Source organism: Actinomyces denticolens (assembly GCF_002072185.1).
Taxonomy (GTDB): domain Bacteria; phylum Actinomycetota; class Actinomycetes; order Actinomycetales; family Actinomycetaceae; genus Actinomyces; species Actinomyces denticolens.
The window spans coordinates 1-42,029 of the sequence record NZ_MVIW01000026.1; the positions used below are offsets into that span (position 1 = coordinate 1).

Consider the following 42,029-nt stretch of genomic DNA (forward strand, 5'->3'; position numbering starts at 1 on the left):
CCCGTCGCCGCGCCGCCGACCGCCCCCTCCTCCCCCGCGGGCGCGGCGAGCCCCTCGCAGGGGGCGGGCACGCGCCGCGGCCGCCGGGACGCGGCGCGCGGCGAGCTCGTGGAGGCGGTGACCGGCGCGTTCCCGGCGGCGCCGATCGGGCGTCACCAGCGCCGTCCGATCGCCGTGGTGACGGGGGCGACATCGGGGATCGGACTGGCGATCGCCCAGGACCTGTCCCGGGATCACGATCTCATCCTCATGGCCCGCACGCAGTCGGACCTCGACGACCTGGCCGTCGCCCTGCGCCAGCACGCGGGCGCCCGGGTGCGCGCCGTGGCGGTGGATCTGACCGATGACGACGCGCTGGCTCGCGAGGTGGCGAGTCTGGGGCTGCCCCGCCTCGACGTGCTCGTCCACTCGGCGGGGGTGGAGGCGCCGGGCCGCGTGGAGGACCTGGAGCCGGCCCAGTGGCGCTCGGCGCTCGACCTGGACCTGGTGGCGGTCGCGCATCTGACCAGGCTGCTGCTGCCGGCCCTGCGGGTGCGCAAGGGCCTGGTGGTCATGATCAACTCCGGCGCGGGGCACCGCTCCTTCGTGGGCCAGGCCCTGTACTGCGCGGCCAAGCACGGGCTGCGCGCCCTGGCGGACTGCCTGCGGGAGGAGGAACGCGGGAACCTGCGCGTGACCACGGTCTACCCGGGGCGGGTGGACACCCCGCTGCTGAGGCGCCTTCAGGACGGAGCCGGCGAGGAGTACCGGCCGGCTGAGTACATGACGCCGGACTCGGTGGCCTCCGCCGTGCGCGTGGCCGTGGACATGCCGCAGGGCGCGGCCGTGGAGGACCTCATGGTGCGCCCCTCGCAGCTCACCTGAGGCCCGCGGCCGCACGGCGCCCTCCCTCAGCGCCCGCCGGGGAAGCCGAGGACCCGCCAGGCCTCGTAGAGCCCGATGGCCGCGGAGTTGGCGAGGTTGAGGGAGCGGTTGCCCTCCACCATGGGGATGCGGACGCGGTCGGTCACGCGGGGGTGGGCCATGACCTCCTCGGGCAGGCCGGTGGGCTCGGGCCCGAAGAGGAGGGCGTCATCGGCCCGCCAGCCCACCTGGGTGTGCAGGCGCTCGGCCCGGGCGGTGAAGGCGTAGACCCTCCCGGGGATGTCGGCGAGGCAGGACTCCAGGTCCTCGTGGACGCGCGTCCGGGCCAGGTCATGGTAGTCCAGGCCGGCGCGGCGCAGCTTGGCGTCATCCATGTCGAACAGGGGGTCGATGAGGTGGAGCATGGCGCCGGTGTTGGCGCTGAGCCGGATGGCGGCCCCGGTGTTCCCGGGGATCCGCGGCTCGAAGAAGATGACGTGCAGCACGCGGACCATCCTGCCACCCGCGTCCCCGCTCCCGAGCGCCGGGGCGGGGACGCGTCGGCTCAGCCCAGGGAGTCCAGGACGATATTGAGGCCCTCGCTCATCGTCGGGTGGGCGATGACGGCGTCGCGCAGCTGCTGCCAGGTCAGGGAGCCGAGCATCGCCATCTGCACGCTGGTGATGACCTCGCTGGCCTCGGCCCCGATGACCGCGGCGCCCAGGATCCGATCCGTCGCGGCGTCCACGATCACCTTGTAGAAGCCCTCGGTGCGCCCCAGCGTCTTGGCGCGCGGCACCGCCGCCGTCGGCGTCTTGGCCACCCGCACGTCGTGGCCCGCCCGGCGGGCCTCGGCCTCGGTCAGGCCCACGTGAGCGAGCTCGGGGGTGGTGAAAACGGCCCATGGGATGAGGCGGCCCGCAGTGCTGGCCCCCTTGCCCGCCAGCAGGTCGCGCAGGACGCGGTAGTCATTCCATGAGGCGTGCGTGAACTGGGGCGTCCCGGCGACGTCGCCCGCCGCGTAGACGCCCTGGGCGCTGGTGCGCAGGTGATCATCGACCCGCACATAGCCTCGCTCGGTGGTCTCGATACCGGCGGCCTCCAGCCCCAGGTCCTCGGTGACGGGGCGGCGCCCGAGGGCGACGAGCAGGTGGGAGCCGCTCGCCTCGCGCCCATCGGCGGTGCGCACGAGCACGCCGCCGTCCTGGCCGGCGCTCACCCGCTCGGCCCGGGAACCGGTGAGGATGGTGACCCCCAGTGCCTCCAGGTCGGCACTCACCTGGGCGGCGACGTCGGCGTCCTCGCGGTCCAGGATGTGCTCGCCGGCGTGGACGAGGGTGACCGGGACGCCGAGGAGCCCCATGAGGGAGGACATCTCGACCCCGATGACGCCTCCCCCCAGGACGACCAGGTGATCGGGAAGCTCGGGGAGGGTGAGCAGGTCCTCGCTGGTCCACAGCGGGACGGAGCCGAGGCCCTCGATGGGCGGAACGGCCGGAGTGGTGCCGGTGTTGATGAGGACGGCGCGCCCGCGCACGGCGCGGATCGAGCCGTCGGCCAGGGCGATGCGCACGGTGCGGGGCGCGATGAACCGGGCCGTACCCAGGACGAAGTCCATGCCGGAGCCCGGGTAGAGGACATCCCGGTGAGCGGCGACCATGCCGCCGACGACGGCGTCCTTGCGCGCCCGCAGGGCCGCCAGGTCGATTCGGGCCCGCGCCAGCGCCGACGCCGCAGAGCCCTCCCCCTCAAGGGAGACGCCGTGGTCGGCCGCGCCCTGGACCTCGCGGAGCACTCGGGCCGAGGAGACGAGGGTCTTGGTGGGGATGCAGGCGACGTTGATGCAGGTTCCGCCGATCTTGTCCCGCTCGACCATGACCACGCTGTCCCCCGCCTTGGCACGGGTCATGGCCAGTGATTTCCCGGCCTTGCCCCCGCCGACGACGAGCAGGTCGACCTCCTCGATGCGCGGGGAATCGGCCTCGGGCCCGGGGGCCGAGGGGGCTTCAAGATGACTCACGGCGGTTCTCCTTCGGTGATCGGCTCATCCAGGGCGCCGGCGCGCCCGATCCAGTAGGCGCTAACGACAACGCGGCGCCGCTTCATTCCCGACCCGCGACCGATAGGGGCCAGCCCTCGGGCCCGGCGCCCTCATCCGATCCTCACCGGGCCGGGAACGAACTGCTCCCACTGCGCCGTCGTGGCGGGGTCGAGAGGGACGGGACAACATCTCTATTCAATCGTTTGACTTCTTGCTATGCTTGACATCGCACCCACCCCTACTCCGTCCCTGAGGCGCTGCTGGAGTCGATGCGCCGTCGCGCCATCGACGGTCGGGCGCCGCCTCGGACACCTCTGACACCAAGGAGAGGCTTCAATGAAGAAGCTGCTGAGTTCCTTCGGCTTCGTCCCCAGGACCTTCATCCAACTGCTGTTCATCACCGTCAACGCCCAGTTGCTCTACGCCTTCTGGGATATCCGCAACACGCTCCCCAAGGACTTCCCCATCGCCATGGGGGTCACGGATGCCCAGGCCGGGCGCCTCTACTCCATGCAGGGCCTGGTCATCATCCTGGGCACGATCCTGCTGGGCTGGATCGGCGACCGCTTCCAGGTCCGCACCATCATGGTGCTCACCACGCTCGGCGTCGGGGCGATCTCCCTGTTCATCTCCGTCTTCTCCCCGCACCTGTCCTTCGGCGTACTGCTCGCCTGCTTCTTCCTCATGCTGCTTCTGAGCGAGGTGCTCTTCAAGCCCGCCAACTTCAAGGCCGTTCGCACCTCCACGTCCGAGGAGCACCAGGGCGCGGCCTTCGGCTTCTTCGAATTCGGCCGCGGCCTGCTGGCCTTCCTCGTCTCGTTGCTGTGGACCGCGCTCATCGCCATGGGCGCCGGCCCGCGCGTCATCATGCTCACCGGCTCGGCGATCGTCCTCGTCACCGCCATCATGGTCTTCTGGGCCGCGCCGAAGGACACCCGCGTCGCCGACGAGGACGGGACCACGAACGCCTCCACCATCGACGCGATCAAGGGGATCGGCCAGGTCGCCAAGCTCCCCGTCGTGTGGGTCGTCGGGCTCAACGTCTTCTGCGTCTACGGCACCTTCGTGGCCGCGGGCACGTACTTCGCGCGCTTCCTGCAGGCCGGCTACGGCTCCTCGGCCCTGGTCGCCGCCGTCTTCTCCACCGTCGTCATCGGCCTGCGGATGCTCCCCCTGGCCTCCTCCGTGCTCGTGGAGAAGGTCTTCCGATCGACGTCCCACTTCATGAGGTTCATGTCGGCGATCCTCGTGATGATCCTGCTCGGGATCGCCGCGATCTTCCTGACCCACCCGGCGTCCGTCGCGAGCTTCCCCGCCGGCGAGGCGCCCGGGGGAATCATCCCCAAGGGCCTGCTCATCACCCTCATGGTGCTCATGCTCATCGCCTCCGGCTGCTGCTTCATGATCCGCGGCGTCTACTACGCGCCGATCGGGGAGTTCAACGTCCCGCCCAAGCAGTCCTCCGCGGCCATGTCCTTCGCCATCACCCTCGGCTACGTGCCCGCCCTGCTGGGCCCGATCGTCTTCGGGGGCCTCATCAGGCCCTCGATCAAGGACGACGCCGGCGAGGTCGTCACCGAGGTCCTCACCCCCACCTCCACCCTGGGGGCGGCCTTCCTCGGCCTGGCGGCCCTGACCGCCGTCGCCTTCTGCCTGTCCACCGCCCTCATCCGGCTCAAGGCCCGTCAGGACCGGGTGGGGAATGCCAAGGCGCGCGCATGAGCGGCCCCGCCCCCATGCCCTCCCAGGGCTTCGATTCCCAGGTCATCGGCCCGATCTGCGTCGATATCAACATCGACGCCGAGGGCCGTGCCTCACGGGTCGTCGGCGGAGCCGCGATCTGCGCCGCGGCGGCCGCCGCATCGCTCGGCCACGCGGTGGAGGCCGTCGCCGCGCTCGCGCGGGAGGACGACGAGCTGCTGTCGCACTTCCCCCCGGCGGTGCGCGGCGTCATCGCCGTCGCCTCTCAGCGGACCTCATCGATCCGCAACGTCTACGCCACGGCGGATCAGGAGCGCCGCGTCTCCACGGCCCTGTCGCAGGCGGATCCGATCGCTGCGCGGGACGTCCCGTCCCACGCGGCCCGCGTGCAGCACCTCGCCAGCCTCATGGTGGGCGACTACGCCCCGGATATCGTCGAGGAGCTCTCGCATCGGGGCCCTCTCGCCGTCGACATGCAGGGATTCCTCCGGCAGCCCGATCCCGCCACCGGCGAGCTCAGATTCCGCCGCTTCAACGAGGGCGCCGATTTCTACGGCCGCATCCGCTTCCTCAAGGTCGATACCGCCGAGGGCGAGCACCTCACGGGCAGGGGGGACCGCCGCGAGATCGCCCGCGCCCTGCACGACCTGGGGCCGCGCGAGGTCATGGTCTCCAACGCCGCGGAGATCCTCATCCTCGACGACGACGGCTTCCACGCCTGTCCGCTGCGCCCCCGCGGCCTGGCCGGCAGGACCGGGCGCGGGGACACGGTGTTCTCCGCCTATATCACCGAGCGATCCCGGCATCCGGTCGACGACGCCCTGCTCACCGCCTGCGCGACCGTGTCATTGAAGATGGGGACGCCCGGGCCCCTCAGGTGCGATCGCGCGGATGTGGAGGACTACCTCGACCGCTTCTACGCCGACCTGCGTGACGGCGCCGGGCACTGGGACGGCCGGGGAGGAGAATCCGATGGGAGGTGAATCCGTCAGCTCTCTGATCGCGTCATTGCCGGACAGCGCGCCCCTGTGCTCACTGGTCATCCCGGGAACTCATGACACGATGACCAGCGCCTGCGCGCACCCGTACTACCGGACCCAGAGCCTGTCCCTGACCGAGCAGCTGGAGCAGGGGGCGAGGTTCCTCGATATCCGCCTGCGCAGCTCGATGGTCGCAGCGCACCGCGAGTGGATCAGCGACATCACGGCGGAGTCCATCCTCGAGACTCTGCGCGGCCACCTGGGGCGGAATCCTCGGGACGTCATCCTGGTGAGATTCCAGAACGCCAATGAGGCCAAGGATGATTTCGTCGAGTACGGTCGCGCCCTCCTGCCCCTCATCGAGGCCGATCGCGACCTGTTCTGGACTCCCCCTCCCCCGGCCCGGGACGGGGCGACGCGCTGGCCCTTGCTCGGTGAGGCGAGAGGCCGGGTCGTCGCCTTCGAATGCGCGCCGACGGAGTTCGGCCTGACCCGGGTCCACGGGGAGCCGTGGGCCGTACCCTGGCACGGCAATCCGGGGATCGCGCTCCAGGACGACTGGGACGGCCCTGCCCTGCGGAGCAAGCTCTCGCAGGTCGTTGAGCTCCACCGGCGGGGCGGGAGGACGGGGCAGCTGGTGCTCAACCACGTCAGCGCCACCAACGGCGAGCCGGGCATCCCCAGGGCCTACGCGGAGCGGCTCAACCCGGAGGTGCTCACGATGCTGCGGGAGAGGGACATCCGCGGGCGAGGAGTGCTCATCTTCGATTTCATCGATTCCGAGCTCATCGACGCCGCCTGGCGGGCGACTCTGCGGGGCATCGACTGAACCCGCCGGCCTGAGCGCATGGTGGCCGGCACGGGTCAGGCTGTTCGCCTGCGCACCAGGCTCGTGTCCACCTGCGCGCGGATGGCGGGGGAGTCATCGCCCTCCGCGCGCAGGATCGCCCGCTCGACCGCGAGCGCCGCGACGCCCCGGGGATCGCGATCCACCGACGTGAGCTCGAAGGCCTCCGAGCTCGCGATGCGGGAGTTGTCGAAGCCGACGACGCGGATGTCGTCGGGGACGATGAGCCGCTCGCGTGTCAGCGCCGCCATGACGCCCAGGGCGCACTGGTCGTTGTAGCAGACCGCCGCGCCCGCCGTGAGCGGTCCGCGAGCGAGCACGGAACGCATCGCGGCCCATCCGGCATCCACGGTGGCTCCACCGGGGATGATGCTGACCTCCGCAGTGACGCCGCTCATCGCCGTGAGGAAGGACTGCCGCCGGAACTGGGAGGACAACCCGGGCCCGCCGTCGAAGCAGAGGACGTGGGACTCGCCGGCGATCAGATCCGTCACCTGGGCCATGCCGCTGTCGTTGTTGGAGATGACCAGGTCCGCGTTCGGGATGGTCGTGGCCTGCCCAATGACCACGACTGGGGCATCGAGGCCCCTCAGCGCCTCGGTCGGCACCGAGCCGGGGTCGACGACGATGACCGCCTGCGCCCTCAGCTGCATGATGCGCCCCAGTGCGGCGGCGCCGTTGCCCCCACCCGTGTCCTCCATCATGACCAGCCAGCCGCGGGCCTGGGCGACGGCGGATATCTCCCGGCTGTAGGCGACGTGGAGCTCCTGCCCGATATCGCAGGCGAGACCGATGATGCGGGGTTTGGAGGTGCGCAGCAGCGCTCCGGCGAGATCGGTGCGGTATCCCTGATCGGCGGCCTCCTGGACGACCCGCTCCCTGACGGCCGCGGAGATGCGGTCCGAGCCCCTCAGCGCGAGGGAGACCGTGGAGGTCGACACGCCCAGGGCCTCAGCGATGTCGCGCAGGGTGACCCTGGGCATGCGCCGCCTCCCCTCCTGCGCCCGAGCGGCCTGTCGTTCAGGCCTCGGCCCGATGATCCTAGGCCCACTGCGCTCTGGAGGCGCAATGCCCCCGGCACCCCCGACCCCGCCGGGCCCGCGCGACGGCCGCCCGGGCCCGGGAACACGGCCCCTCAGCCGCGGGCGAGCGAGCGCAGGACGTACTGGAGGATGCCGCCGTTGCGGAAGTAGTCCGCCTCGCCGGGGGTGTCGATGCGCACGACCGCCTCGAAGATCGTCGCGGTCCCGTCGGCCCGGTCGGCGCGCACCGCGACGGTCCGCGGCGTCACGCCGTCGTTGAGGGCGGTCAGGCCCGTGATCGAGAAGGACTCCGTGCCATCCAGTCCCAATGAGGCGGCCGACTGCCCCGCGGGGAACTGCAGGGGCACCACACCCATGCCGATGAGGTTGGAGCGGTGGATGCGCTCGAAGGACTCGGCGATGACCGCTCGCACGCCCAGCAGCGCGGTGCCCTTGGCCGCCCAGTCGCGCGAGGAGCCCGAGCCGTACTCCTTGCCCCCCAGCACCACGAGCGGCACGCCGGCGGCCTGGTAGGCCTGGGAGGCGTCGAAGATCGACTCGGTCTGGCCGGTGAGGAAGTTGCGGGTGTACCCGCCCTCGACGCCGTCGAGCAGCTGGTTGCGCAGGCGGATGTTGGCGAAGGTGCCGCGGATCATGACCTCGTGGTTGCCGCGGCGCGATCCGTAGGAGTTGAAGTCCGCGCGCGCCACCCCGCGGGCGGCCAGGTAGCGCCCGGCCGGGGAATCGGCCTTGATGGCGCCGGCGGGCGAGATGTGGTCGGTGGTCACCGAGTCCCCCAGGAGGGCGAGCACGCGGGCGCCCTCGATATCCGTCACCGGCGTCAGCTCCATGGTCAGCCCCTCAAAGAAGGGAGCCTTGCGCACATAGGTGGAGTCGGGGTCCCAGGCGAAGGTACGGCCCTCGGGGGTATCCAGGCCGCGCCAGCGCTCGTCCCCCGCGAAGACGTCGGCGTAGTCGCGCTCGTACATCTCGCGGTCGATGGTGGCATCGATCGTGGCCTGCACCTCGGCGGGACTGGGCCAGATGTCCGCCAGGAGCACGTCGCGGCCCTCGGGGTCCTGGCCGAGCGGCTCGGTGGCGAAGTCGAAGTCCATCGTCCCGGCCAGCGCGTAGGCGATGACCAGGGGCGGGGAGGCCAGGTAGTTCATCTTCACGTCGGGGTTGATGCGGCCCTCGAAGTTGCGGTTGCCCGACAGCACCGAGACGACCGCCAGGTCGGCCTCGTTCACCGCCGCGGAGATCTCGGCCGGCAGCGGCCCGGAGTTGCCGATGCAGGTGGCGCAGCCGTAGCCGACGACGTTGAAGCCCAGCGCGTCCAGCGCCGGCCACAGTCCGGCCTTGGCGTAGTAGTCCGTGACCACCTGGCTTCCGGGCGCGGTGGAGGTCTTCACCCAGGGCTTGGAGCGCAGACCGCGCGCCACCGCGTTGCGCGCCAGCAGGCCCGCGGCCACCATGACCGACGGGTTGGAGGTGTTGGTGCACGAAGTGATGGAGGCGATGACGACGCGCCCGTGGTCGAGCTCGGTGGCGGTGCCATCGGCCATGGTCACCGGGGTGGGCTTGTGGGGCTCGGGCGCGTAGGCGGGCAGGACCTGGTGGAAGGCCTCCTTGGCGCGGGACAGCTCGATGCGGTCCTGGGGGCGCTTGGGGCCGGCGATCGAGGGGACGACGGTAGCCAGGTCGAGCTCCAGGTACTCGGAGTACACGGGCTCGCGGGAGGGGTCGTGCCACATGCCCTGGGCCTTGGCGTAGGCCTCCGCCAGTGCGATGGACTCCTCGGAGCGGCCGGTCAGCCGCAGGTAGTCCAGGGTGACGGAGTCGATGGGGAACATGGCGGCGGTGGAGCCGAACTCCGGGCTCATGTTGCCGATGGTGGCGCGGTTGGCCAGCGGCACCGCGCCCACGCCCTCGCCGTAGAACTCCACGATCTTGCCGACCACGCCGTGCGCGCGCAGCATCTGCGTGATGGTCAGGACGACGTCGGTGGCGGTGGCCGCGGCCGGGATCTGGCCCGTGAGCTTGAAGCCGACGACGCGCGGGATGAGCATGGAGACGCTCTGGCCGAGCATGGCGGCCTCGGCCTCGATGCCGCCCACGCCCCAGCCGAGCACGCCCAGGCCGTTGACCATGGTGGTGTGGGAGTCCGTGCCCACGCAGGTGTCCGGGTAGGCCACGGTCACCCGGGCCCCGTCCCGCTCCTCGGCTCGGGTGAAGACCGTTCGGGCCAGGAACTCGATGTTGACCTGGTGGACGATGCCCGTGCCCGGGGGCACGACGCGGAAGTTGTCGAGCGCTCCCTGGCCCCAGCGCAGGAACTGGTAGCGCTCGGCGTTGCGCTCGTACTCGCGCTCCTTGTTGCGCTCCAGGGAGCTCGCCAGGCCGAAGGAGTCGATCTGCACCGAGTGGTCGATGACCATCTCCGCGGGGGCGAGCGGATTGATGACGGCCGGATCCCCCCCGAGCTCGGCGACGGCCTCGCGCATGGTGGCCAGGTCCACGATGCAGGGCACGCCGGTGAAGTCCTGCATGACGACGCGCGCCGGGGTGAACTGGATCTCCGTGGCGGGCTCGGCGGCCGGATCCCATGAGGCCAGGGCCCGTACGTGCTCGGCGGTGACATTCGCGCCGTCCTCGGTGCGCAGCAGGTTCTCCGCCAGCACCTTGAGGGAGTAGGGCAGGCGCTCCAGGCCCGGGACGGCGCTGAGGCTGTAGTACTCGTAGGCGGCGCCGTCGACGTCGAGGGTGGCGCGGGATCCGAAGGTGTCGATGCTGGTCAACGTCGCTCCTGTTGCTCGAGGTTCACCGGAGGCGGCGCGGCCCGGGTCGCCCGGCGCGGGCCCGTCCGGTGTGGCGCCCACGCTATCCGACGGCGCGTCATCGCCCGTCAACATGCCGATCCGGTGCGGTGCGCCCGTCCTCGGAGAAGGTGGGCGGGCGCCGAATATCGCGAGCCGCTCCGCACCTAACCGGCACCGGATCGGCCCGCGCTGGCGGGCACCGGTCTCAGGAGCGCTGGAGCACCGCGATCGTCTCGAAGTGATGGGTGTGGGGGAACATGTCGAGGGCTCGCAGGCCCTCCAGCCGGTAGCCGCCGCGCAGCAGCGAGCCCAGGTCCCTGGCCAGGGCCGCGGGGTCGCAGGCCACCAGCACGACACGCCCGGGGCCCACCTCCACGATCGCCTCGATGACGTCCCTGCCCGCGCCCTGGCGGGGAGGGTCGAGGACGACGACGTCGGCGCGCCCGTCCTCACCGGGCCCGAAGGATCGCCCGAGCTCGGCCACCGAGGCGCCCGTCACCCGGCCCGCCATCAGGCGAGTCGAGCGAGCCGGGCGCAGGTTGCGGTCGGCGTCGCGCACCGCGCGCTCGGAGCCCTCCAGGGAGATGACCTCGCCGGCCAGCAGGGCCAGCGGGAGGGTGAGCAGGCCCGAGCCGGAGTAGAGCTCCAGGACGCGGGGCCCTCCCGGACGGCCGGCGCCGGAGGCGTCCGCCCCGCCCGCCTCGTCGCCCAGGGCGCTGCGGGTCACGGCCTCCACGAGGACCCTGGGGGCGTCCCGGTGGATCTGCCAGAAGGCGTCGGCGCGCACCGTGTAGCGCAGCTCCCCCAGACCGAGGCCCGAAGCGTCGACGGACTCGTCCACCCGCTGCCTGCTCATGGGGCGCCCGGTGGCCGACAGGACAGTGCCGTCGACGATGACGACGGGGGCGCCGTCGCTGGGGGCGACGGCCTCGACATGCCGCGCCCCGGCCAGGCGCCGGCGCCAGGAGCCGCGCGCGGTCAGGCCCAGATCCCGGATGGCGGGGACCGCCAGTGGGAGGTGTCGCACGGGCAGGATCGTCGCCGAGCGGAAGGCATGCATGCCGGGGGCGCCGTTCTCGTCGATGGCGAGCTCGATGCGGGTGCGGGTGCCGGTGCCCGCCAGGGCGCGGGCGCGGGGGTCCTCGTCGGCCTCGGCGGCCGCCTCACCGGGCATGGGCTCGACGGGCACGCCGCCGGGAGGCGTCGAGGAGGGCAGGGCCAGGACGGCCTCGGCAACCTCCGGTCCGCCGATGCGGCGCAGGCAGTCGGCCAGGACCCATCGCTTCCAGGTGCGCTGAGCGGGCAGGGCCACATGGGACAGCTCCCCTCCGCCGACCCCACCGGGACCGGCCTCGGGCCACACCGGCTCGACCCGGTCCGGGGAGGCGGTGAGCACCTCGACGGCGTCGGCGCGCCACATCTTGGAGGTCCTGGCGGTGATGCGCGCCCGCACGGTCTCCCCGGGCAGCGCGTGGCGCACGAAGACCACGCGGCCTCCCGGTTCCCCCTGGGGCCGGGCGACGCAATGCCCGCCGTGGGCGGGGGCCCCGACGACGAGGGTCATCTCCTCCGGGGTCGCGCCGGCATCGGGGACCGCCGCCCGATGGGGCGCTCGACGGCCGCTCATGCCCTCTCCCCCGCGCCGGCGGGCGCCTCGGCGCCGCGGCGGCGGGCGCGCGATCCGCGGCGCACCGCCTCATCGGCGTCGACGATGCCGACCGCCGACGGGAGGCGCCGCTCCTGGCGGGCCTGGCGCATCCCGGGAGCGCCCAGCTGCCAGGGCACGGAGGCCACGACCACTCCGGGGGTGAACAGGAGCGCCGTCTTGATCCGCAGCGCCATCTGGTTGTGCAGCGCCTGCTCCCACCAGTGCTTGACGAGGTACTCGGGGATGAAGACGACGACCAGGTCGCGCGGGGACTCGCGGCGCACCGAGCGCACGTAGGCGATGACCGAGCGGGTGATATCGCGGTAGGGCGAGTCGAGGACGGTCAGGGGAACCTGGAGGTCGGCCTCGTCCCAGTCGTCCAGGAGCTGGGCGGCGCGGTCGTCGCCGATGTCCACGGTGAGGGCCTCGATCGACGTCGGGTTCGTGGACAGGGCGTAGGTGAGGGCCCGCAGGGCCGGCTTGTGGAGGCTGGAGGCGAGGACGATGGCGTGGACGTGGGCGGGGAGCACGCGGGAGTCGTGCAGGTCGGTGATGGCCAGTTCCTCGTGGACCCTGTCGTAGTGGCGGTGGATCCGGTTCATCACCAGGAAGATGATCGCCATGATCGTCAGCGTGATCCACGCGCCGCGGGTCAGCTTGGTGATGAGCACGACGATGAGCACGAGGCCCGTCGCCCCCAGGCCGATGCTGTTGACGATCCGGGAGCGGCTCATCCGGGAGCGCTCGCGGGCATCGGTGGCGGTGGCCAGTTCCCGGGTCCAGTGGCGCACCATGCCGATCTGGGACAGGGTGAAGGAGATGAACACGCCCACGATGTAGAGCTGGATGAGGCGGTTCGTATCCGCCTCGAAGCCGATGATGAACGCGATCGCCCCGAGCCACAGGGCGATGATCCCGTTGGAGTAGGCCAGCCGGTCACCACGCTGGGTGAGCTGGCGCGGCAGGAAGCCGTCGGTGGCCAGGACGCTCGCCAGGACGGGGAAGCCGTTGAAGGCCGTGTTGGCGGCGAGGACCAGGATGAGGCCGGTCACGGCTGTCACCAGGTAGAACATGGGGCTGAAGCCGGCGAACACGGTGGCGGCCAGCTGGCCGATGACCGGGTCCTGGTGGTAGTCCTCCCCCACGGGCAGGCCATGGGAGGTGAGTTGGGTGGCGGGGTCCTCCACCATGTGAACGCCGGTGGCCCCGGCCAGGTGGATGATGGACAGGAGCATGGCCGCCGCGATGGCCCCGAGCATGAGCAGCGTCGTCGCCGCGTTCTTGGACTTGGGCCGCTGGAAGCTGGGGACGCCGTTGGAGATGGCCTCCACGCCGGTCAGGGCGGCGCAGCCCGAGGAGAAGGCCCTCAGGATGAGGAAGGCGCCGGCCAGCCCCGTCAGCCCGGAGTCCCATCCGGGCCCGGCGACGACGTCGAAGGCCGAGGACTCCGCCCTGCCCAGCGTCCCCAGGGCCTCCTGGACGAAGCCGGTGACGGCCAGGGCCCCGATGGCGATCATGTAGACGTAGGTGGGGATGGCGAAGGCGCCGCCCGCCTCACGTGTGCCGCGCAGGTTGAGCAGCGCCAGGATGGTGGACACGCCGACGGCGATCTCCACCTTGTAGGGGGCGGCCGCGGGCAGGGCGGTCACCAGGTAGGAGGAGCCCGAGGAGATCGACACCGCGACGGTCAGGACGTAGTCGGCCAGCAGCGCCGAGGCCACGGCGAGGCCGGCGTGGGAGCCCAGGTTCGTGGAGACGACCTCGTAATCGCCGCCGCCGGAGGGGTAGGCGTGAACGGTCTGCCGATAGGAGGCCACCACGATGAGCAGCACGCCGACGACGGCCACCGCGACCCAGGGGGACAGTGCCGTGGCGGCCACGCCCGCCACGGCGAGGGTCACGATCACCTCGTCCGGGGCGTAGCCCACCGACGAGAGCGCGTCGGAGGCGAATACGGGAAGGGCGATCCGCTTGGGCAGGAGGGTCTCGCCGAGCGCCCCACTGGGCACGGGGCGTCCGACGAGGAGCCGCTTGACGCGGTCGGCGAAGTCACGCACGAACCCGAATGCTATGCCCGCGCTCGGCATCGGCCAAGAAGGAGGAGTACGGTTCGGTCGTGCACTTCGTCATCATGGGTTGCGGACGGGTCGGCGCCTCCATGGCCGCCCAGTTGGACCGCATGGGCCATTCCGTGGCCGTCATCGACCGGAACTCCGACGCCTTCCGGCGTCTTCCGAAGGATTTCAACGGCCGCAAGGTCAAGGGCGTGGGCTTCGACCGCGATGCCCTGGAGCAGGCCGGGATCGACGAGGCCTACGCCTTCGCCGCCGTGTCCAACGGCGACAACTCCAACATCGTCTCGGCCCGCGTGGCGCGCGAGACCTTCGGCGTGGAGCACGTGGTCGCCAGGATCTACGACGCCAACCGCGCCGACGTCTACGAGCGGCTCGGCATCCCGACGGTCGCGACGGTGCGCCGCACGGCCGACCAGATGATGCGCTGGATCCTGCCCGGGGGCTCGGCCAGGGAGGCGGAGGACCCCTCGGGCGCGGTCTGCCTCGTCCAGCCCGACGCGTCATCGGGGTGGGTGGGCGTCTCCGTGGCGACGATCGAGGATCGCCTCGGCGCCCGCGTCGCCTGGATCTCCCGCGGCTCGGGGGCCATCGTGCCCGAGCCCGGCACGCTCCTCCAGGAGCACGACCGCCTCCACCTGGCGGTGGCCACCGAGCGCATCGCCGCTGTGCAGCGCGTCCTGTCCCGCCCACCCGTCCAGGAGGCCTGAGCCATGAAGATCCTCATCGCCGGAGCGGGCAGCGCGGGGCGCTCCATCAGCCGCGAGCTCATCAGCCACGGCCACGAGGTCACGCTCGTGGACCGCTCGGCCGAGGCCATGCGCCTGTCCTCCGTCCCGGACGCCGACTGGCAGCTCGCCGACGCCTGCGATATCGAGGCCCTGGAGGACGCCGGGGCCGGGGAGTGCGACGTCGTTGTGGCCGCCACGGGGGATGACAAGGCCAACCTGGTCATCTCCCTGCTGTGCAAGACCGAGTACGGGGTCCCCCGCACGGTGGCGCGCGTCAACAACCCGAAGAACGAGTGGCTCTTCGACGAGACCTGGGGCGTGGACGTGGCCGTCTCGACGCCGCGGATCATGACGTCGCTCGTGGAGGAGGCCGTGAGCGTCGGCTCCCTGGTCTCCCTGTTCACCTTCCACCAGTCCGGCGCCTTCATGCACGAGCTGACCCTCCCGGACGACTCCCCCATGATCGGCGAGCTCGTCTCCTCGGTCGTCCTCCCGCCGCACACGGTGCTCACCGCGATCCTGCGCGAGTACCGGCCGATCACTCCGGATGAGGACGAGCGCTTCGAACGCGGGGACGAGCTCATCTTCCTGACCGCCAAGGAGGGCGAGGTCACGCTGTCGGAGCTCCCGGAGATCTTCAACGCCTGATCGCCGCCCCGGGCCGCCTCCGGCGAGGGCGGGGAGGCGGCCGCGCGCCCGGCCGGTGGAGGGCGCTTCGGTGGAGGGCCGGTCGGCCGCTCCTCACCGGCCGCGGGGCCGCACCAGGAGCCAGACGATCCACAGGGTCAGCGCGTACAGGGGCAGCCCCAGGATGATCCTGGCCGCTCCGAGCGGCCCGACGGCGCCCGCCAGGTACAGGGGCAGCTCGATGATCAGCCGCAGGGCGAACATGCCCGCCAGCACGATGGTGCCCCAGGTGTAGCGGCGCCGATCGCCCCGCAGCGCCGGGTCCTTGCGCCAGGCGGTCCAGCCCGCGCCGTCCTCGCCGTCGGTGGTGGCCCGCCACAGGCCCATGAGGACCCCCACGAGCGGCCAGCGCAGCGCCAGGGAGCCCGCGGTGACCGCGAGCCAGCCGGCGTTGATGAGCAGGCCCGTGATGTAGAAGTCCTCGGCCCTGCCCGTGCGCCAGGCCCAGGCGGCCGAGATGATGGCCAGGGCCGCCCCGCCGATGACCTGGGTGAGGCCCTGGCGGGCGGCCAGGCGCGCCATGAGGCCGACGGCGCTGATGGCCAGGGAGGCCACGAGCGCTGGGATGAGGGCGGAGGGGCGCAGGGCGACGATGGTGACGAAGATGAGCGTGGGGGCGACCGACTCGATGATTCCGCGCCAGCCGCCCACGGCGGTCGAGACGTCGAAGGCCTGGGCGCCGATCGCGCCCAGCCCGCCCGCGGGCCTCGCCAGGCCCTCCTCCCGGGCGCCGGGCCCCGGCTCGGAAGCGTGTTCGCGGCTCATCGTCGGGCGCTCAGCAGTTCGTAGGCGGGGTTGAAGATCGTGGGCCTGGTGCGGCCGGCGACGACCATCCCCTCCACCAGCAGGCGCGCGCCGGGCTCGATGCCCACGATACGGCGGCGCCCCATCCACACCAGGTCCACCGAGCCGGTCCCGTCGAAGAGCTGGCCGACGAGCACCGGGCGGGCCTCGGAGGGGCGGTAGGTGACGGCGCGCAGCACGCCGGTGACGCGCACGCGCCGTCGGGGGACGATGCCGGCGATCTCCACGGCGCCGAGGCGCTCCAGTCGGGCCCCCGCGGCGCGGGCCTCGTCGTCGGCGTCGAGGTCCTCCCGGCTTCGGCCAAGGGATCCCAGGCGGGCGAGCAGCCCCGAGGCCGGGCTCATCGGACCTCGGCGATGGTGGGGCCGGGGGCGAGGGTGTCCAGGCCGGGCAGGTCCTCGACCTGGGGCGCCGTCACGGCGCCGGGGATGTGGAGGGGGAGGATCTCGCGCGGGGGCCGGGCCGCGCCGTCGCGCACGACGACGACGCCCCGGAAGACGTCGCGCAGTTCGCGGGCGGCGGCGTCGTCGACGGCGGCGGGGCCCTGGAGCACGCCGCGCAGGAACCAGCGGGGGCCGTCGACCCCGAGGAAGCGGACCTGGACCGTGCCGGTGGCGCCCTCGGCGTTGCGCACGGGGACCTCGGCGATGATCTCGATGCCGTTCTCGCCTTCGACCTCCTGGGTGCGGGCCCGGGCGCGGCCGAGCTCGTCGAGGATGTCGGCGCGGAGCTCATCCCAGATCCCCTCGGTGCGGGGGGCGGCGAAGGCGCGCAGCTCGAGCGTCGAGCCGCCCAGGACGAGGGAGACGGCCTGGATGCCGCCGCCGGGGCCGGGGGACTCCATGCGCAGCTGCATGCCGTCGACGGCGGGGACCCGCAGGGAGCCCAGGTCGATGCGGTTGTCGTCGCCGTCGTCGCCGACCTCTTCGGAGTCCCAGGGGCCGTTGGCCGGGCGGGCGGGGCCCTCCTGGGGTGCCTCGACGAGGGCATCGTCGCCGTCCCCGGGGGAGCCGGCGGAGCCCCCGGAGGGGGCGTCATCATTGCCGCGCTCGCTCTTGCGGCGGGAGAACAGTGCCATGGGGGCTCCTTCGGTACGGGGTTCCTGGGCGCGGTCGGCCGTCAGCCGGCGCAGTCGGTGCACACCGGCAGTCCGGTGGCGTCATCGATGTAGGCGAGCTGGCTGCGGTGGTGGACGAGGAAGCACTCCGAGCAGGTGAACTCGTCCTCGAGCTGGGGCACCACGTGAACGCTCAGCTCCTCGCGGGACAGGTCGGCGCCGGGGAGCTCGAAGCCCTCCGCGACCTCGTTCTCATCCTCCTCGATCGCCTCGGAGGACTGATCCTTCTGCCTGGCGGCGGTCAGTTCCTCGATGGAATCGGCTTCGGGCTCGTCATCGTGCTTACGCGGGGCGTCGTAGTCGGTCGCCATGGGCCACGTCACTCTCTCTCGTCGACGGCTCGTCACGCGGGCTCCGGCAGCAGGGGCACTACCGGGCAGGCCCGCCTCCACGCAGAGGCGGTCCCGTTCAGAGCAGGGCACGCGCACCATAGCACCGCTGAGGATCAGCGCAAGCCCCTCCGGGACGGGGCGCCCTGCCCAGTCCGGAAACGGCTCACCGGCGGGCCTCCCCGGCATCGCCGCCACGTGATGGCAGGCTGTTCCCTGGAACGAGAGATCCTTGAGGAGGCACATTGCCATGATCGAGCTCGAGCTCCTGGGCGCGAACGGCGACACGGTCGTTCTGACGGACGCCGATGGTGAGCGCTACAGCGTTGTGATCGACGACGCCCTGCGCGCCGCGGTGCGTCGTGACCGAATCGCCGCCCTGCCTCAGCCCACGGACGCCGCGCCGATGGACGCCCCCGTGCGCCCCAAGGACCTCCAGTCCCTCATGCGGGCCGGGGCCTCGGCGGAGGAGGTGTCCGCCGCCACCGGCATGGACCTGGAGCACGTGCGCAAGTACGAGGGCCCGGTCATCGCCGAGCGCCGGTGGGCCGTCCAGCAGGCCCAGGCCTGCCGCATCGGCTGGGGCAAGGACTCCCCCATCCTGGGCGACCTCGTCGTCGACCGCCTGGCCACCCGCGCCGTCACGCCCGCCAGCCTGGAATGGGACGCGATGCGTCAGGGGCGCGACCCCTGGCGCATCTCCCTCACCTTCGTCCAGGGCGCCCAGGAGAAGCAGGCGCGCTGGCTGCTCGACCTCTCCGCGCGCACCGTGACCGCCCTCGACGACGAGGCCCGGTGGCTGACCGAGGCGGCCTCGCCGTCATCGCGGCGCGCCGACGTCTTCGACCAGGATGACGCCTCACCGGCGCCGGCCGCCCCCCGGTCCTCGCTGCGCACCAGTCGCACGGTGCCCACGGGTCTGCCCGCCGTGGACAAGGTGGAGGGCCAGGGCCCGCGGCCCGGGGCCGCCCCCGCAATGGATCCCACCGACGCTCTCCTGGCGGACCTGGCCTCCAGCCGAGGACGGCGCGTGGAGCTCGAGATCCCCGACGACGAGGACCCAGTCGGCGCCGGCCCGGAGCCCGCCGCCGAGGACTCGTCCCAGGGGCAGGCCCAGGTGCTGTCCATGGAGGGGCGCCGGCGCCGCGCCAAGAAGGGCTCCTCCAACCACCCCGCCGGCAAGCGCAGGGGCGCCCAGGGCGGCGCGGCCGAGGGCCGGGAGGACGGCTCCGACGCGGGGGAGCCGGAGAGCAGCGGCGAGAAGGGCTCCCGATCCCGGCGCGGCAAGGCCATCGAGCCCGAGGACATCTCCGACCCCACCACGGAGGTCGCCGCAGTGGCCCGCGTCAGCGGCGTCCACCAGGAGGCGCTCCCCGAGATGCCGCAGGCCCCCTCCAAGCCCAAGCGGCGCGCGCGCCGCTCCGTGCCCTCCTGGGACGAGATCGTCTTCGGCGCCAGGCCCGAGTAGACGGGCCCGGGGGCGGTGAGTCCCAGCCCCGGGCGGTCCCCCCGCGCCGTCACACGCACGTGATGAGCAGGGGGATGCGCGTCTCGGCGCCGGTGAAGGAGCCGTGGACGCCGGGCATCCCCAGGACGGCGTTGGCGTGGACGCGGGGGTCGAGCACCACCCAGGTCCCGGCGGCCGCCACGAGCACATCGCCGGTCACGCCCCGCGCTCTCTCGTTGAGCGGGCCGAGGTGCTCCCCGGCCTCGTCGCGGGTGCCGATCCACAGGGCCTGCTCCCCCAGCTCGGCGCGCCAGCGCTCGGCCACCGCGGCCGCCCGCTCGGCGCGCTCGGCGTCATCCCGGCCGCCGACGTAGAGGTGGGTGAGCCGCGGCTCCCCCGCCACGCAGGCCACGTCCCGCAGGAGGCCGGGCGAGTCGGTGATGAGGAGGCGGTGCTCGTCGTCGGTGTCCACCATGCCGTGGTCGGCGGTGAGCATGATCCGCGTGCCGTGAGGGACGCGGCGCCGGAGGTCGGCCACGAGGGCGTCCAGGCGCTCCAACTGGGTCAACCACTTCTCCGAGCGCCAGCCGTGGGCGTGCCCGGCGTGGTCGAGCTCGCCCACGTAGAGGTAGACGAGCGGGACGCCCCGCCTCAGCGCCTCGACGGCGTGGCCGGCGCGCGACTCCATGGCGTCGGCCCCGATATGGGGGGCGCCGCGCAGCCCGGCCTCGGTCAGGCCCGAGCCGGCGAAGCGGGCGGGCCCGATGGTGACGGCCGGGGGCCGCTCCCCCGCGGGGCCATCGGCGCGGCGGAGCCTCTCGAAGATCGTGGGCACGTCCTGCCAGGCTCGCGGATCCGGGCACCGCCCCTCCCAGGAGATGAGACTCAGGAGGTCGGAGGCGTCGGGGGCATCCCCGACGGAGGCGGGGGGCAGGAGGGGGTTGCGCACCGAGTAGCCGACCATGCCGGTCGTGCCGGGCAGGGCGCCCGTGCCGAGGGCGGTGAGGGCGGCCGCCGTCGTCGTGGGGCGGCAGGTGACGGCCTCGGGGCCCGGTCCGCGGCCCTCGCGGGCGTCGGCCTCGGAGTCGGCCAGCAGGGCCCGCAGGGCGGGGGCATGGCCCCGCCGCTCGCGCAACTGGTCCAGGCCGAGCCCGTCGACGAGCACGACGACGGTCGGCAGGGCCTGCACGGGGCCGGCCCCCTCACCGCCGGCCCCGCCGTCGGGGACCAAGCCCCAGCGCTCGGCGGCATCGCGGGCCTGGGCGGACGTGAGAGCGCCCTCGGGGCCATCGGCGAGGACGAGGCCGGAGGCGAGGGCGGCCGCGCCCAGGACCTCGCGCAGGTGCGGAACAGGGGCGGCCGCGGGTCGATCAACCGGGTTCCTCGCCGTTGTCATGCGGTCATTGTGCCACCGGGCACGGGTGTCGCTGCCCGAGCGGGGGACGGCCGGACAGGAGAATGCCCCCATGCCGAAGTCCGCCACCCAGACGCCCCCTCCGACCGACGGCGCGATCGTCGAGCAGGATCTCTCCAGCGAGATGCGCTCGAGCTTCCTGGAGTACGCCTACTCCGTCATCTACTCCCGGGCCCTGCCCGACGCCCGTGACGGCCTCAAGCCGGTGCAGCGCCGCATCCTGTTCCAGATGGACCGCATGGGCCTGCGGCCGGACCGCCCGCATGTGAAGTCCTCGCGCGTCGTCGGCGACGTCATGGGCAAGCTGCACCCCCACGGCGATGTGGCGATCTACGAGGCGCTCGTGCGCCTGGCCCAGCCCTTCACCATGCGCCTGCCGCTCATCGACGGGCACGGCAACTTCGGCTCCCTCGATGACGGCCCCGCAGCCCCCCGCTACACCGAGGCCCGCCTGGCCGCCCCCGCCCTGGCGCTGACGGCGGACATCGACGAGGACACCGTCGACTTCGCCCCGAATTACGACTACACGCTCACCGAGCCGGGGGTGCTGCCCGCGGCCTTCCCGAACCTGCTGGTCAACGGGGCCTCGGGGATCGCCGTGGGCATGGCGACGAATATGCCGCCGCATAACCTGGGCGAGGTCGTCAGCGCGGCCCGCCATCTCATCGAGCACCCGGAGGCCACGCTGGATGACCTCATGGCCTTCGTGCCGGGCCCGGACCTGCCCGCGGGCGGCATGATCGTGGGCCTGGACGGCATCCGGGAGGCCTACCGCACGGGCCGCGGCAAGTTCCTGACCCGTGCCACGGCCCGCGTCGAGAATGTGACGGCCCGCAAGAAGGGCATCGTCGTCACCGAGCTTCCCTACCTGGTGGGCCCCGAGAAGATCATCGCCGCCATCAAGGACAAGGTCGCCTCCAAGAGGCTCCAGGGCATCACCGACGTCGCCGACCTGACCGACCGCAAGAACGGCACCCGCCTGGTCATCGGGGTGAAGAACGGGTACAACCCCGAGGCGGTCCTGACCCAGCTCTACCGGCACACGCCCCTGGAGGACTCCTTCGGCATCAACAACGTGTGCCTCGTGGACGGCCAGCCCCGCACCCTGGGCCTGCGCGAGCTCCTCGAGGTCTTCGTGGGCCACCGGCTGAAGGTGGTGGAGCGGCGCACCCGCTTCCGCTTGGGCAAGCGGCGCGAGCGCGCGCACCTGGTGGACGGCCTGCTCATCGCGATCCTCGATATCGACGAGGTCATCGCGCTCATCCGCTCCTCGGAGGACGCGGCGACGGCCCGGGAGCGCCTGCAGCAGGTCTTCGACCTGTCCGAGGCGCAGGCCTCCTACATCCTGGAGCTGCAGCTGCGGCGCCTGACCAAGTTCTCCGTGATCGAGCTGGAGAAGGAGCGCGACGAGCTCGCCCGGGAGATCGAGGCCCTGGAGGCGATCCTCGCCGACGACGTCCTCCTGCGCCGGGTGGTCTCCCGCGAGCTGGCCTCGGTCTCCGAGGAGTTCGCCACGCCGCGCCGCACCGTGCTGCTCGAGGCGGCCGGCGCAGCGGGCCCGCGGCCCGCTGCCGGCGCGGGGCGCCCGGATGGGGCGGCGGGGCCGGCTCCGCTGGGACTCATGGCGGGCGCCGAGGAGGTGCCCCTGACGATCCCGGACGACCCGTGCCGGATCCTGCTGTCCGCCACGGGCCTCGTGGCGCGCACAGCAGGGGCCGAGCCGGTGGCCCGCTCGGGCGCGAGACAGCCCCATGACGCACTGGTCTCCCAGGTGGCGACGACGGCGCGCGGCCGTGTGGGCGCGGTGACCGACACCGGTCGCCTCGTGCGCCTCGACGTGGTCTCCGCCCCCGAGATCCCGCGCCTGGAGGGAGCTCCGTCCCTGGCGGGGGGCACCCCGGTGCGCCTCCTGGTGGAGATCGAGCCGGAGGAGCGCGTGGTGGGGCTCGTGCCGGTGGGCGACGCGGGCGCGGCCCCGATCGTCCTGGCCACGGCGGCCGGCGTCATCAAGCGCGTCAAGGTTGGCGATGAGCCCGCCAGGGGGGACGCCTGGGAGGTCATCTCCCTGGCGGACGGCGACTCCGTGGTCTTCGCCGGGACCGCCGCCGACACCGATGTGCTCACCCTCGTGGCCTCGGACGCCCAACTGCTGCGCTTCGAGGCCTCCAAGGTGCGCCCGCAGGGCCGCGCTGCCGGGGGCATGGCGGGGATCAGCCTGCACGACGGCGCCCACGTGGTCGCCGCCTCGGCGGTGAGCGCCGACCTGCTGGCCGAGGCGGTGGTGGTGACCCTGGCCGCCGGCGCGGGCGCCCTGCCCGGAACGGGCGGCAGTGTCAAGGTGACGCCCTTGGATCGCTACCCGGCCAAGGGCCGGGCCACCGGGGGCGTACGCGCTCAGAGGTTCCTGCGCGGCGAGGATGAGCTGGTCCTGGCCTGGGTGGGCGTGGGCCCGGCGCGCGCCGTCGGCTCGGGGGGCCAGAGCATCACCCTGCCGGGTCCCGACGAGCGCCGCGACGCCTCCGGCATCCCCACCGTCGCCCCCATCATCGCCATCGGCTGACCGCCCCTCGGGGGGCGGCGCGTACAGTCCTGCCATGAGCGGTCTTCTCATTCGCGGCGCGCGCCCTGTCCTCTTCCGCAGCCGCAGCGAGCTCGGGCGCCTGCGCGCCCGGGGGCCCGCCGACCGGGCCGGGCTGAGCGCGCCCCCGGCCCCGGGCGGCCCCACGGATCTGAGGATCGAGGCGGGCGCCGTCGTCGAGATGGGACCGGCCCTGGCGCGCCACGGCGGCGAGGAGGTCCTGGACGCGGGAGGCGCCTTCGTCATCCCGGGCCTGTGGGACGCCCACGCCCACCTGGATTTGGAGGCCGCCCGCATGGCGCGCCTCGACCTGGGGCGGACCGCTTGCGCGGAGGAGGCCCTGGGAATCGTCGCGGCGAGGGCCCGCGCTCTCCGCTCGGCCGCGGGCGAGGCGGATGGCCCCGCGCTCATCCAGGGCTTCGGGCACCGCCTGTCCAACTGGCCGCGAGTGCCCAGCGTGGCCGAGCTCGACGCCGTCACCGGCCCGATCCCCACCGTCCTCGTCTCGGGCGACGCGCATTCCGGGTGGGTGAATTCGGCGGCGCTCGTGCTGCTCGGCCTGCCTCCCGCGACCGGCGCCGACCCCGGCGCGCCGTTGATGGAGGACGAGTGGTTCGCCGCCCTCAACCGCCTCGACGACGTCCCCGGCTCGCGCGAGCTCGTCGAGTCGGGCTATCGCAGGGTCCTGGAGGACATGGCCGCCCGCGGCATCACCGGTGTCACCGATATGACCTGGGGGCAGGACTCCCCCGCCTGGGTCGCGCGCCTGGACCGCATGGGCGCGGCCGGCCCCCTGCCGGGCCCGCCCCGCATCCGGGTATCGACCTACCGGGAGGGCCTGGAGGAGCGGATCGACGCCCATCTGCGCACGGGCAGTCCCCTGCCGGGCTCCCCCGTGGGCGGCGACGGCATGGCGCTGCTGACGCAGGGGCCCCTCAAGATCATCTCGGATGGCTCCATGGGCACGGGCACGGCCTGCCTGTGCAGCCCCTATCCCGCTGATCTGGGTCTGGATCACCCCCATGGAGTGATGAGCGTGGGGCTGGACGAGCTCACCCGCCTACTGGGCCGGGCCCACGAGCATGGGATCGCGGCGGCCGTCCACGCCATCGGGGACGCGGCGCTCATCGACGTCGCCAGGGCGTTCGCCCGCACCGGGGCGCGGGGCCGGGTCGAGCACGCGCAGCTCCTGCCCGCCGACGCCGCCGGGCCGGAGGGCGCACTGACAACCCTCGTGCGGCTCGGCGTCGAGCTGAGCGTCCAACCAGCGCATCTCATCGACGACTGGGCCGCCGTGGGGCGGGTGTGGCCGGGGCTGGAGTCGCGCTCGTACGCCTTCGCGGATATGGCCGCGGCCGGGGGCATGCTCGCCCTGGGCTCGGATGCCCCGGTGGCGCCGCTCGATCCGTGGCTGGCGATGAGCGCCGCCGTGGGGCGGCGCGCCCCGGACGGCTCGGTGTGGTCCCCTGATCAGCGCCTGACGGCGGAGGAGGCCCTGGCGGCGAGCGTTGATGGCGCGGAGCCCGTTCGCGCGGGGTCACGGGCAGACCTCGTCCTGCTGCCGGACGATCCCCTCATGCTCGGCCCGGAGGACCTGCGGGCGGTGCGCCCGCTGGCCACGGTGGTCGCCGGCGCACTGACCGCCCACCGCTGAGGACCCGGGCCCCGGCCCGTCGGGGCGTCACACGTCCAGGCCGTAGAGGATCGTGCCGCGCGTGGGCTGGTAGCCGAGCCGCTCGTAGAGGCTGCCGGCGCCCGTCGGGCTCGCGGAGTCGACCCCGGCGGCGGCGTACTCCATGCCGTCGGCCGCGTAGGCGCGCATGGCCGCGGCCAGCAGGGCCGCGCCGAGGCCCCGCTCCGAGTACTCGGCGAGCGCGCCGAGCATGTCGGTGTAGCCCTCCTTCCAGCCCAGGGCCTCCCAGTCCTGCTCGTAGCGGCTGGACAGGAGGTACCCGGCGATCCGGGCGCGGTCACTGGAGCGGTCCAGGGCCACGAAGGACCATTCGGGGGCGAAGAACGCCCGGCCCGCGGCCCACCGCTCGGGGCTCATCGGCTCCGCGCCGGCGTCGTCGGCCGCCCGGTTGTGGACCCGCAGGATCGCCTCATCCAGGTCCTTGGACCACGGTTCGATGCTGAGGAAGCGGTCCACGGGGGCCTGCGGGATCGGCTCGCTCAGCGAGCGGCGCACCTCCCGGTACCAGCGCTGAGGCGAGTATCCGAGGTTCGTCAGATGCGTCTGCATCCGCTCATCGTCCTCGAGAACCGTGGTGATGATGTGGGCGGGGATGAGAGAGCCATCGCCCTGCCTCCCCGCGCGCTCAGCGCCGATGAGGTGGCGGGCCCGCTCGGACTGCCAGTGCAGGATCGCCCCGCCGATGCCCCGGCCCCGCCAGAGGGGGTCGACGACGCCTAGCACGGAGGCGAAGATCTCCGCGGCCGGGCGAACCCGGACGAGCCCGAAGGCGCGCATGACGCCATCGCCGTCCCTCCCGGCGACGCCGGAGTACGTGGGGTCGAGGAAGTACTCGGCGGTCTCCTGGTCGGTGGTGCGGTAGGGGGGATCATCGACATCCTCGGCCCGGGCCACGAGCGCGGCCAGCTCGGCGTTGTCGGCGGGGCCCAGGGGCCTCCAGGACAGGGAGCGGGGCAGGGCCGAGCGCGCGCCCGGGCGCATCATCGACCACGCCGCGGCCGCGGTGGCCTTGGGCCGTCCGTAATATGCCATCATCGCCTCCCTGTCTGCCTATCCGATGCCCTGCCGACGAACCGCCGACGAAGTGCCAGTGAGCTTCCACTCCCGCCGCCGGCTCCACAACGGCCCGTTGCCGGCCTCATCCGGGGGCGCTCGTGTCCCCAGCGACACCCGCCCCGGGACCAGGATCCGTTTCCGGTAAGGCTACCGGAGAGGCGGGGCCAGTCCCTCCTCCTGCAGGTGGAACCGGGAGCGGGCCGGGATGGGCGATGGCGGGCCCTCGCCGGCGCTCAGGCGTCGATGCGCTCGCGATCCACGGCGTCGGCCCCGGCGATGATGAAGTCGCGGCGCGGCTCCACGCTGGAGCCCATGAGGAGTTCGAAGACGTCCTCGGCGTGGGTCAGGGCGGCCTCGTCGGCCAGGGTGATGCGGCGCAGGGTGCGGTGCTCGGGCTCCATGGTGGTCTCGGCGAGCTGATGGGCGTCCATCTCCCCCAGGCCCTTGTAGCGCTGGGGCTCCTTGAAGGACCGTCCCTGCTTCTCGAGCCGGCGCAGGGTGGTGACGAGCTCGTCGTCGGAGTAGGTGTAGATGATCTCCTTCTTGCGGCGCCCGGAGCCGGAGACCTCGATGCGGTGCAGGGGCGGCACGGCGGCGAAGACGCGGCCCGCCTCGATCATGGGGCGCATGTAGCGGAAGAAGAGGGTGAGCAGGAGGGTGCGGATGTGGGCGCCGTCGACGTCGGCATCGGTCATGAGGATGACCTTGCCGTAGCGGGCCTGCTCGAGGTCGAAGGTGCGCCCCGAGCCCGCGCCCACCACCTGGATGATCGCCGAGCACTCGGCATTGCGCAGCATGTCCGCCTGGGAGGCCTTCTGGACGTTGAGGATCTTGCCGCGGATGGGCAGCAGCGCCTGGTACTCGGAGTTGCGGGCGTTCTTGGCGGTGCCGAGCGCGGAGTCGCCCTCCACGATGAACAGCTCGGAGTGGGCGACGTCGTTGGAGCGGCAGTCGGCGAGCTTGGCCGGCAGGGTGGAGGTCTCCAGGGCGGTCTTGCGACGGGTGATCTCCTTGTGCATGCGGGCGCTCACGCGGGCGCGCATCTCCCCGACGACCTTCTCCAGCAATGAGCGGGACTGGGCCTTCAAGTCCCGCTTGGTGGAGGTGAGCAGGGCTGTGAGCTCCTTCTCCACGACGCGGGCGACGATCTGGCGCACGGGGGCGGTCCCCAGGACCTCCTTGGTCTGCCCCTCGAACTGCGGCTCGGGCACGCGCACGGTGACCACGGCGGTCAGGCCCGCCATGATGTCGTCCTTCTCGATGCGCGGGTCCTTGGCCGTCATCTTCAGGGCGCGGGAGTTGGCGTCGATCTGCTTGCGCAGCACCTTGACGAGGGCCTGCTCGAAGCCGGTGAGGTGGGTGCCGCCCATGGGGGTGGCGATGATGTTGACGAAGGAGCGCTCCAGGGTGTCGTAGCCGATGCCCCAGCGCAGGGCGATATCGACGGAGCAGGTGCGCTCCACCTCCACCGGCCGCAGGTGGCCGGTGGACTTGTCGAGCTGCTGGACGGTCTCGGTGTAGGTGCCCTCGCCGCTGAGGCGGAAGGTGTCGGTGACCGAGGCGTCGGTGGCGAGGAAGTCGACGAAGTCGGCGGTGCCGCCGCGCGCCCGGAAGACCTCGGCGCCGTCCTCGGCGCCGGTGTCGAACAGGTCGCCCGCATGCTCGACGGCGTTCTTGGCGGCCGCGCGCAATGAGACCTCGGCGACGGCGTCGTCGGTGGCCCCGGCGTCGGCGGCGGGGGTGGTGGAGGCGGCGATGGCCTCGGCCTCGGGGCGCTGGTCGTCGAGGGACAGGGTCAGGCCGGGCACGAGGAAGCTGGTCTGGCGCAGGCGGGCGCGCAGGGCGCCGGCGTCGTACTCGGTGGGCCTGGGGAAGATCTGCGGGTCGGCCCAGTAGCGCACGCGGGTGCCGGTGACGCCCCGCTTGACCTTGCCGATGACCCGCAGCTCGGAGGCGTCGGTGAACTCGGTGAAGGGCGAGTCGGGGCCTCGGCCCGCGGCGTCGTCGAAGGAGCCCGGCACGCCGCGGTGGAAGCTCATGGCGTAGGTCTTGCCGCCGCGATCCACCTCGACGTCCATGCGGGAGGCCAGGGCGTTGACGACGGAGGCGCCCACGCCGTGGAGGCCCCCGGCGGCGCCGTAGGAGCCGCCGCCGAACTTCCCGCCGGCGTGGAGCTTGGTGTAGACGAGCTCGACGCCGGTCAGGCCGCTGGAGGGCTCGATGTCGACCGGGACGCCGCGCCCGTTGTCGCGCACCTCGATGGAGCCGTCGTCGTGGACGATGACGGCGATGGCGTCCCCGTGGCCCTCGAGGGCCTCGTCGACGGCGTTGTCCACGATCTCCCACACGCAGTGCATGAGGCCGCGCTGGTCGGTGGAGCCGATGTACATGCCGGGGCGCTTGCGCACTGCCTCGAGCCCTTCCAGGACGGAGAGGTGGCGCGCGGAGTAGTCGCCTCGGCTGGTCTTGTTCTCGGATGCGGGCACGCCCGGAATCTAGCCGATGCCGAGGCCGCGGTGCTTCTGCCGCGCCGCCGACGCGGCTCGTCGGCGCCGTTCCGGGACGAGGCTCACAGGAGGGGCGCTGACATGCGCGGAGTCACGGAATCATCACAATATGACGATGAGTCTATAAAAATCCTGGAATTAAACGGGTTTCCTCCAGGTTGTGGGCCTCGACAGCGCCGGAGCCGGCACCGCTGCCCCATCGGTGACGGCGCATCCACCACGGCGGTGCATCACCGCCCCGACAATGAGGTTCCTTCACTCCCATGCACGACTCCACCGCACCCGATCAGATCTCCCAGGCCGCCCCGCGCACCGGCACCGACATCGTCGTCTCCCCCGCGGCTCGCCGAGCCCTCGCGGCCTCGCGCATCGTCGTCGGGGCCTACCTGCTGTGGGCCTTCTTCGACAAGCTCTTCGGCCTGGGCTATGTGGTTCCCCCCGAGGGGGCGTGGATCCGCGGGGGCACGCCCGCCCAGGGGTTCATCAACCACATCGAGGGCCCCTTCGCCGGCGTCTTCTCGGTCTTCGCCAACCCGGCGGGGGACGTCCTGTTCATGGCCGCGCTCCTGGGCATCGGGTCCGCCCTGCTCCTGGGGATCGGACTGCGCATCGCGGCGGTGAGCGGCACGCTCCTCATGCTCATGCTCTACCTGGCCGAGTTCCCCCTCGTCAACGGCGGCACGAACCCGATCATCGACGACCACTGGCTCTTCGCCGCCATCATGATCACCTCGGCCCTCACCCTCGCCGGTGACACCTGGGGCCTGGGGCGCCGCTGGGCGGGGAAGGTGGGCGACGGATGGCTGCGTTGAACGACGGCGGGGCCCTTCCCCCCGTCTCCGGCGCCTCATCCGGCTCGGGGCCGGTGCTCGTCTACGACCCGGACTGCTCGGTGTGCACCGCCTTCGTGCGTCAGCTGGGCAAGCGCGCGCACCCCGCGGCCGGGCTGCGGCTGACCCCCTCCTCCCACTGGGACGGGCCCGGGGCCGAGTGGACGGACCGCTCCGCGGTGTTCTACGACCCGCGCGAGGACGCCTTCCACGTGGAGGAGCAGGCCATTGGGCGCGCGCTCATGACCGCCGGACCGCTTCCCAGGGTGGCCGGCAGCCTCATCATCCACCAGCCCCTCAAACCGCTGGCCAGGACCGTGTACCGGGCGATCGCCCGCAACCGGCACAGCCTAGGCTGCCAGGGCTCGTGCGCCGTCCCACCGCGAGAGCCCTCCGCCACCCATCCGGCGCCATAGCTCGTCGGCGGCGCCTCCGTCGCCGCGATACCTCGAATCGCGGATCGGGGACGGCTGGGAGGTCCCGCCCGAGCGGCTCGCCCATCGTCCCCGATCGGCCCACGGCGAACTCTCTGCGCCCCCGGCGGAAACCCGCGCCCGCGGACCGAATCGGGAGGGCGGACGTGGTCCAATCGAGTCATGAGCACTACGAGCACCTCCGTCATCGAGCGCGCGGCCTCGGCCGAGGCCGCCCCTCTCAACGAGGACGTCGCCGTCGAGACCCGTCCCCTGACCTCAGCGGACCGCTGCGACGCCTGCGGCGCCCAGGCCTGGATGCGCGTGGTCCTCGTCTCGGGAGAACTGCTCTTCTGCGCCCATCACGGGCGGGAGCACTCCCGGGCGCTCGCCGGGCGGGCGCTGTTCATCCAGGACGAGAGCTCGCGCCTCGCCGAGGGCGCCTGACCCCGGGCCCCTCCCCGGTGCAACCGGCATCGCGCGGGCGCGCCCGATCCGTCAGGGATCTGGCGCGCCCGCCGCCGTCACCGGGTGCGCGGCTCGGGCCAGAGCCGGTGGAAGTGGTGGACGGGGCCGTGCCCGTGCCCGATGCCGAGGGAGTCGGCGTGCTCGAGGGCGCCGGTCAGGTAGGCCTTGGCATCGGTGACCGCCTCCAGCCAGGAGGAGCGCCGCGGCCTGAGCGCCGCGATGGCCGAGGAGAGCGTGCAGCCCGTCCCATGCGTGGAGGCGGTGTCCACGCGGCGTCCGCGCAGGAGCTCCAGGCGCTCGCCGTCGGCGTAGACATCGGTCGCCTCCTCATCGAGATGGCCGCCCTTGACGAGGACCCTTCGAGCGCCTCGCTCCACGAAGCGGCGCGCCTGGGAGGCCAGGCCCTCGATGTCCTGGGCGGGCTCCTCGTCGAGCAGGATGGCGGCCTCGTGCAGGTTGGGCGTGATGAGATCGGCCTTGGCGCACAGGCGCCGCACGGCCCCGATCGCATCGGCGTCCAGGAGCCGGTCGCCCGAGGTCGACACCATGACCGGGTCGAGGACGGTGCTGCCGAGCGCGGGCAGGTACTCCCCCACCGCGCTCGCGAGCCCCGCGGTGGCGAGCATGCCGATCTTCGTGGCATCGGGGACGATGTCGTCCAGGAGGGTGTCGAGCTGAAGACGTGCGAAGTCGACCGTCACGGCCTCCACGCCCGCGACGCCGCGCGTGGACTGCGCGGTCAGCGCGGTGATGACGCTCATGCCGTAGGCGCCCAGCGCGCTCATGGTCTTCAGATCGGCCTGGATCCCCGCGCCGCCGCTGGGGTCCGAGCCGGCGATGGTCAGGGCGGTGATGGTCATGCGGGCCCTCCTCCCTCCCAGGCCTCCCGCAGTCGCGCCGCGGCGTCGCGCGGGTCCTCCGCCAGGCAGATCGCGGAGACGACGGCGGCCCCCTCCAGCCCGGCCGCGCGCAGGCCCGGCAGGTCGTCGATGGCGATGCCGCCGATGGCGACCGCGGGCAGGGCGGTGAGCGCCGCGAGGGCGCCGACGCCGTCGACGCCCAGGCCCGCCGGCGCGTTGGTCTTCGTGCGGGTGGCCCGCACAGTGCCGATGCCGACGTAGTCGCAGGCCCCACCGCCCTCCGCCGCGCGCAGCTGCGCGGGGGTGGCGGCGGACAGGCCGATGAGGGCCTCCTCGCCGATGAGGCGGCGCACGACGCTGACGGGCAGATCCGACTGGCCGAGGTGGACGCCCGCCACTGGCGCCCCGAGCTCCCGTGCGGCGAGGAGGACGTCCACCCTGTCGTTGACGATGACGGGGACCCGCCGACCGACCGCCTCGGCGATGTCGAGGACCTCGGCCAGGAAGGAGCCGCCGTCGGTCCCCTTGGCCCGCAGCTGGACGCAGGTGGCTCCCCCGTCGACGGCGGCGAGGACCGTTTCCCGCGTGGTGCGCCCCCGGCTCCGGCACTGGGCCTCATCGGTGACGAGGTAGAGGGACAGATCGATCGGCGGCCTCATGCCGCCTCCTCGGTGATCGTCACGCGGTCGAGGTCGCGGGCGCGCACGGCGTCCAGGGCGTCGAGGAGGGCCGGCTGGAAGGAGCCCGGCCCGGTGGCGCGGGCCGCGGCCAGTTCCGCCGCCGCGCTGTAGACGGCGTGGCAGGCCGCCGTCGCGGTATGGGGGTCATGCCCGGACGAGCGGCCGGCGGCCACGAAGGCGGCGATGAGGGCGCCCAGGGCGCAGCCGCCTCCGGTGATGCGGGTGAGCATGGGGGAACCGCCTGCCACGCGGGTGGTCCGCCCGGCGGAGACGATGGCGTCGACGGGCCCGGAGACGGCCACGACCGCCCCGTGGCGCGTGGCGATCGTCCGGGCCGCGTCGAGCGCGGCCTCGACGTCGTCGGCCGTCTCCGGGCCGCGTCCGCCGCCTCCCCCGCCGAGCAGGGCGATGATCTCCGAGGCGTTCCCGCGCACCACCGTGGGACCCAGCTCGACGAGCCGGTGGGCCAGGGCGGTCCGGTGCGTGAGCGCCCCGATGGCGACGGGGTCGAGCACCCACGGGGTTCGGGCCGAGGCGGCGCCGTCGGCCGCCTCCAGCGCCGCCTCGCGCTGCTCGGGATGAGGCGTGCCGAGGTTGATGAGCAGTCCTGAGGCGAGCGCGGCGAAGGGCCCGGCCTCCCCGGTGATGTCCACCATGGCGGGCGTCGCGCCCGCGGCGAGCAGGACGTTGGCGGTCAGGCTCGTGACCACCGAGTTCGTCAGGCACTGGATGAGCGGCGAGGTCTCTCGCACCGCCTCCAGAATGGTCGGGGCGCAGTCGCGCAGAGCCATCGTGACATCCCTTCGCCAGCATTGTCTGAGCAGGTTCGACGGGTGTGATCTCAGCCTTGCGGCACCCCGTGTCAGCGGCGACGATAGCATCGTGGCCGGGAGCCGTACAGCCCCCGGCCACGATGAGGGTGAATGAGCGCCCCGCGTATCAGCCGGCGTCCGCGGCCCGGGTGCCCTGGCCGTGGAAGTTGGACTGGACGACGATGCGATCGCCCAGGGGCGCGGCGAGGGTGACCCTCACGGTCGCGATCTCGAGGATCGCCGGGCATTGCGCGGGAGCGCCCGGGAGGGACCCGACGGAGAGGTTGATGTCCACGGCGTCGGGCGACTCCCCGACATCCGCGTGGACGCCCAGGCAGGTTGCCGGGCCGCTGGAGAAGCCGAGCTCGATCGTGGTCTCGTCGACGGCGCGCCAGGTGTCCCACGCCTGGGGCCGGGGGTTGACGAGGTCGTCTCGCGAGACCCACTCGCCCCCCGTGGTGGTCTGGACGGCGGTGGGCTCCCCGGTGGCGGCGGACTGCTGCGATGAGGATCCGGAGTCCTTCGAATCCTTGGACTGGGAACAGGCGGCGATCAGCAGGGGAAGGCCGACGGCGCCGAGGCCGAGCACCAGCCGCCGGGTGGGCCGGCCGGGGCGGGAGGGGTATGCGTTTCTCATGCCCTCATCTTCCCCTGGAGCAGCGCCCAGCGTCCAGGAGCCGGCAGGTCAGTGGCCTCTCCGTGGCGTCGGGGCCCGGAGCGGGCCCCATCAAGGCGCCGACCGGGCCCGATCAGTCGAGGTAGTCGCGCAGGACCTGGCTGCGCGAGGGGTGGCGCAGCTTCGACATGGTCTTGGACTCGATCTGCCGGATGCGCTCGCGCGTGACCCCGTAGACCTTGCCGATCTCGTCGAGGGTCTTGGGCTGGCCATCGGTCAGCCCGAAGCGCATGGAGACCACACCGGCCTCCCTCTCCGAGAGGGTGTCGAGCACCGCGTGCAACTGCTCCTGCAGAAGGGTGAAGCTCACGGCGTCGGCGGGGACCACGGCCTCGGAGTCCTCGATGAGATCGCCGAACTCGGAGTCGCCGTCCTCGCCGAGCGGCGTGTGCAGGCTGATGGGCTCACGGCCGTACTTCTGGACCTCGACGACCTTCTCCGGCGTCATGTCCAGCTCGACGGCGAGCTCCTCCGGGGTGGGCTCGCGACCCAGGTCCTGGAGCATCTGGCGCTGCACGCGAGCGAGCTTGTTGATGACCTCCACCATGTGGACCGGGATGCGGATCGTGCGGGCCTGGTCCGCCATGGCGCGGGTGATGGCCTGGCGGATCCACCACGTGGCGTAGGTGGAGAACTTGTAGCCCTTGGTGTAGTCGAACTTCTCCACGGCGCGGATGAGACCGAGGTTGCCCTCCTGGATGAGGTCCAGGAAGAGCATGCCGCGGCCGGTGTAGCGCTTGGCCAGGGAGACCACGAGGCGCAGGTTGGCCTCGAGCAGGTGGTTCTTGGCGCGCTGGCCGTCCTGAGCCACCCAGTGCAGCTCGCGGCGGTACTTCGCGGGCAGGTCGTTTCCCTCGGTGGCCAGCAGGTGCTCGGCGTACAGGCCGGCCTCGATGCGCTTGGCGAGCTCCACCTCCTGCAGGGCGTTGAGGAGCGCGACCTTGCCGATCTGCTTGAGGTAGTCCTTGACCGGGTCCGCCGTGGCGCCGGCGGTGACGACCTTCTGCGCGGGCTCATCGGCGTCGTCGGAGTCCGAGACCGTGAAGGAGCCGTCCTTGTCGCGGTCCTTGGCGCGCTTGCCGGCCTTCTTGGCGGCGGCGCGCTCGGCCTCCTCGCGGCGCATCCTCTCGAGCTCCCCGGTCAGGGCGGCGATCGAGGGCTCCATCTTGATGCCCTTGATGACCCAGCCGCGGAAGATGTAGCCGTTCTCGGCCAGGAACTCGCGGGCCACCATGGGCGCGGAGTCGCCGATCGTGAATCGCGGGACAGGGCCGTGACCGTAGGGGGCCAGGGTGATCGGCTCCTCGAGAGTGCCGTTGCCGTCGATCTCCAGGCCCTGGACGATCGTGTGCGAGCGCACGTAGAGGGTGGCGCCGGGGGCGAGCTTGATGCCCTTGAGGGAGGCCGGGGTGTTGAAGGGGTGCTTCTTCGTGCCGTCCCCGTTCTCCTCCAGGTTCACGTCGAGGTAGTAGTCGCGCAGCTCAGGGGCCGGGCCGTCGTCCTCCTGGGCGGCATCAGCGTCCTGGAGGTCGTCGTCCTCGGCATCGTGATCATCCTGGGGCTCGTCCTCGTCGGCGTCCCCGTCCGAGTCGTCGTCGAGATCGGCCTCCTGCTCATCGGAGTCATCGGCATCGTCCGAGTCCGCATCGATATCGAAGTCGTCCTCGAGGATCTCATCGGCGTCGTCGATGTTCTGAGCACGCTTGCGCAGGGCGGTGGAGGAGGCCACGGGGCACCTTTCACGTGGGGAGTCTGCTCAGCGGCGGGCCGGCCCTCGACTCCCCCTCATCTCCATGGGGAACCGGGCGCAGTCCACCACCATCGCAGCGGGCAACCCATCAATTGTAGCGTTTATTCCCGCTCCGCTCAGCATCGGCCCAGCGCAGCGGCGCTCGACGGCCCCGCCTTGCCACTACCCTGGCGCCATGACGCAGATCGACCGCACGATGAGCCTCGTGCGCCAGGCCGTGGACGAGCGCATCTCGCAGGCGATCGCCGAGCGGAGGGACGGGTGGTCCGATGCCGGGCCCGCCGCGGATGAGCTCCTCGACGCCGCCGCGGATCTGCTGGGGGGCGGCAAGCGCATGCGGGCGGTGCTGGCCGCCATCGCCCTGTCCGCCACGGCCGGGGGCGCGCGCCGCGAGGAGATCCTGTCCGGACGGGCCTGCGCCGGCCTGGGCGCCGCCCTGGAGCTCTACCAGGCCAGCGCCCTCGTCCACGACGACGTCATCGACGCCGCGCTGACCCGTCGGGGCCTGCCCGCGGCCCACCGCCGCTTCACCGCCGCGCACCGGGGCGCCCACCGGCTCGGCGACGCGGAGGCGCATGGCCGCAGCGCGGCGATCCTCCTGGGGGACCTGCTGCTGTCCGCCGCGGGCTCCGAGCTCGGAACGGCCCTCGCCCAGTGCCCACAGGGGACCCGGGCGGCGGCGCGGGCCGCCTTCGACGCCATGACGGAGGAGGTGGCGCTCGGCCAGTACCTGGACGTGCGGGCCGAGTCCCTGCCCCTGTCCGATGAGGGGGAGGATCACGCCGCCGCCGGCCGGGCGATGGAGGCGGCCGCCCTGGCCGTGGTCCGCCGCAAGTCGGCCCGCTACTCCGTCATGCGGCCCCTGCTGATCGGCGCGCTCCTGGGAGGACTGCCCCCTCGCGGCCAGGCCGTGAACCTCCTCGAGGAGCTGGGCGAGGCCACCGGCATCGCCTTCCAGCTGCGCGACGACGAGCTCGGGGTCTTCGGCGACCCCGCCCGCACTGGCAAGCCCGCGGGCGATGACCTGCGCGAGGGCAAGAGGACCGTGCTGATCGCCCTGGCATGGCAGCGCTGCGACGCCGGGGGCAGGGCGCTCCTGCGCCGCGTGCTGGCCAACGCCCAGGCCGATCCGGATGGTATCGCAGCGGCCGCGTCGCTCATCGAGGACTGCGGTGCCCGGGCCGAGCACGAGAAGAGGATCGACGGGCACGTCGAGCGGGCGCGCGGCGCCCTGGAGGCCCTCGCCGCCGCGGAAGCGGGGGTGTCCCCGGACGCCGTCGCCGACCTGTCCTCCGTCATCTCCCTCCTGACCGACCGCAGCGCCTGACCCGCATGGGGAGCCCGCCCCGGCGCTGCGGCCCGGCGCGGGCGCGCGCGGCCCGTAGAATGCCCCCGTGTCCCACGACCCCCTGACTGGCCGGATCGTCGACTCTCGCTACGAGGTCGGCCAGCGCGTGGCGCGCGGTGGCATGGCGACGGTCTACAAGGCCTACGACCGCCGCCTCGAGCGCGATGTCGCCCTCAAGCTCATGCACCCCCACCTGGCGGACTCCCCCGACTTCGTCGCCCGCTTCCGCCGCGAGGCCAGGGCCGCCGCGAGGCTGTCCAATCCCGGCGTCGTCGCCGTCTACGACCAGGGCGCGATCGACGGCGTCGCCTACATCATCATGGAGTACGTGCCCGGCCCCACCCTGCGGGACCGCATCGCCTCGGGCCCCCTGACGGTGGCCGAGGCGCTGGAGATGACCAGCCATGTGCTCCGGCCGCTGGGCGCCGCCCACCGCGCCGGGCTCATGCACCGGGACATCAAGCCGGAGAACGTCCTGCTGCCTGCCGATGGCTCCGTGCCGAAGGTCGCCGACTTCGGCCTGGCCCGGGCGGTCACCGAGGCCACGCAGACCTCCACGGGCAACATCCTGGGGACGGTGGCCTACCTCGCCCCCGAGCTCATCACCTCGGGTGCCTCCACACCGCGCGCCGACGTCTACTCGGTGGGGGTCATGCTCTTCGAGCTGCTCACCGGCGAGCAGCCGTTCAGCGCCGACACCCCGATCCAGATCGCCTTCCGCAACGTCCACGAGGATATCCCCGCGCCCTCGACGCGCGCCGACGGGATCCCGGTGGCCATTGACCGGCTAGTGGCCGCGATGACCGCGAGGGACCCGCAGGAGCGGCTCGCCAACGCCGACGACGCGCTGCGCGCGGTCAGGGAGGCGGCAGAGGCCGTCGTCGAGGACGCCGGGCCCGCCTCCCCGGCGGGCGCGAGCGGCGCTGCCGAGGGGACCAGCGCCGATGGCCCCGGCAGCGCGCGGAGCGCCGGGAGCCCCGGCAGCGCCGACGGCGCGGGGATCCCGATCGGCGCGGCGAGCCCGGCCGGCGCCTCCGGCCCGCTCAGCGCGGGAGTCACCGCCAGCGCGGCCACGCCCGCGGAGTCCTCCCTGACCGCCCGTCTGCCCTCCAACCCCCTTGATCCGGGCGCCGTCACGCCCAGCGCGGGGATGCGCACCGTCTCCCTGCCGATCGGCTCGATCTCGAGCGCCACCGGCGAGGGCGCCGACGGCGCGGAGGATCCCGATGCGCGCGCGGCAGGCCTCCTCGGGCGCCGCCTCCTCATCGCGGGCGGCGCGCTCGCCGTCCTCGGCGCGGTGGGCGGCACGGGCGCCTGGTACTTCGTCTCCGGCCCCGGGCGCCGGGTCCGGGTCCCCCGGATCGAGGGCCTGTCCGCGGAGGAGGCCAGTGCCGCCGTCTCCGGGGCGGAGCTGGTGTGGGCCGAGCCGACCACGGTCTACTCCGACTCCGTCCCGGCCGGCACGGTCATCTCGGCCACACCGGCGGGCGGCACCTCCGTGACCGTGGGGGCGCGCATCCAGAGCGTCGTCTCGCTCGGTATCGAGCAGAAGACCGTTCCGGATGTCGTCGGCAAGACCGAGCACGACGCCCAGACGGCCATCATCGACGCCGGCCTGACGGTGGGCCAGACCTCCCGGGAGCACTCCTCCTCCGTGGCCACCGGCATGGTGATCTCCACCGATCCGGCGGCGGGCCAGTCCCTGGACAAGGGAGCGGTCGTCAACATCACGATCTCCAAGGGGCGCGCCTCGGCCACGGTGCCCGATGTCGTCGGCAAGACCGAGGAGGAGGCCCGCAAGGCGCTCGAGAGCGCCGGCCTGGAGATGAGCGCCACAAGGGCCAATGACAAGTCGGTCAAGGAGGGCCGTGTCATCTCGCAGTCGCCGAAGAAGGGCGCCAGTGGCGTCTACAAGGGCGATGCGGTGGCGCTGGTCATCTCGCAGGGTCCGAAGATGATCGCCGTCCCCGATGTGACGGGCAAGTCGGAGAGCGAGGCGAAGAAGGCGCTCAAGGACGCCGGCTTCGAGGTGGAGGTGGACAAGGCCTGGACCGGACACGTCTTCGGCGAGGTCGACTACACCAGGCCCGCCAAGGGCGAGCAGGCCGCCGAGGGCTCCAAGGTGGTCGTGCGCATCAAGTGAGGCCGCCCCGGCGAGTGGCCGGCGCGAGGGTGTGCGCCGACGAGTCCCGCGACCGGGCGGGCGCCGCGCCGGGGAGGCCCGGTCGGCTCACCCGGTGGCCGTGCGCGCCCGCCGCGCCAGGAGGGAGATGATCCCCGTGCTGCTGCCGCGCAGTTCGCGCAGTCGGTCGCGCCATGGCGCCGGCCAGCCGAGCGCCCGGCCCTGCGCGGTGACGATGGCCAGGGCCAGCGCGGCGCCGGCGGCGTCCTGCCGGCTCATGAGGGCATCGGCGGTGGCGACGGGGAGGCCGGGCTCGGGCAGGAGGCGCAGTCGGCGGGCGCGCTCCAGGGCCGCGCTCGTGACGGCGGCGAGCTCCCCGGCGAGGCTCGCGTCGTCGACGGCTCCGGCCAGGCGCTCCAGCGAGGCCAGGCAGGCCGCCTCGTCCTCCCAGTCGGTGGCGGCCAGTCGGCTGGCCCAAGGGGCGGTGGGTGTGCGGGCGGCGCCGTCGAGGCCCTCGAGCTGGGTGCTCATGGCCTCCAGGTGGTCGCGGTGCCAGCGCAGGGAGGCGCCGTCGTCGGGGATCATGGCGGCGGCGAGCCCCTCCATGCGGCGCAGATGGGGCAGGTCGGCCTCGGCCTGGGCATTGGGCTCGGCATCACCCGCGGCGCCGCTCGCGAGCCGGCGCAGGACGGCCAGGTGCTCGCCCCAGTCGGCGGAGCGCGCGCTGTGCCTGGCGAGCGCGGTGATCGCGGCACTGGACTCGGCGGGGGCGCCGTCGCGGACGATGCCCTCCAGGAGGCCGGGCAGGTCCGGCAGGACGTCGCTCCACTCCCCCAGCGCGGCGATGAGCTCGGGCTCGCGGGCGGCGGCGAGGAGGAGGCGGGCATAGCGCAGGCGGTGCCGGTCGGCGATGTGCCGGGGTGAGGTGGAGGCCAGGGCGAGCGCGGCGTCGCGGCCCTCGGTGGCGACGTGCGCGAGGATCGTCCAGGCCTCCGGGGCGTCGAGCCAGGAGATCATGGCGCGGGCGGCGGCCAGGCGCACATCGGGACGGGAGTCGCGGGCCATGGCGGCGCCGGTGAGGGTGGGCAGGTCCGCGGGGCGGTGGAGGCGGGCGAGCACGCGCAGGGCCTCCTTGCGCGCGCTCATGCGGATGGGGGCGGACAGCGCACCGGTGAGGATCTTCGAGGCGACGGCCGGGTCGAGGCGCGCCGCGCAGGACATGGCGCCGTCGAAGGCGGCGCGGGCATGGTCTCCCCCGGCGTGGCGGGCGATCTCGCGCAGGGCGGCCTCGGGGTCGTTCAGGTGGGCGAGGGCCTCGAGGGCGGAGACCCGGGTGTCGGGGGCATCGGCGTCGAGCCAGGGCCGCAGGTCCTCGACGGTCGTGGAGGGGATGCGCGCGAGTGCGGCCAGGGCGCGGTGGCGCTCGGGCCGGGTGGTGGTGCGCGCGTCGATGCGGCGGCGCAGGGCGGAGGCGTAGGCAGCGAGGCGCTCGGGGTCCCAGCCGCGGGCGCCCTCGGGCAGGAGCGCCAGGTAGGTGTGCTCGCGGTGCCAGAAGCGGCCCCGCAGGGGCCGATCGAGGAAGAGGATCTCGACGAGGTCCTGCCGCATGGCGCTGATGGCCTCGGTGACGGGGCGCAGGGCGGCGAAGGACTCGTCACGGCGCACGAGCTCGGCCACGCGCTCGGCGCGGGTCGCGGGGTCGGCCAGCCAGGCGACGGCGGCCCCCTGGCGGTCCGCGGCGACAGGGGAGTCGAGCGCCTGCACGAGGAGGGAGTCGAGCAGGGGATCGCCATTGGCCTGGCGGCCGAGGGCGGAGTGGAGGTCGAGGAGGAGGCCGCACTCCCCCGCGACGGACTCCTCGGCGAGCCGCTTGGCGAGCGCCTCGACGGCGGCGGAGGCCAGGGCGCGCCCGGGGGTGAGCGGCGGGTGCCACAGGCGCGGCTCGTCGCCGACGGCCGCCTGGAGGAGCCGTGCGGGGCCCGTGGGAGGGTTCCCGGTGGCGAGGGCGTGGTCGGTCAGGGCCCAGGCGAGGCCCTGGAGGGTCCACTGGGTGGCGCTGGAGGCGTCCTGGGCGCGCAGGGCCGCCCGGATGAAGCCCTCCAGGGGCGTGAGGGGGCAGCGGGCCAGGATGGACAGGGGGATGGAGGCCAGCTCCCTGGCGACGACGAGCCGGACCGCGTCCTGCTCGTGGTCGAGGGCGCCCAGGCGCAGGAGGACCTCGGTGAGGGCGTCGGCGTCGCGGCTGCGCCCGGCGGAGCCGATGAGGGCCGCCCAGGCCTGGGCCCGCTCCTCGGCGCCCAGGGCGTGCAGGCGCGGCCCGGCCTGGAGGATGGCCTGGTCGGGGGGCAGGAATCCGGCGAGGACGAGCTGGGGGAGGGCGCTGGCGGACTCGGGCAGGGCCGCCATGCGCTGGGCCTCGTGCTGGCGCCGGTCGCGGGGCAGGACCTCCAGGAGCGCCTCTGAGTAGTGGCGGCGGGTGGTGTCGATGCCGTCGAGAGCGCCGTCGAGGACCTCTTCGCGGTCCCGGGGAGGCAGGGCCGCGAGGATGGCGGCGAGGCGCCCGTCGTCGTCACGGCCGGCGCGGGCCAGGGCGATGCGCTCGGGGACGGTGAGCAGGTGGAGGGCGCGGTGGAGACTCTTGATCAGGCGGGCGCTGGCCGTGGTGAGATGGCGCTGGCCGACGTCGTGGGGGGCGCGGGCCAGGAGGGCGCCGACGGCGGTGGGATCGTGGCGCAGGAGGCGCCCGAGGTGGGGGTCGAGCCCGTGCGGGACGACTCGGGTGGGCCCGACGGTCAGGAGCAGGGCGATGAGCCCGCCCGGCAGGCGGGCGGCGAGGGGGGCGTAGGCGGTGCGGGCCCAGGCCCAGGCGCTGTCGCGTTGGACGGGGGTGGCGCCCTCGAGGCGGCGGGCGAGCTCGTCGAGGACGACTCCGGGGTGGCGCCGGGCCAGGGGGGCGAGGCTGGGCAGGAGGTCGCCGAGATCGGCGATGAGGGAGCGCGCGGTGGGCTCGTCGGCGGAGGCGAGGAGGCGGGCGCGGTCGGCGTCGGCCAGCGGCAGGCCGAGGAGGATGGCGGCCATGTCGGTGCGACGCGTGGCGCGGATCCGGTGCTCCAGGGCGCGGCGCTGCTCCAGGGGCAGGGAGAGGTATCGGGTGGCGAGGTCGTCCGTCCCGGGGACGGCACCGTGGCTGAGGGCGCGCACGCGCTCGGCGTCGCCGACGGCCCTGGCCGCGGCCAGGGCGAGACCGGCGTGATAATCGGAGCGGGCGGCGAGGCCGTCGAGGAGGGCCCCGAGGGCGGGGTCGGCGGCATGGTCGCGGGCGAGGCGCACGAGGGCGCGCACGCGCTCGACGTGAGGGAGGGATGGCAACTGCCGAGCCAGGGACTCGGCATCGGGAAGGGTCATGGGGCGAGGCTACCGGGCGGCCTGCCGCTTCTCGCCGCCGACGACGAAGCCTTGTCCCCTTCGAGACCTTCCCGGTTCCGGGCCCGGCCTCAGGCGTGGCGCGCCTGGAGCATCTCGGCGACCTCGAAGGCCATCTCGAGGGACTGCTGGTGGTTGAGGCGAGGGTCGACGAGGGTCTCGTAGCGCTCGGCCAGGCCGGCCTCGTCGATCTGCTCGCCGCCGCCGAGGACCTCGGTGACGTCCCCGCCGGTGAGCTCGACGTGAATGCCCCCGGGCACGGTGCCCAGGGCCCTGTGGACCTCGAAGAAGCCGCGGACCTCGTCCATGAT

General features: G+C 73.2%; 34 protein-coding genes and 1 riboswitch. Of the genes, 14 read left to right on the forward strand and 20 right to left on the reverse strand.

The window, feature by feature from the left end; genetic code table 11:
- Positions 1–117: 117 nt before the first annotated feature.
- Positions 118–864 (forward strand): SDR family oxidoreductase, encoded by a 747-nt coding sequence (locus tag B1H55_RS08435; RefSeq protein WP_420866437.1) that lies wholly within the window; start codon positions 118–120, stop codon positions 862–864.
- A gap of 26 nt (positions 865–890) precedes the next feature.
- Here B1H55_RS08435 and B1H55_RS08440 read toward each other — a convergent pair whose 3' ends face one another.
- Both B1H55_RS08440 and B1H55_RS08445 read right to left on the reverse strand, forming a co-directional pair.
- On the reverse strand, positions 891–1,349 hold the full coding sequence (locus B1H55_RS08440; protein WP_073451792.1) for a tRNA (cytidine(34)-2'-O)-methyltransferase: 459 nt from the start codon (positions 1,347–1,349) through the stop codon (positions 891–893).
- 59 nt (positions 1,350–1,408) lie between these two features.
- Entirely contained in the window at positions 1,409–2,863 is a 1,455-nt protein-coding gene (locus B1H55_RS08445) for a dihydrolipoyl dehydrogenase family protein (protein WP_077240268.1), read from the reverse strand.
- 357 nt (positions 2,864–3,220) lie between these two features.
- On the opposite strand from B1H55_RS08445, the gene B1H55_RS08450 reads away from it, so the two are divergent.
- From B1H55_RS08450 to B1H55_RS08460, 3 genes are read left to right on the forward strand one after another with little or no spacing between them, the layout of a single operon-like run.
- A complete protein-coding gene (locus B1H55_RS08450) occupies positions 3,221–4,606 on the forward strand; it encodes an MFS transporter (RefSeq protein ID WP_073451788.1) in 1,386 nt (461 codons plus the stop codon).
- Positions 4,603–5,568 (forward strand): PfkB family carbohydrate kinase, encoded by a 966-nt coding sequence (locus B1H55_RS08455; RefSeq protein WP_073451787.1) that lies wholly within the window; start codon positions 4,603–4,605, stop codon positions 5,566–5,568. The genes B1H55_RS08450 and B1H55_RS08455 overlap by 4 nt, the downstream gene beginning before the upstream one ends.
- Entirely contained in the window at positions 5,558–6,394 is an 837-nt protein-coding gene (locus B1H55_RS08460; protein WP_073451785.1) for a PI-PLC domain-containing protein, read from the forward strand. The genes B1H55_RS08455 and B1H55_RS08460 overlap by 11 nt, the downstream gene beginning before the upstream one ends.
- Before the next feature lie 35 nt (positions 6,395–6,429).
- Here the strand turns inward: B1H55_RS08460 and B1H55_RS08465 are convergent, their stop codons facing one another.
- The 4 genes from B1H55_RS08465 to B1H55_RS08480 all read right to left on the reverse strand — a co-directional run bounded on the left by B1H55_RS08465 (position 6,430) and on the right by B1H55_RS08480 (position 13,958).
- Positions 6,430–7,395: a LacI family DNA-binding transcriptional regulator gene (locus tag B1H55_RS08465; protein WP_077240269.1), complete on the reverse strand. Its 966-nt coding sequence runs from the start codon at positions 7,393–7,395 to the stop codon at positions 6,430–6,432.
- A 152-nt stretch (positions 7,396–7,547) separates the two neighbouring features.
- The gene (acnA, locus tag B1H55_RS08470) at positions 7,548–10,232 is read right to left on the reverse strand and encodes an aconitate hydratase AcnA (RefSeq protein WP_077240270.1); all 2,685 of its coding nucleotides are present in this window, start codon (positions 10,230–10,232) and stop codon (positions 7,548–7,550) included.
- Positions 10,233–10,458: 226 nt separating this feature from the next.
- Complete coding sequence (locus tag B1H55_RS08475; RefSeq protein WP_073451779.1) at positions 10,459–11,880, reverse strand: class I SAM-dependent RNA methyltransferase; 1,422 nt, start codon at positions 11,878–11,880, stop codon at positions 10,459–10,461.
- Positions 11,877–13,958 carry an APC family permease gene (locus tag B1H55_RS08480; RefSeq protein ID WP_073451778.1) on the reverse strand — a complete coding sequence of 694 codons (2,082 nt, stop codon included), beginning with the start codon at positions 13,956–13,958 and terminating at the stop codon, positions 11,877–11,879. The genes B1H55_RS08475 and B1H55_RS08480 overlap by 4 nt, the downstream gene beginning before the upstream one ends.
- A 59-nt stretch (positions 13,959–14,017) precedes the next feature.
- Here B1H55_RS08480 and B1H55_RS08485 point away from each other — a divergent pair, with 59 nt between their 5' ends.
- Complete coding sequence (locus B1H55_RS08485) at positions 14,018–14,683, forward strand: potassium channel family protein (protein WP_073452005.1); 666 nt, start codon at positions 14,018–14,020, stop codon at positions 14,681–14,683.
- Between the two features lie 3 nt (positions 14,684–14,686).
- Complete coding sequence (locus B1H55_RS08490; protein ID WP_073451776.1) at positions 14,687–15,352, forward strand: potassium channel family protein; 666 nt, start codon at positions 14,687–14,689, stop codon at positions 15,350–15,352.
- A 93-nt stretch (positions 15,353–15,445) separates the two neighbouring features.
- On the opposite strand, the gene B1H55_RS08495 is transcribed toward B1H55_RS08490, so the two are convergent.
- The 4 genes from B1H55_RS08495 to B1H55_RS08510 are packed head-to-tail and all read right to left on the reverse strand — an operon-like array spanning position 15,446 to position 17,623.
- On the reverse strand, positions 15,446–16,156 hold the full coding sequence (locus tag B1H55_RS08495) for a DUF3159 domain-containing protein (RefSeq protein ID WP_077240272.1): 711 nt from the start codon (positions 16,154–16,156) through the stop codon (positions 15,446–15,448).
- On the reverse strand, positions 16,153–16,539 hold the full coding sequence (locus tag B1H55_RS08500) for an OB-fold nucleic acid binding domain-containing protein (RefSeq protein ID WP_073451774.1): 387 nt from the start codon (positions 16,537–16,539) through the stop codon (positions 16,153–16,155). Before B1H55_RS08500 ends, B1H55_RS08495 begins: the two co-directional genes overlap by 4 nt.
- Positions 16,536–17,273 carry a DUF3710 domain-containing protein gene (locus B1H55_RS08505; RefSeq protein WP_073451772.1) on the reverse strand — a complete coding sequence of 246 codons (738 nt, stop codon included), beginning with the start codon at positions 17,271–17,273 and terminating at the stop codon, positions 16,536–16,538. The genes B1H55_RS08500 and B1H55_RS08505 overlap by 4 nt, the downstream gene beginning before the upstream one ends.
- A gap of 41 nt (positions 17,274–17,314) precedes the next feature.
- Positions 17,315–17,623: a DUF4193 domain-containing protein gene (locus B1H55_RS08510; protein ID WP_017178468.1), complete on the reverse strand. Its 309-nt coding sequence runs from the start codon at positions 17,621–17,623 to the stop codon at positions 17,315–17,317.
- 268 nt (positions 17,624–17,891) lie between these two features.
- Between B1H55_RS08510 and sepH the strand changes: the two genes are divergently transcribed.
- Entirely contained in the window at positions 17,892–19,109 is a 1,218-nt protein-coding gene (gene sepH / locus B1H55_RS08515; protein WP_073451770.1) for a septation protein SepH, read from the forward strand.
- A 49-nt stretch (positions 19,110–19,158) separates the two neighbouring features.
- Here sepH and B1H55_RS08520 read toward each other — a convergent pair whose 3' ends face one another.
- Positions 19,159–20,484: an alkaline phosphatase family protein gene (locus B1H55_RS08520; RefSeq protein ID WP_073451768.1), complete on the reverse strand. Its 1,326-nt coding sequence runs from the start codon at positions 20,482–20,484 to the stop codon at positions 19,159–19,161.
- A gap of 70 nt (positions 20,485–20,554) precedes the next feature.
- Here B1H55_RS08520 and B1H55_RS08525 point away from each other — a divergent pair, with 70 nt between their 5' ends.
- Together B1H55_RS08525 and B1H55_RS08530 are read left to right on the forward strand one after the other, a co-directional pair.
- Complete coding sequence (locus B1H55_RS08525) at positions 20,555–23,062, forward strand: DNA gyrase/topoisomerase IV subunit A (RefSeq protein WP_096519440.1); 2,508 nt, start codon at positions 20,555–20,557, stop codon at positions 23,060–23,062.
- A gap of 34 nt (positions 23,063–23,096) precedes the next feature.
- A complete protein-coding gene (locus B1H55_RS08530; RefSeq protein WP_080461684.1) occupies positions 23,097–24,734 on the forward strand; it encodes an amidohydrolase in 1,638 nt (545 codons plus the stop codon).
- Positions 24,735–24,761: 27 nt separating this feature from the next.
- Here the strand turns inward: B1H55_RS08530 and B1H55_RS08535 are convergent, their stop codons facing one another.
- Together B1H55_RS08535 and B1H55_RS08540 are read right to left on the reverse strand one after the other, a co-directional pair.
- On the reverse strand, positions 24,762–25,808 hold the full coding sequence (locus B1H55_RS08535; protein WP_073451764.1) for a GNAT family N-acetyltransferase: 1,047 nt from the start codon (positions 25,806–25,808) through the stop codon (positions 24,762–24,764).
- Between the two features lie 254 nt (positions 25,809–26,062).
- Entirely contained in the window at positions 26,063–28,315 is a 2,253-nt protein-coding gene (locus tag B1H55_RS08540) for a DNA gyrase/topoisomerase IV subunit B (protein WP_073451762.1), read from the reverse strand.
- A 284-nt stretch (positions 28,316–28,599) separates the two neighbouring features.
- On the opposite strand from B1H55_RS08540, the gene B1H55_RS08545 reads away from it, so the two are divergent.
- The 3 genes from B1H55_RS08545 (at position 28,600) to B1H55_RS08555 (ending at position 30,026) form a co-directional block, all read left to right on the forward strand.
- A complete protein-coding gene (locus B1H55_RS08545; RefSeq protein ID WP_073451760.1) occupies positions 28,600–29,148 on the forward strand; it encodes a DoxX family protein in 549 nt (182 codons plus the stop codon).
- The gene (locus B1H55_RS08550; protein ID WP_077240273.1) at positions 29,136–29,582 is read left to right on the forward strand and encodes a thiol-disulfide oxidoreductase DCC family protein; all 447 of its coding nucleotides are present in this window, start codon (positions 29,136–29,138) and stop codon (positions 29,580–29,582) included. The genes B1H55_RS08545 and B1H55_RS08550 overlap by 13 nt, the downstream gene beginning before the upstream one ends.
- A gap of 180 nt (positions 29,583–29,762) precedes the next feature.
- Complete coding sequence (locus B1H55_RS08555) at positions 29,763–30,026, forward strand: DUF7455 domain-containing protein (protein ID WP_073451756.1); 264 nt, start codon at positions 29,763–29,765, stop codon at positions 30,024–30,026.
- Positions 30,027–30,103: 77 nt separating this feature from the next.
- Here B1H55_RS08555 and thiD read toward each other — a convergent pair whose 3' ends face one another.
- The 5 genes from thiD to B1H55_RS08580 form a co-directional block, all read right to left on the reverse strand.
- A complete protein-coding gene (thiD, locus tag B1H55_RS08560; RefSeq protein ID WP_073451754.1) occupies positions 30,104–30,907 on the reverse strand; it encodes a bifunctional hydroxymethylpyrimidine kinase/phosphomethylpyrimidine kinase in 804 nt (267 codons plus the stop codon).
- Positions 30,904–31,566: a thiamine phosphate synthase gene (gene thiE, locus B1H55_RS08565; protein WP_073451752.1), complete on the reverse strand. Its 663-nt coding sequence runs from the start codon at positions 31,564–31,566 to the stop codon at positions 30,904–30,906. The genes thiD and thiE overlap by 4 nt, the downstream gene beginning before the upstream one ends.
- Positions 31,563–32,378 carry a hydroxyethylthiazole kinase gene (gene thiM, locus B1H55_RS08570; RefSeq protein WP_073452000.1) on the reverse strand — a complete coding sequence of 272 codons (816 nt, stop codon included), beginning with the start codon at positions 32,376–32,378 and terminating at the stop codon, positions 31,563–31,565. The genes thiE and thiM overlap by 4 nt, the downstream gene beginning before the upstream one ends.
- Positions 32,369–32,457, reverse strand: a riboswitch (TPP riboswitch). (Overlaps the previous gene by 10 nt.)
- A gap of 69 nt (positions 32,458–32,526) precedes the next feature.
- The gene (locus B1H55_RS12355) at positions 32,527–33,036 is read right to left on the reverse strand and encodes a hypothetical protein (protein ID WP_096519438.1); all 510 of its coding nucleotides are present in this window, start codon (positions 33,034–33,036) and stop codon (positions 32,527–32,529) included.
- A gap of 112 nt (positions 33,037–33,148) precedes the next feature.
- Positions 33,149–34,804, reverse strand: a complete 1,656-nt coding sequence (locus B1H55_RS08580) for an RNA polymerase sigma factor (protein WP_073451750.1) — start codon at positions 34,802–34,804, stop codon at positions 33,149–33,151.
- Positions 34,805–35,000: 196 nt separating this feature from the next.
- On the opposite strand from B1H55_RS08580, the gene B1H55_RS08585 reads away from it, so the two are divergent.
- Positions 35,001–36,152, forward strand: a complete 1,152-nt coding sequence (locus B1H55_RS08585) for a polyprenyl synthetase family protein (protein WP_073451748.1) — start codon at positions 35,001–35,003, stop codon at positions 36,150–36,152.
- A gap of 67 nt (positions 36,153–36,219) precedes the next feature.
- Positions 36,220–38,316, forward strand: coding sequence for a Stk1 family PASTA domain-containing Ser/Thr kinase (locus B1H55_RS08590; RefSeq protein ID WP_077240274.1), 2,097 nt, complete (start codon positions 36,220–36,222; stop codon positions 38,314–38,316).
- Positions 38,317–38,403: 87 nt separating this feature from the next.
- Here the strand turns inward: B1H55_RS08590 and B1H55_RS08595 are convergent, their stop codons facing one another.
- Together B1H55_RS08595 and B1H55_RS08600 are read right to left on the reverse strand one after the other, a co-directional pair.
- The gene (locus tag B1H55_RS08595; RefSeq protein ID WP_073451745.1) at positions 38,404–41,700 is read right to left on the reverse strand and encodes a hypothetical protein; all 3,297 of its coding nucleotides are present in this window, start codon (positions 41,698–41,700) and stop codon (positions 38,404–38,406) included.
- Between the two features lie 89 nt (positions 41,701–41,789).
- Positions 41,790–42,029, reverse strand: a 240-nt coding sequence (locus B1H55_RS08600) for a 3-deoxy-7-phosphoheptulonate synthase (RefSeq protein ID WP_143222416.1), incomplete at its 5' end; no start/stop codon positions are given.

What these genes read in the sequence shown, in the direction of transcription:
- thiE (WP_073451752.1), bottom strand. Translation starts at nt 31,566, where the DNA reads ATGAGGCCGCCGATCGATCTGTCCCTCTACCTCGTCACCGATGAGGCC.
- B1H55_RS08505 (WP_073451772.1), bottom strand. Translation starts at nt 17,273, where the DNA reads ATGGCACTGTTCTCCCGCCGCAAGAGCGAGCGCGGCAATGATGACGCC.
- B1H55_RS08595 (WP_073451745.1), bottom strand. Translation starts at nt 41,700, where the DNA reads ATGACCCTTCCCGATGCCGAGTCCCTGGCTCGGCAGTTGCCATCCCTC.
- B1H55_RS08465 (WP_077240269.1), bottom strand. Translation starts at nt 7,395, where the DNA reads ATGCCCAGGGTCACCCTGCGCGACATCGCTGAGGCCCTGGGCGTGTCG.
- B1H55_RS08460 (WP_073451785.1), top strand. Translation starts at nt 5,558, where the DNA reads ATGGGAGGTGAATCCGTCAGCTCTCTGATCGCGTCATTGCCGGACAGC.
- B1H55_RS08490 (WP_073451776.1), top strand. Translation starts at nt 14,687, where the DNA reads ATGAAGATCCTCATCGCCGGAGCGGGCAGCGCGGGGCGCTCCATCAGC.
- thiD (WP_073451754.1), bottom strand. Translation starts at nt 30,907, where the DNA reads ATGACCATCACCGCCCTGACCATCGCCGGCTCGGACCCCAGCGGCGGC.
- B1H55_RS08585 (WP_073451748.1), top strand. Translation starts at nt 35,001, where the DNA reads ATGACGCAGATCGACCGCACGATGAGCCTCGTGCGCCAGGCCGTGGAC.
- B1H55_RS08555 (WP_073451756.1), top strand. Translation starts at nt 29,763, where the DNA reads ATGAGCACTACGAGCACCTCCGTCATCGAGCGCGCGGCCTCGGCCGAG.
- B1H55_RS08500 (WP_073451774.1), bottom strand. Translation starts at nt 16,539, where the DNA reads ATGAGCCCGGCCTCGGGGCTGCTCGCCCGCCTGGGATCCCTTGGCCGA.
- sepH (WP_073451770.1), top strand. Translation starts at nt 17,892, where the DNA reads ATGATCGAGCTCGAGCTCCTGGGCGCGAACGGCGACACGGTCGTTCTG.
- B1H55_RS08535 (WP_073451764.1), bottom strand. Translation starts at nt 25,808, where the DNA reads ATGATGGCATATTACGGACGGCCCAAGGCCACCGCGGCCGCGGCGTGG.
- thiM (WP_073452000.1), bottom strand. Translation starts at nt 32,378, where the DNA reads ATGGCTCTGCGCGACTGCGCCCCGACCATTCTGGAGGCGGTGCGAGAG.
- B1H55_RS08520 (WP_073451768.1), bottom strand. Translation starts at nt 20,484, where the DNA reads ATGACAACGGCGAGGAACCCGGTTGATCGACCCGCGGCCGCCCCTGTT.
- B1H55_RS12355 (WP_096519438.1), bottom strand. Translation starts at nt 33,036, where the DNA reads ATGAGAAACGCATACCCCTCCCGCCCCGGCCGGCCCACCCGGCGGCTG.
- B1H55_RS08475 (WP_073451779.1), bottom strand. Translation starts at nt 11,880, where the DNA reads ATGAGCGGCCGTCGAGCGCCCCATCGGGCGGCGGTCCCCGATGCCGGC.
- B1H55_RS08455 (WP_073451787.1), top strand. Translation starts at nt 4,603, where the DNA reads ATGAGCGGCCCCGCCCCCATGCCCTCCCAGGGCTTCGATTCCCAGGTC.
- B1H55_RS08495 (WP_077240272.1), bottom strand. Translation starts at nt 16,156, where the DNA reads ATGAGCCGCGAACACGCTTCCGAGCCGGGGCCCGGCGCCCGGGAGGAG.
- B1H55_RS08550 (WP_077240273.1), top strand. Translation starts at nt 29,136, where the DNA reads ATGGCTGCGTTGAACGACGGCGGGGCCCTTCCCCCCGTCTCCGGCGCC.
- B1H55_RS08525 (WP_096519440.1), top strand. Translation starts at nt 20,555, where the DNA reads ATGCCGAAGTCCGCCACCCAGACGCCCCCTCCGACCGACGGCGCGATC.
- B1H55_RS08545 (WP_073451760.1), top strand. Translation starts at nt 28,600, where the DNA reads ATGCACGACTCCACCGCACCCGATCAGATCTCCCAGGCCGCCCCGCGC.
- B1H55_RS08450 (WP_073451788.1), top strand. Translation starts at nt 3,221, where the DNA reads ATGAAGAAGCTGCTGAGTTCCTTCGGCTTCGTCCCCAGGACCTTCATC.
- B1H55_RS08530 (WP_080461684.1), top strand. Translation starts at nt 23,097, where the DNA reads ATGAGCGGTCTTCTCATTCGCGGCGCGCGCCCTGTCCTCTTCCGCAGC.
- B1H55_RS08510 (WP_017178468.1), bottom strand. Translation starts at nt 17,623, where the DNA reads ATGGCGACCGACTACGACGCCCCGCGTAAGCACGATGACGAGCCCGAA.